The organism is Mycobacterium aquaticum, assembly GCF_002086485.1.
Taxonomy (GTDB): domain Bacteria; phylum Actinomycetota; class Actinomycetes; order Mycobacteriales; family Mycobacteriaceae; genus Mycobacterium; species Mycobacterium aquaticum.
Window position 1 is genome coordinate 57,672 of record NZ_MVHF01000022.1, and the last position, 56,983, is coordinate 114,654.

Annotated in this window: 52 protein-coding genes and 6 pseudogenes (2 of these 58 only partly in view); 29 read left to right on the top strand and 29 right to left on the bottom strand. The window is 66.2% G+C overall.

Features of this window, described 5'->3' with window-relative positions; genetic code table 11:
- On the bottom strand, positions 1-223 hold the 5' end (the start) of the coding sequence (locus tag BST13_RS20790) for an enoyl-CoA hydratase/isomerase family protein (RefSeq protein WP_083165911.1). The gene continues 581 nt to the left of window position 1, outside the view; only the first 223 of its 804 coding nucleotides appear in the window; its start codon is at positions 221-223; the stop codon falls past the left edge of the window.
- Between the two features lie 22 nt (positions 224-245).
- Positions 246-1,028 carry an enoyl-CoA hydratase/isomerase family protein gene (locus BST13_RS20795; protein WP_083165912.1) on the bottom strand — a complete coding sequence of 261 codons (783 nt, stop codon included), beginning with the start codon at positions 1,026-1,028 and terminating at the stop codon, positions 246-248.
- Positions 1,029-1,250: 222 nt separating this feature from the next.
- On the opposite strand from BST13_RS20795, the gene BST13_RS20800 reads away from it, so the two are divergent.
- Positions 1,251-2,117 carry an enoyl-CoA hydratase/isomerase family protein gene (locus BST13_RS20800; protein ID WP_083165913.1) on the top strand — a complete coding sequence of 289 codons (867 nt, stop codon included), beginning with the start codon at positions 1,251-1,253 and terminating at the stop codon, positions 2,115-2,117.
- Between the two features lie 72 nt (positions 2,118-2,189).
- On the top strand, positions 2,190-3,365 hold the full coding sequence (locus BST13_RS20805) for a thiolase family protein (protein WP_083165914.1): 1,176 nt from the start codon (positions 2,190-2,192) through the stop codon (positions 3,363-3,365).
- 9 nt (positions 3,366-3,374) lie between these two features.
- On the opposite strand, the gene BST13_RS20810 is transcribed toward BST13_RS20805, so the two are convergent.
- Positions 3,375-4,118, bottom strand: a complete 744-nt coding sequence (locus BST13_RS20810; protein ID WP_083165915.1) for a TetR/AcrR family transcriptional regulator — start codon at positions 4,116-4,118, stop codon at positions 3,375-3,377.
- 278 nt (positions 4,119-4,396) lie between these two features.
- Here BST13_RS20810 and BST13_RS20815 point away from each other — a divergent pair, with 278 nt between their 5' ends.
- From BST13_RS20815 to BST13_RS20850, 8 genes and pseudogenes are all read left to right on the top strand, one after another.
- Positions 4,397-5,158, top strand: coding sequence for a crotonase/enoyl-CoA hydratase family protein (locus BST13_RS20815; RefSeq protein ID WP_083165916.1), 762 nt, complete (start codon positions 4,397-4,399; stop codon positions 5,156-5,158).
- A gap of 7 nt (positions 5,159-5,165) precedes the next feature.
- A complete protein-coding gene (locus BST13_RS20820; protein ID WP_083165917.1) occupies positions 5,166-5,963 on the top strand; it encodes an SDR family NAD(P)-dependent oxidoreductase in 798 nt (265 codons plus the stop codon).
- Positions 5,964-6,127: 164 nt separating this feature from the next.
- Positions 6,128-6,958, top strand: a complete 831-nt coding sequence (locus BST13_RS20825; RefSeq protein WP_083165918.1) for an enoyl-CoA hydratase — start codon at positions 6,128-6,130, stop codon at positions 6,956-6,958.
- Positions 6,959-6,978: 20 nt separating this feature from the next.
- Positions 6,979-8,226 (top strand): amidohydrolase family protein, encoded by a 1,248-nt coding sequence (locus BST13_RS20830; protein WP_083165919.1) that lies wholly within the window; start codon positions 6,979-6,981, stop codon positions 8,224-8,226.
- Between the two features lie 110 nt (positions 8,227-8,336).
- Positions 8,337-8,645 (top strand): annotated as a pseudogene (locus BST13_RS20835) (AMP-binding enzyme); the annotation flags it as partial.
- Positions 8,642-9,484, top strand: a complete 843-nt coding sequence (locus BST13_RS20840; protein ID WP_095533636.1) for an amidohydrolase family protein — start codon at positions 8,642-8,644, stop codon at positions 9,482-9,484. The pseudogene BST13_RS20835 and the gene BST13_RS20840, both read left to right, overlap by 4 nt.
- Entirely contained in the window at positions 9,484-10,530 is a 1,047-nt protein-coding gene (locus BST13_RS20845) for an acyl-CoA dehydrogenase family protein (RefSeq protein ID WP_083165922.1), read from the top strand. The genes BST13_RS20840 and BST13_RS20845 overlap by 1 nt, the downstream gene beginning before the upstream one ends.
- Before the next feature lie 6 nt (positions 10,531-10,536).
- Complete coding sequence (locus BST13_RS20850; protein ID WP_083165923.1) at positions 10,537-11,724, top strand: acyl-CoA dehydrogenase family protein; 1,188 nt, start codon at positions 10,537-10,539, stop codon at positions 11,722-11,724.
- Here BST13_RS20850 and BST13_RS20855 read toward each other — a convergent pair.
- Complete coding sequence (locus BST13_RS20855; RefSeq protein WP_083165924.1) at positions 11,697-12,815, bottom strand: DUF6670 family protein; 1,119 nt, start codon at positions 12,813-12,815, stop codon at positions 11,697-11,699. The genes BST13_RS20850 and BST13_RS20855 overlap by 28 nt on opposite strands.
- A gap of 232 nt (positions 12,816-13,047) precedes the next feature.
- Between BST13_RS20855 and BST13_RS20860 the strand changes: the two genes are divergently transcribed.
- Complete coding sequence (locus BST13_RS20860) at positions 13,048-13,635, top strand: TetR/AcrR family transcriptional regulator (RefSeq protein WP_083165968.1); 588 nt, start codon at positions 13,048-13,050, stop codon at positions 13,633-13,635.
- A 57-nt stretch (positions 13,636-13,692) separates the two neighbouring features.
- Here the strand turns inward: BST13_RS20860 and BST13_RS20865 are convergent.
- Together BST13_RS20865 and BST13_RS20870 are read right to left on the bottom strand one after the other, a co-directional pair.
- Positions 13,693-14,349, bottom strand: a pseudogene (locus BST13_RS20865) (amidohydrolase family protein); the annotation flags it as partial.
- Between the two features lie 17 nt (positions 14,350-14,366).
- On the bottom strand, positions 14,367-15,512 hold the full coding sequence (locus BST13_RS20870; RefSeq protein ID WP_083165926.1) for a thiolase family protein: 1,146 nt from the start codon (positions 15,510-15,512) through the stop codon (positions 14,367-14,369).
- A gap of 120 nt (positions 15,513-15,632) precedes the next feature.
- On the opposite strand from BST13_RS20870, the gene BST13_RS20875 reads away from it, so the two are divergent.
- A complete protein-coding gene (locus BST13_RS20875; protein WP_425437031.1) occupies positions 15,633-17,198 on the top strand; it encodes an aldehyde dehydrogenase family protein in 1,566 nt (521 codons plus the stop codon).
- A gap of 64 nt (positions 17,199-17,262) precedes the next feature.
- On the opposite strand, the gene BST13_RS20880 is transcribed toward BST13_RS20875, so the two are convergent.
- A complete protein-coding gene (locus tag BST13_RS20880; RefSeq protein WP_095533637.1) occupies positions 17,263-18,465 on the bottom strand; it encodes a cytochrome P450 in 1,203 nt (400 codons plus the stop codon).
- A 115-nt stretch (positions 18,466-18,580) separates the two neighbouring features.
- Between BST13_RS20880 and BST13_RS20885 the strand changes: the two genes are divergently transcribed.
- Positions 18,581-20,038: an aldehyde dehydrogenase family protein gene (locus BST13_RS20885; RefSeq protein ID WP_095533638.1), complete on the top strand. Its 1,458-nt coding sequence runs from the start codon at positions 18,581-18,583 to the stop codon at positions 20,036-20,038.
- Here the strand turns inward: BST13_RS20885 and BST13_RS20890 are convergent.
- Positions 20,022-20,830, bottom strand: a pseudogene (locus tag BST13_RS20890) (AMP-binding enzyme); the annotation flags it as partial. The gene BST13_RS20885 and the pseudogene BST13_RS20890 sit on opposite strands and share 17 nt — an antisense overlap.
- Positions 20,831-20,955: 125 nt before the next feature.
- Between BST13_RS20890 and BST13_RS20895 the strand changes: the two are divergent.
- Positions 20,956-21,396, top strand: coding sequence for a nuclear transport factor 2 family protein (locus tag BST13_RS20895; RefSeq protein WP_083165929.1), 441 nt, complete (start codon positions 20,956-20,958; stop codon positions 21,394-21,396).
- Between the two features lie 45 nt (positions 21,397-21,441).
- On the top strand, positions 21,442-22,479 hold the full coding sequence (locus BST13_RS20900; RefSeq protein WP_083165930.1) for a TIGR03857 family LLM class F420-dependent oxidoreductase: 1,038 nt from the start codon (positions 21,442-21,444) through the stop codon (positions 22,477-22,479).
- A 147-nt stretch (positions 22,480-22,626) separates the two neighbouring features.
- On the opposite strand, the pseudogene arsB reads toward BST13_RS20900, so the two are convergent.
- From arsB to BST13_RS20920, 3 genes and pseudogenes are all read right to left on the bottom strand, one after another.
- Positions 22,627-24,137 (bottom strand): annotated as a pseudogene (gene arsB / locus BST13_RS20910) (ACR3 family arsenite efflux transporter).
- Positions 24,134-24,499, bottom strand: coding sequence for an ArsR/SmtB family transcription factor (locus BST13_RS20915; RefSeq protein WP_083165933.1), 366 nt, complete (start codon positions 24,497-24,499; stop codon positions 24,134-24,136). Before BST13_RS20915 ends, arsB begins: the two are co-directional and overlap by 4 nt.
- 3 nt (positions 24,500-24,502) lie before the next feature.
- The gene (locus tag BST13_RS20920) at positions 24,503-25,006 is read right to left on the bottom strand and encodes an ArsI/CadI family heavy metal resistance metalloenzyme (protein WP_083165934.1); all 504 of its coding nucleotides are present in this window, start codon (positions 25,004-25,006) and stop codon (positions 24,503-24,505) included.
- Between the two features lie 101 nt (positions 25,007-25,107).
- Between BST13_RS20920 and BST13_RS20925 the strand changes: the two genes are divergently transcribed.
- Both BST13_RS20925 and BST13_RS20930 read left to right on the top strand, forming a co-directional pair.
- Complete coding sequence (locus tag BST13_RS20925; RefSeq protein WP_083165935.1) at positions 25,108-25,467, top strand: Rv2640c family ArsR-like transcriptional regulator; 360 nt, start codon at positions 25,108-25,110, stop codon at positions 25,465-25,467.
- A 115-nt stretch (positions 25,468-25,582) separates the two neighbouring features.
- Positions 25,583-26,641 carry a cupin domain-containing protein gene (locus BST13_RS20930; RefSeq protein WP_083165936.1) on the top strand — a complete coding sequence of 353 codons (1,059 nt, stop codon included), beginning with the start codon at positions 25,583-25,585 and terminating at the stop codon, positions 26,639-26,641.
- A gap of 14 nt (positions 26,642-26,655) precedes the next feature.
- On the opposite strand, the gene BST13_RS20935 is transcribed toward BST13_RS20930, so the two are convergent.
- Complete coding sequence (locus BST13_RS20935; RefSeq protein WP_083165937.1) at positions 26,656-28,155, bottom strand: acyl-CoA carboxylase subunit beta; 1,500 nt, start codon at positions 28,153-28,155, stop codon at positions 26,656-26,658.
- Between the two features lie 145 nt (positions 28,156-28,300).
- Between BST13_RS20935 and BST13_RS20940 the strand changes: the two are divergent.
- Positions 28,301-28,510: pseudogene (locus BST13_RS20940) on the top strand (cytochrome P450); the annotation flags it as partial.
- Between the two features lie 17 nt (positions 28,511-28,527).
- Here the strand turns inward: BST13_RS20940 and BST13_RS20945 are convergent.
- The 11 genes and pseudogenes from BST13_RS20945 to BST13_RS20995 form a co-directional block, all read right to left on the bottom strand.
- Complete coding sequence (locus BST13_RS20945; protein WP_245839755.1) at positions 28,528-28,893, bottom strand: VOC family protein; 366 nt, start codon at positions 28,891-28,893, stop codon at positions 28,528-28,530.
- A gap of 10 nt (positions 28,894-28,903) precedes the next feature.
- A pseudogene (locus BST13_RS20950) lies at positions 28,904-29,395 on the bottom strand (amidohydrolase family protein); the annotation flags it as partial.
- A 353-nt stretch (positions 29,396-29,748) separates the two neighbouring features.
- Positions 29,749-30,627, bottom strand: a complete 879-nt coding sequence (locus tag BST13_RS20955; protein WP_083165938.1) for an intradiol ring-cleavage dioxygenase — start codon at positions 30,625-30,627, stop codon at positions 29,749-29,751.
- The gene (locus tag BST13_RS20960) at positions 30,624-31,673 is read right to left on the bottom strand and encodes a maleylacetate reductase (RefSeq protein WP_083165939.1); all 1,050 of its coding nucleotides are present in this window, start codon (positions 31,671-31,673) and stop codon (positions 30,624-30,626) included. The genes BST13_RS20955 and BST13_RS20960 overlap by 4 nt, the downstream gene beginning before the upstream one ends.
- Before the next feature lies 1 nt (position 31,674).
- On the bottom strand, positions 31,675-33,462 hold the full coding sequence (locus BST13_RS20965) for an FAD-dependent oxidoreductase (RefSeq protein WP_083165940.1): 1,788 nt from the start codon (positions 33,460-33,462) through the stop codon (positions 31,675-31,677).
- 133 nt (positions 33,463-33,595) lie between these two features.
- A complete protein-coding gene (locus tag BST13_RS20970) occupies positions 33,596-34,516 on the bottom strand; it encodes a helix-turn-helix domain-containing protein (protein WP_083165941.1) in 921 nt (306 codons plus the stop codon).
- A gap of 97 nt (positions 34,517-34,613) precedes the next feature.
- On the bottom strand, positions 34,614-34,751 hold the full coding sequence (locus tag BST13_RS20975; protein ID WP_425437032.1) for a YbdD/YjiX family protein: 138 nt from the start codon (positions 34,749-34,751) through the stop codon (positions 34,614-34,616).
- Positions 34,751-37,051: a carbon starvation CstA family protein gene (locus BST13_RS20980; protein ID WP_083165943.1), complete on the bottom strand. Its 2,301-nt coding sequence runs from the start codon at positions 37,049-37,051 to the stop codon at positions 34,751-34,753. Before BST13_RS20980 ends, BST13_RS20975 begins: the two co-directional genes overlap by 1 nt.
- A gap of 46 nt (positions 37,052-37,097) precedes the next feature.
- Entirely contained in the window at positions 37,098-38,621 is a 1,524-nt protein-coding gene (locus tag BST13_RS20985) for an ATP-dependent DNA ligase (RefSeq protein WP_083165944.1), read from the bottom strand.
- A gap of 21 nt (positions 38,622-38,642) precedes the next feature.
- Positions 38,643-39,011, bottom strand: a complete 369-nt coding sequence (locus tag BST13_RS20990; protein WP_083165945.1) for a GatB/YqeY domain-containing protein — start codon at positions 39,009-39,011, stop codon at positions 38,643-38,645.
- A 144-nt stretch (positions 39,012-39,155) separates the two neighbouring features.
- Positions 39,156-40,697: a molybdopterin-dependent oxidoreductase gene (locus tag BST13_RS20995; RefSeq protein ID WP_083165946.1), complete on the bottom strand. Its 1,542-nt coding sequence runs from the start codon at positions 40,695-40,697 to the stop codon at positions 39,156-39,158.
- Positions 40,698-40,847: 150 nt separating this feature from the next.
- Here BST13_RS20995 and BST13_RS21000 point away from each other — a divergent pair, with 150 nt between their 5' ends.
- Positions 40,848-41,615, top strand: coding sequence for an SDR family NAD(P)-dependent oxidoreductase (locus BST13_RS21000; RefSeq protein ID WP_083165947.1), 768 nt, complete (start codon positions 40,848-40,850; stop codon positions 41,613-41,615).
- Positions 41,616-41,684: 69 nt separating this feature from the next.
- Positions 41,685-43,421: a ubiquinone-dependent pyruvate dehydrogenase gene (gene poxB / locus BST13_RS21005; RefSeq protein WP_083165948.1), complete on the top strand. Its 1,737-nt coding sequence runs from the start codon at positions 41,685-41,687 to the stop codon at positions 43,419-43,421.
- Between the two features lie 37 nt (positions 43,422-43,458).
- Here the strand turns inward: poxB and BST13_RS21010 are convergent, their stop codons facing one another.
- Positions 43,459-44,133, bottom strand: a complete 675-nt coding sequence (locus BST13_RS21010; protein ID WP_083165949.1) for a winged helix-turn-helix transcriptional regulator — start codon at positions 44,131-44,133, stop codon at positions 43,459-43,461.
- Positions 44,134-44,284: 151 nt separating this feature from the next.
- Between BST13_RS21010 and BST13_RS21015 the strand changes: the two genes are divergently transcribed.
- Entirely contained in the window at positions 44,285-45,094 is an 810-nt protein-coding gene (locus BST13_RS21015; RefSeq protein ID WP_083165950.1) for a class I SAM-dependent methyltransferase, read from the top strand.
- 23 nt (positions 45,095-45,117) lie between these two features.
- A complete protein-coding gene (locus BST13_RS21020; protein ID WP_083165951.1) occupies positions 45,118-46,182 on the top strand; it encodes a phosphotransferase family protein in 1,065 nt (354 codons plus the stop codon).
- Positions 46,183-46,231: 49 nt separating this feature from the next.
- On the opposite strand, the gene BST13_RS21025 is transcribed toward BST13_RS21020, so the two are convergent.
- Positions 46,232-46,993 carry a sulfite exporter TauE/SafE family protein gene (locus tag BST13_RS21025; RefSeq protein ID WP_083165952.1) on the bottom strand — a complete coding sequence of 254 codons (762 nt, stop codon included), beginning with the start codon at positions 46,991-46,993 and terminating at the stop codon, positions 46,232-46,234.
- 191 nt (positions 46,994-47,184) lie between these two features.
- On the opposite strand from BST13_RS21025, the gene BST13_RS21030 reads away from it, so the two are divergent.
- Complete coding sequence (locus tag BST13_RS21030) at positions 47,185-47,679, top strand: 2-isopropylmalate synthase (protein ID WP_083165953.1); 495 nt, start codon at positions 47,185-47,187, stop codon at positions 47,677-47,679.
- Positions 47,680-47,694: 15 nt separating this feature from the next.
- On the opposite strand, the gene BST13_RS21035 is transcribed toward BST13_RS21030, so the two are convergent.
- Positions 47,695-49,176 (bottom strand): cytochrome P450, encoded by a 1,482-nt coding sequence (locus tag BST13_RS21035; protein WP_083165954.1) that lies wholly within the window; start codon positions 49,174-49,176, stop codon positions 47,695-47,697.
- A 128-nt stretch (positions 49,177-49,304) separates the two neighbouring features.
- Between BST13_RS21035 and BST13_RS21040 the strand changes: the two genes are divergently transcribed.
- A complete protein-coding gene (locus tag BST13_RS21040; protein ID WP_083165955.1) occupies positions 49,305-49,946 on the top strand; it encodes a TetR/AcrR family transcriptional regulator in 642 nt (213 codons plus the stop codon).
- A gap of 22 nt (positions 49,947-49,968) precedes the next feature.
- Positions 49,969-50,823 carry an SDR family oxidoreductase gene (locus BST13_RS21045; protein WP_083165956.1) on the top strand — a complete coding sequence of 285 codons (855 nt, stop codon included), beginning with the start codon at positions 49,969-49,971 and terminating at the stop codon, positions 50,821-50,823.
- 152 nt (positions 50,824-50,975) lie between these two features.
- On the opposite strand, the gene BST13_RS21050 is transcribed toward BST13_RS21045, so the two are convergent.
- The 3 genes from BST13_RS21050 to BST13_RS21060 are packed head-to-tail and all read right to left on the bottom strand — an operon-like array spanning position 50,976 to position 53,862.
- Positions 50,976-52,148 (bottom strand): AAA family ATPase, encoded by a 1,173-nt coding sequence (locus BST13_RS21050; protein WP_083165957.1) that lies wholly within the window; start codon positions 52,146-52,148, stop codon positions 50,976-50,978.
- 9 nt (positions 52,149-52,157) lie between these two features.
- Positions 52,158-53,249, bottom strand: coding sequence for a DNA polymerase IV (locus tag BST13_RS21055; RefSeq protein ID WP_083165958.1), 1,092 nt, complete (start codon positions 53,247-53,249; stop codon positions 52,158-52,160).
- A gap of 4 nt (positions 53,250-53,253) precedes the next feature.
- On the bottom strand, positions 53,254-53,862 hold the full coding sequence (locus tag BST13_RS21060) for a TetR/AcrR family transcriptional regulator (RefSeq protein ID WP_083165959.1): 609 nt from the start codon (positions 53,860-53,862) through the stop codon (positions 53,254-53,256).
- Between the two features lie 96 nt (positions 53,863-53,958).
- On the opposite strand from BST13_RS21060, the gene BST13_RS21065 reads away from it, so the two are divergent.
- The 4 genes from BST13_RS21065 to nrdE all read left to right on the top strand — a co-directional run.
- Positions 53,959-54,501, top strand: a complete 543-nt coding sequence (locus BST13_RS21065) for an NADPH-dependent FMN reductase (RefSeq protein ID WP_083165960.1) — start codon at positions 53,959-53,961, stop codon at positions 54,499-54,501.
- A gap of 607 nt (positions 54,502-55,108) precedes the next feature.
- Positions 55,109-55,348, top strand: coding sequence for a redoxin NrdH (locus BST13_RS21070; protein WP_029367354.1), 240 nt, complete (start codon positions 55,109-55,111; stop codon positions 55,346-55,348).
- 38 nt (positions 55,349-55,386) lie between these two features.
- Complete coding sequence (nrdI, locus tag BST13_RS21075) at positions 55,387-55,830, top strand: class Ib ribonucleoside-diphosphate reductase assembly flavoprotein NrdI (protein WP_064949332.1); 444 nt, start codon at positions 55,387-55,389, stop codon at positions 55,828-55,830.
- Positions 55,797-56,983, top strand: partial view of a class 1b ribonucleoside-diphosphate reductase subunit alpha gene (nrdE, locus tag BST13_RS21080; RefSeq protein WP_083165961.1) — the 5' portion only. Its footprint extends 982 nt past the window's final position; the window shows 1,187 of its 2,169 coding nt (coding positions 1-1,187); its start codon is at positions 55,797-55,799; the stop codon falls past the right edge of the window. Before nrdI ends, nrdE begins: the two co-directional genes overlap by 34 nt.

Here is a 56,983-nt window from a genome sequence, read left to right on the forward strand (position 1 = left end):
TGCCGTCGTCGGGGATCTCTTTGACGTCCGCGCCGGTGCAGAACGCCCGCCCACTACCGGTGACGATCATCAGCCAGACGTCGTCGTCGCCCTCGGCTTGGTCGTAGGCGGCGCGCAGTTCGGTGATCATGTGCGGCGACAGTGCGTTGAGGGCGTCGGGACGGTTCAGTGTGATGGTTGCCGTGTGGCTGTCTACCTCGTACTTGATGGTGTCATAGGACAATTGAGTTCCTCACTGCCGGTGTCTAGCGCCCTTGGAAGTCGGGGTCTCGCTGCTCTCGGAAGGCGGCCAGGCCCTCCTTGAAATCACTGGTGCGGCAGGCAAGCTCAAGGTTGAACAGTTCCTGGTTCATGGACTGGCCCAGCGTGGCGTGCTGGCCATAGGCGATGGCCTGCTTGGCCAGGCCCAGGGCCACCGTCGGCCCGGCGACCAGCTGGGTCAGCAATGCGTCTGCGACGGCGTCGACGTCGTCGGCGGGCACTGCGTCGTGGATGAGGCCCCAGTCGGCGGCCTGAGTTCCGGTGATCTTCTCGCCCAGGAGCAGCATGCGTTTGGCGCGGGCCAGGCCGGCCAGTCGCGGCAGCAACCACGTCGCTCCCGAATCGGGGCTGAAACCGCGGCTCAGGAACGGTTCCCAGAAGGTCGCACCGTGCTCGGCGACGGTGAAATCGGCGGCCAGTGCCAGGTTGCAGCCGAGTCCGACCGCCCAGCCTTTCACTGCGGACACGACCGGCAGTTGGATGGTCGCGACCAGTTCGATGATCCGGTGTGCGCCATGCGGGATACGCCGCACCAGATTTCCGGAACGGGGGCGGCCGCCGGTGCTGTTGGTGGCGATCCAATCGGCACCGGCACAGAAGTCTCCGCCTGCGCCTGTGATGGCCACTGCCCGCAGTGAGTCGTCGGAGGCCGCGGCGGTCAGGGTGGCCGTCATGGTGTCGATCATGCTGTGGTCCAACGAATTACGCCGGTCCGGGCGGTCAATAGTGATGCGTAGGACGGCGCCGTCGCGGGCTGTGGTGATCACCTGTGTGCGAGCCTTTCCAGGGCTATACCGTTGACCCTACAGTAGGTGATGCAGTTACATTCTGTACAAGTTAGCAAGGAAGGGTCGCCGATGGAAGGGCATGCGGCCTTGCGTGAGCGCCAACGCCTGCTCGACACCTTTGCCGAGGACGACGTCGCGTGGGCCTGCGGATCACGCCGGCCGCCGGAACGGGCAAAACCATTGAAGCGAGGCTGATTTCGCATGACCGATGACCGGGTGCTCTTCGAGGTCGACGCGGACCACCGCATCGCGACCATCACGTTCAACAACCCCGAACAGCGCAATTCCTACGATGCCGCCATGCGCGACGCGGTCGCACGCCACCTGGACCTCGTCGCCGAAGACGACGACCTCACCGTGGTGGTGCTACGGGGTGCCGAGGGCGTCTTCAGCGCCGGGGCGGACATGAACAACGCCTACGGTTGGTACGGCGAGAAAGGTACGCAGGCTACCACGGGCAGGCCCAGTCAGCGCCGGCGATTGACAGTGGACCGCAAGACATTTGGGTTCTACCACAACTTCATGGGCTTCCCGAAGGTCACGGTGGGGGAGATCGGCGGCTACGCGCTCGGTGGAGGGTTCGAGATGGCGTTGATGACGGACATCTCCGTGATCGCGCGCGACACCAAGATCGGCATGCCTGCCACGCGGTTCCTCGGCCCTGCGTTGGGCAGTCTGCACATGTTCTTCCATCGCCTCGGCCCGGTGTTGGCCCGGCGCATGCTGCTCACCGGCGACATCATCGAGGCCGGGGCGATCGAGCACCTGGGCATCTTCACCGACACGTGTGATGCCGACCAGGTTGCGGCAAGGGCGCGGTACTGGGCGGCCAAGGCGGCCAAGATGCCTGCCGACGGTGTCGTCATCGCCAAGGAAGCGTTCCGGCTGGTGGAGCAGAGTCAGGCCTACCAGGGCGAGGAAGTCGCGAGTTATCTCTTCCACGCGTACGGAACCAACCTGCAGTTCTCGCCCGGTGAGTTCAATTTCGTCAAGACGCGCGCCGAGCACGGAACGAAAGAGGCGTTCCGGATGCGCGACGCGCATTTCCACGTTCCGGAGCCGCAGTAGCCAACCTCGTGTCGCGATGCCCGCGGTACGTGCTACGTTTACACTATCAATCGATATCGTAAAGGTGGAAACATGCCGACACCCGTCATCGTCGGTGCTGCCCGCACCGCCATCGGTCGGTCTTTCAAGGGCACTTTGGTCAACACGCCCCCCGAGACCCTGATCGCCACCGTCCTGCCCGAGGTCGTGCGTCGTGCCGGGATCGCTCCCGAGGCCATCGATGACCTGATCTTCGCGGAATCGAATTACGGCGGGGGCGACATCGCGCGCTATGCGGCAGACGCCTTGGGCTGGGAGTCGGTGCCGGGGCAGTCGGTGAACCGGCACTGCGCGGGCAGCCTCACCGCGATCGGCAACGCGTCGGCGCAGATCGGCTCCGGCATGGAACGCGTCCTGGTGGCAGGAGGTGTGCAGTCGTTGTCGTCGTCCCCGCTGATGAAGTGGCGGGTGCCGGGGCCGGAGCTGACCTTCATCGAGCCCTGGATGACGCCCACCCACGTGGAGACTCCGGACGCGCCGATGCGGGACATGTCGATCACCGTGGGGTGGAACACTGCGCAGGCCGCCGGGATCACCCGTGAGGAGATGGACGCGTGGGCGGCCCGGTCGCATCAACGTGCCGTCGCCGCGATCGACGAAGGCCGGTTTGTCGACGAGATCGTGCCGTTGAAGGTGACCCAGCCGGACGGCTCGGTCATCGAGTTCAGCGTTGACGAACACCCGCGCCGCGGCACGACTGCCGAGAAGTTGGCGGAGCTCAAGGTCCTGCACCCGGAGATCGAAGGGTTCTCCATCACCGCGGGCAACAGCAGCGGCACAAACGATGCTGCCGCTGCTGTCGCGCTCGTCGATGCGGACTACGCCGCAGCCGAGCAGCTCGGTGTGCTGGCCACCGTGAAGGCATGGGCCGCAGTCGGTGTCGCGGCGCGCGACACCGGCCTCGGTGGGGTCAAGGTGATCGGCAAAGTGCTGGACCGGGCCGGGCTCAAGCCTTCTGACGTCGCCTTGTGGGAGATCAACGAGGCCTTCGCATCGGTCCCGATCGCGGCGGTTCGCGAATATGGTCTCGACGAGGAATTGGTCAACTTCTCCGGAAGCGGCTGCAGCCTGGGACATCCCATCGCTGCCTCGGGTGCACGCATGGTCACCACGTTGGTCTACGAGCTGCAGCGCCGTGGTGGTGGCATCGGTGTCGCCGCCATGTGCGCGGGCGGCGGGCAGGGCGGCGCGGTCGTCATCGAGGTGTAGCCGACGGAGTCAGACCGCCTTGCGCCGGGCCTGCGCCTTCTTGGCAGGCTTGGCGCCCTGTTCGATCAACCGCGCGGCGTGGTCGAGGATGCACTCAAGGCCGTACTCGAAGTTCTTCTCGTCGGCAGCACCGATCCGGTGGCCTTCACCGGTCACCTGCGCGATCAGGGGCGCGCTCTCGGGATCGATCACCATGGTCTCTTCGTAGTCGCCCGGGGCGTTGTCGTTGGCCCGGTTCTTCTCGTAGAGCCGGTGCAGCACCACCGATCCGCGGACATGCACGGATACCGCCGAATAGGTGTCGAAGGCATCCTCGACCGAGAGTCCGGCCTCGACCAGACCGCTGATCGCGGTTTCCATCTCCTGGACACCCAGCCGCGCGGCTCGCGGACTCAGTGCCGACCTGATCAGGATCAGATCGCACAGGATCGGGTTGCCCATGAACGCCTTGCGCATGGTCCGCGCGTGGTTGGCGAGTGACTCACGCCAATCCTTGGCCTCCACATACGGCGTCGCAACGACGAATTCGCGCAATGCGCGGTCGGTCATCGCGTTGAGCAGATCGTCCTTCTTGCGGAAGTACCAGTAGATGCTCGTGACACCGACGCCGAGGTGTTTACCGAGCAGCGGCATGCTCAGGTTGTCGATCGAGACCTGCTCGGCGAGTTCGAAAGCGCCGGCGATGATGTCGTCGGGGTTGATGGATCCTCGTTCGCGGCGCTGACGCTTCTCCGCGGTCGGTTGCTTTGCCACTGCGGACACCTCCATCGAAATCGATACTGCTCGGGCAGGTCCTGCGCCGCGGGTCAACGCCGCCGAATTTACCGTCAGCTGCCACCTGAACTGCGCCTACCGGCGCGTGTCTTGCGGGTATTGTCACCGTCAACCTTACCGGTAGACCTCCCGTAGCTTTGCCCTGCGGTGGTGTCCGGGCCGTCGCTGGGCGGTGGCGGGCGGTCAGCCGCCCTTTTACTGTAATCCATATAGTAGGCTTTTCCGGAGTATTGGACCGCGAGCTGTGAGGGGCACTGGTGTCAGAGGTAGTTCTGCGGGAGCGTCACGGGCGGACGCTCGTCATCACGATCAATCGGCCGGAGGCCCGCAACGCGTTCAATCTCGCGGTCGCCCAAGGGCTCGCCGATGCGGTCGACGAACTTGACGGCACTGCGGAACTCTCGGTGGCGATCATCACCGGCGCGGGCGGCAACTTCTGTGCCGGCATGGATCTGAAGGCGTTCGCGTCCGGGGAAGTGCCCCACGTGCCGGGCCGCGGCATCGGGTTCACCGAACAGCCGCCGCACAAGCCGCTCATCGCCGCGGTCGAAGGTTACGCGCTGGCGGGCGGCACCGAGATCGTTCTCGCCACTGATCTCGTGGTGGCTTCCAAGGCGGCCAAGTTCGGCATACCCGAGGTGAAGCGTGGTCTGGTCGCCGCGGGCGGTGGTCTGCTGCGGCTACCCAAGCGCATCCCGTACCAGAAGGCCCTCGAGCTGGCGCTCACCGGCGACAGCTTCACCGCCGAGGAGGCTGCGGCGTGGGGCTTCGTCAACAAGCTCACCGAGCCGGGCGAGGCCTTGGCCGGTGCTCTCGAACTGGCCGAGCGGATCACCGCGAACGGCCCGCTCGCGGTGGCGGTGACCAAGGAGATCATCACCAAGTCGGCAGGCTGGTCCGAGGACGAGATGTGGAAGAAGCAGGGCGAGTTGATCACTCCTGTCTTCACGTCAAAAGACGCAATCGAAGGTGCGACGGCGTTTGCCGAGAAGCGTGCCCCGAACTGGACCGGTTCCTGACGGACCGATGGATCTCGGGTTCGCCGGCGCGGCCGCCGTCGTGGTGGGCGGTGGCCGGGGCATGGGTCTCGCGACCGCGCAATGCCTGGCCGACGACGGTGCCCGGGTGGCGATCGTCGGGCGCTCCAAGGACGTACTCGACGCCGCCGCAGCCGATCTCATCGGCCGTGGCTCACCGGACGCCGTGCCCGTCGTCGCCGACATGTGCGACGCGGCGCAGGTGCAGAAGGTGTTCGCCGAGGTCGGTGACCGCTGGGGCGGCGAACTCAACGTGCTCGTCAACACCGTCGGCCCCGGCGCTGCCGGATCCGTCGAGGAGTTGACCGACGAGCAGTGGCAGGAAGCCTTCGATGCCGGCCTGATGGGCATGGTGCGATGTGTCCGGGCCGCCTTGCCGCTACTCCGCAACGCGGATTGGGCGCGGATCGTGAACTTTTCGGCACACTCGACGCAGCGGCAGAGTGTCCGGCTGCCGGCGTACACCGCCGCCAAGGCCGCGATGAACAGTGTCTCCAAGAATCTCTCGCTGTTGCTGGCCAAGGACGAGATCCTGGTCAATGTCGTTTCGCCGGGCAGCATCTCGTCGGAGGCATTGCTGGGCTGGGCCCGATCGGTCGGTGTCGACGGCGCTGATCCGTACCGCCTGATGGCCGCGATCGACGAGCATTTCGGACATCCCGCTCACCTGCCGAGGGCCGGTCTGCCCGGCGAGATAGGCCCGGTTGCAGCATTTTTGGCCTCGCGGCGCAATTCCTACATGACGGGGGCGAACATCAACGTGGACGGCGGCTCGGACTTCACCTAGCCGGCACACAGCTCTGCCCGCGGCGTCCGTGCCTGGCTCGTGAAAGCCCAGATCGAGACTGCATTTTCCGGGGTGCAATTGCGGCTCTCTGGCGCGGCCTTTGTGCTGGTCGCAGGCCCGTCCGGCGGCTTGCGGAATACTCTACCGATAGGTATACAGTATCTGTGGCTGCAGACAGCTCTGTGGGTGACCCGGCGGTGGCCGAAGCGGTGCTCTACGACGTCACCGACAGCGGCGTCGCAGTCCTCACGCTCAACCGGCCCGAGCGGCTGAACTCCTGGGGCGCTGACATCTCCGCCGGGGTGTACGCGAATTTCGACCGCGCCGAAGCCGATCCGGCGGTGCGCGTCATCGTACTGACGGGAAGCGGTCGGGGGTTCTGTGCCGGTGCGTACATGGGATCCATGGCGGCCCTTGGCGACTCGATCAACGAGGACACCGACGTCAGCAAGATCGTCGGCGAGAGGCATCCGCACTTCCTCACCGCCCTGCGCAAGCCGGTCGTCGCCGCCATCAACGGGGCGTGCGTCGGCATCGGTCTGACCCATGCCCTGATGTGCGATGTGCGGTTCGCGGCCGCGGGCGCGAAGTTCGCCACCGCGTTCCCGCGGCGGGGCTTGGTCGGCGAGTACGGGATCACCTGGATCCTCCCGCGGTTGGCGGGCTGGGGCGCGGCGGCCGACCTGTTGTTGAGCGGCCGCACATTCCTTGCCGAGGAAGCCGCGCAACTCGGCCTCGTCAAAGAGGTTGTGGCGCCCGAGGATCTGCTGCGCCGAGCACTGGAGTACGACGAGGACCTGGCCCGCAACTGCTCGCCGGCGTCGATGGCGGTCATCAAACGGCAGCTGTACGGCGATGCTCACGATGACGTGCTCGCTGTCAGCAGCCGCGCGGAACGCCTCATGCACGAGTCGATGGTCCGGCCCGACCTTGTCGAGGGCATCACCGCGTTCTTCGAGAAGCGACCGCCGAATTTTCCGCCGCTGAAAGGCTGAAAGGTTGAAAGGTTGATGACATGACCGATGCCCCAGACCGGCTGCCGTACTTGGCCGTAGACGTCGACAATCACTACTACGAGCCGATCGACGCCTTCACCCGGCACCTGCCCAAGGAATTCAAGCGCCGCGGCGTGCAGATGGTGGCCGACGGCAAGCGCACCTTGGCGATGATGGGGGAGAAGGTCAACCACTTCATCCCCAACCCGACCTTCGACCCGACCATCGAACCGGGCTGCCTGGACCTGTTGTTCCGCGGCGAGATTCCCGAAGGCGTCGACCCCGCATCGCTGATGAAGGTCGACCGGCTTTCCGAACACCCCGAATATCAGAACCGCGATGCCAGGGTGACAGTGCTGGACCGCCAGCGGCTGGAAACCGTGTTCATGCTGCCGACTTTCGCGTGCGGGGTCGAGGAGGGGCTCAAGCACGATATCGAGGCCACGATGGCCTCGGTACACGCGTTCAATTTGTGGCTCGACGAGGATTGGGGATTCGACCGCCCCGACGGCCGGATCGTCTCGGCGCCCATCATTTCGCTGGCCGATCCCGAGAAAGCCGTCGAAGAGGTCGAATTCGTGCTGGGTCGCGGCGCGAAGTTGGTTCTTGTGCGTCCCGCTCCAGTGCCGGGCGTGGTGAAGCCCCGCTCGCTGGGTGACCCGTTGCACGATCCAGTGTGGGCGCGGCTGGCCGAAGCCGGTGTGCCGGTGGGCTTTCACCTTTCCGACAGCGGGTACCTGGCCATCTCGGCGCTGTGGGGCGGCAAGTCCACGTTCGAGGGGTTCGGCAAGCGTGACCCGCTGGACAACGTGTTGCTCGATGACCGGGCGATCCACGACACCATGGCCTCATTGATCGTGCACCAGGTGTTCACCCGACATCCCGAGCTCAAGGTCGTCAGCATCGAGAACGGCTCGTACTTCGTCTACCGGCTGATCAAACGACTGAAGAAGGCGGCCAACAATGCGCCGTACCACTTCAAGGAGGATCCGGTCGAGCAGCTGCGCACCCACGTGTGGATCGCGCCGTACTACGAAGACGACGTGTCACTGCTCGCCGACACCATCGGCGTCGACAAGATCCTCTTCGGATCGGACTGGCCGCACGGCGAGGGCTTGGCCGACCCGACCACGTTCACCGCAGACATTCCGCAGTTCCCGGAATTCAGCCACGAAGACACCCGAAAGGTCATGCGTGACAACGCACTCGAACTCCTCGGTGATCCGCAACGGACCGCGCCGGGTGCCCGGCATCTGGTGTCGGCCTAGCCGCCGCGATGGGTGAGTGGACCATCGGTGAGGTCCTCGACACGATCGCGGATGCGGCGCCGGACCGGGTGATGACGATCTGTGGCGAGCGCCGCACGACGTTCGCGCAGGGCGAGAAGGTGTTCGTCGAAGAGGTCGAAGAGATCCTGCGCGCTGTTCCTGAGGTCGTCGACGCGCTGGTGGTCGGTCGACCCAGCCAACGGTGGGGCCAGGAGGTCGTGGCGATCGTGGCGCTGCGCTCCGCGCTCGGGGCCGACGTTCTGCAGGAGCACTGCGCGGCGCGGTTGGCGCGGTTCAAGATTCCCAAGGATGTGGTGTTCGTCGAGGTGGTGCGCAGGCTCGGCAACGGCAAGGCGGATTACCGCTGGGCCCAGAACGTGGCGATGGCAGCAGGTCAGACGAAGAGAGAATGCGTATGAGTCACAAGGTCATCGATTGTCTGGTCAACGTGCACTTCGGCGAGACCCAGAATCAGCCTGCCTTCATGACGAAGGTGCGCGACGACTACTTCAACGGCCCGCAATCGATGTACGACCCGATCGACCTCGCAGAACTGCTCGACGAGATGGACACGCACGCGGTGCGCCGGGCCATCCTGATGGACTCGCTGGCCAAACCGTCGGTGACGGCGCGGAAGTTCGTCGACGCCCACCCGGATCGGTTCGCGCTGGCGATGGGCGGAGTGAACCTGCTGCGGCCCATGCCGTCGTTGCGCGAGCTCACCGCTGTGGCCCGCGATCTTCCTGTGGCGTATGCGGTTGTGGGGCCGAGCTTTTGGGGCGACGGGCAGTACCCGCCCAGCGACGCGGTCTATTACCCGCTCTACGCCAAATGCGCCGAGCTCGAATTGCCGTTGTGCGTCAACGCCGGTCTCCCGGGGCCGCCCATTCCCGGGGAGGTGCAGAACCCGATCCATCTGGACTGCGTGTGTGTGCGGTTCCCGGAGCTCAAACTGTGCATGATCCACGGAGCCGATCCGTGGTGGGATATTGCGATCCGGATGCTCATCAAATACCAGAATCTGCGGTTGATGACGTCGGCGTGGTCGCCGAAACGGTTGCCGGAGAGCCTGTTGCACTTCATGTGCACGCGCGGCAAGGGCAAGATCATCTTCGCCTCGGATTTCCCGGTGCTGCGGATGAACCGTGTGGTCCCCGAGGCGCTGGCCCTCGACGTACCGTCCGACGTGCTCGACAACTACCTGTACCACAACGCCGCCGAGTTCTTTTTCGGCGAAAGCCGAGAAGGGGAGCGCTGATGGACCGCTACGAACTGCGCAGGCTGGATTACAGCCTGACCGAGGACCACGTCGCCCTGCAGTCCGCGTACCGGCAGTTCTTCAAGACCCATTGCGATATCGAGGCGGTTCGGGCCGCCGAGCCCTCCGGTTTCGACAAGAGCCTGTGGGAACGGTTGTGCGCCATGGGCGCCACTACGATGGCCGTGCCGGAATCGGTCGGCGGCGACGGCGCGACACTCGTCGACCTGACCCTGGTCGCCGAGGAGCTCGGCAGGTCGCTGGCCCCGGTGCCGTGGATCGACCATGTTGTCGCGGCGCGGCTGCTCGCGCGGTTGGGTGTCCTGGATTCGCCGGAGGTCGTGCAGGGCACGCAGATCGTCGGACTCGACCCGCAGCAGGTCGCACCGACCGGTGCCCGGTTGATCCCGACGGCATCGATCGCCGACCACCTCATCGTCCGCGATGGCCAGAATGTGCTGAAGCTGGGATTCTCCACGCGACCGGCCCGGGTCGACAACATCGGCAAGCTTCCCATGGGTTGGGTGGACCCGGCCGTCGCGGACAGCAGGGTGGTGCTCGCCGGCGGCGCGGCCGCCGAAGCGGAATACCAACGGGCACTGGATGAATGGCGGCTGCTGACTGCTTCTGCGTTGGTCGGCCTCGTCGAGGAGACCATGACCACCGCCGCCGAATTCGCCAAGACCCGGTACACCCTGGGGGTGCCGATCTCGACCCTGCAGGGCATTTCGCATCCCCTGGCCAACATCGCCATAGCGGTGCAGGGTGGACGTGGCCTGGCGCGCCGGGCCGCCTGGTTCCTGGACAACGAACCCGATGAGCGGCCCGAGTTGGCGCCGTCCGCATTCGTGTTCATGGCCGAGGAGGCGGCCAAGGCGGCCACCATGGCTGTGCACGTACAGGGCGGGCTCGGCGTGTCAGCCGAGGCTGCCGCCACCGCCTACCTGGTGCGGGCGCGCGGCTGGCCGCTCGCCGGCGGCGATCCGGGGGCCACCGCCGTGCGCATCGCCCAGATCGTGACGGCCCGTGAGAACGGGGAGGCCTAGGACGCAATGGATTTCTCACAAGTCGAGCTGTCCGCAGAAGACGAAGCGTTCCGCGCCGAGGTTCGGGACTTCCTCGGCCGCATCGTCACCGAGGACGTCATCCGGCGTGACCGCGAAACCGGTGACAACTTCGACGAGGGCGTGCACCTGCAACTCGCTGCGGCGGGGTATCTGGAGAAGGAGTGGAAATCCGATGCGGACGGCGGATTCAGCCGGGTGCGGCGCAGGATCTGGGAGCTGGAGAAACGCCGGGCCGAAGTACCGTGGGTGACGTGGGGCACCACCGCGATGGTGGCGCGCTCGGTGGCGAAATTCGCCTCCCCCGAGATCCGCGACGATGTGCTGCGTGGGGTGTTCGACGGCACGGTGCGGTTGTGCCTGGGTTACACCGAACCCGACGGCGGTTCGGACGTCGCGACCTGCAAGACCCGTGCGGTGCGTGACGGTGACCAGTGGATCATCAACGGCGCCAAGATGTTCACCACCGGCGCCCACAATTGCCAGTACGTCTTCCTGATCACCAATACCGACCCGGATGCGCCGAAACACAAGAGCCTCACCATGTTCCTGGTACCTCTGGATTCGCCGGGCATCGAGATCCAGGGCATCCGCACCGTCGATGGCGACCGCACCAACATCGTCTACTACTCCGATGTGCGGGTGGACGACCGTTACCGGCTCGGTGATGTCAACGGCGGCTGGACCGTGGTGCGCGAGCCCCTCGACGCCGAGCACGGGGCTGTTGCCGCGGCCGACGACGGCCTGGCCGACGTGGCGATCATGATGCACCAGGCGGGGTTCATGGCCGACGCGGCCGACAACGTCGCGGCGCTGGTGGGCACGCCCGACGCCGCTGGCCACCGGGCCGTCGATGACGGGTCGGTGGCATATCGGTTGGGGCGCAGCATGGCTCGGCTGGAGGCGGCCCTGTCCACCCCGAGCATCTTCGGTCGGGTCGCGCTGGCTCAGACCATGCGTGACATCGCTCCCGATCTCATGGACGTCGCCGGGTCGGTGGCGACGCTGCCCGTCGGATCCGAAGGCGGCGCCGACGACCGCACTGAGTACGTGTACCGTTTCGCACCGCTGGTCGGCATCTACGGAGGCACGCTCGAGGTGTTCCGCAATATGATCGCCCAGCATGTGCTGGGGCTCGGTAAGCCGAATTACTCTCCGCCCCGCAAGGCGTCCTGACCGGGCGTCGGTTCGATGCGGGTGCGCTGCGTGTCAACCCATTCCACGTAGCCCGACCCGCCGACGGGATGTCCGTCGTAGTGGCCGTCGAACGTGTAGGCACTCACATAGCCGCGACCGTGCCCATAGCGCCAGGGCGCGTCGACGGTGCAGTCGAGCGTGAGAATCGGCGCCCCGGTGTCGTCGGTCACCGTCCACCGGAATCGCTCGGGCACGTCCATGCTGCGGCCGCGCTCGTCGATCAGCGGAGCGTCGCGGTATTCCAGGATGTCCATGTGAGTGTTGGTGTAGACCTCGGAGGATTTGCCGAGGACACGCAAATGCGCGAGGCGGCAGGCGATTCGGCCGCGGGCGCGCACATCGGTCAGCAGCATCTGGGTTTCTGCGTCGAGGTTGACGATCTGGTAGGTGAAGAAGTCGATCGGCAGTTTCAGCGGCGCCGGGACCGGCCGTCGGGTCAGCGACTGGTGAGTGAGGAAGCGCGCGTACTCGACGGTGCCGAGTCCGTCGATCGCGGTGGTGCCCGACTCATCCTCGATGGTTCCGGAGTAGGTGGCCAGCAGGCTCAGGTGATCGTAGATCGGTGCCTTGACGAAATAGGAGACCTGGTCGGTCACGGCGAGCTGCAGGTCGACCGAAAAGCCTTGGTAGCGGCCGCTGACCGTGACATCGGGGTAGCGCACATCGATGGTCAGATCCTCACCCCAGCGCAGCAACGTGCCGTCCTCGCTGAACTGGCAGCCTGCCGCTGCGTCATACGCGCGGTAGTGGTGTTGCTCGCCCTCGGCCGTCGACGACAGCACGGTGGTGGTGCGCCGGGCGTCCCGCGCAGCCAGGTAGTCGTTGTCGAACAGTTCTGAACCGGTCGCCCCGATGATCGTCATGGTGTTCAGGTACCGGTGCGGCGCGGGCAACTGCGGGAGGAACACCCCGTAGTGGGTGGCCGTCCATGGTCCCGACGAGACGTGTGGGCGCAGCGTCGCTGGTGAGTCGAACGGCAGGCGCGAGGCCGGCAAGCGGCGATCGACCCGGGGCCACAACCCGTCGACGACGAGGCGCGACACCGCCCGCGAGATGGGCTGTCCGTTCACCGTCGTGGTCTCTTCTCAGCGCATTGGCAGCCGATCCCGACCGATGTCATCCGTCCCCCGTATCGACTTGCGGTGGCCACCCGGTTCGGTGAAGTGACCTATCGGTAACATACGGGGAAGTGACCTCCCGGTCAATCCTTGGCTGGGTTCAGATGGTCGATGCGGCGGGCCGGGTGATCGGCGGTTCGATAGCGTCATACGAGTGCGACCCAACCGAACCGGCACCAAGGGCATGCCCCGCCAGCAGCGAGAACAAACGATCCTCTCGGCGGCGTCGGCCGAATTCGGTGCGTCCAGCTATGCGGGTGCACACATGAGCGTCATTGCCGCCAACGCCGACGTCTCGAAGGCGCTCGTGCTGTCGTACTTCGGTTCGAAGGAAGACCTCTACATCGCCTGCGTCGAGCGCGCCGGGGAAACGCTGGCTGCCGCCATCGGTGACGCGATGCCCGTGCCGTCCGGCGGCGCGAGCGACGGCGAGCGAGTCCTCGAGGCGATCTTCACCACGCTGGCCGATCGGCCCAGCGACTGGCCTGTCGTCTATGACCGGACGGTGCCCGCCGGTCGTGCCCGCGACGCTGGGCGCCAGCAGCGCACCATTCTGCGGGAGCAGGCCATGGCCGGCGTCACTCGTGCGCTGGCCGACGTCGGCCTCGACGATCCCGATGACCTCTCGGCGGCCACGGTGGTCTGGGAGCACATCGTCTCGGCATTGGTGCAGTGGTGGCAGCAGCATCCCGAGCAATCGGCTGCGGACATGACCGCGCGCGCACGCCGGATCCTCGCCGCGTTGTCCGACCGCCCAGTGCCGACGACGTAGCGTGCCTCAGGCGTGGGCGGGCGCCCTGAGCGCCGCCGGATCCGGGTTGGCGATCGGCAGCCCCATGAACCGCCGGGCGTTGTCGCCTATGAAGTCGTAGGTGCGCGGCGGTTCCCATTTGTTGACGTAGTCGTCCAGGGGTGGATAGCTGGCGTGCAAGACGATGGGCAGCCCGACGGCTTCGATGTCGCGCCAGAGCGGGTCGAACTCGGGCAGCGCGGGGGACAGCCACCCGTGCAGGCCGTTGACCGGGCCGGGTTTGATGAGGGCGACCTTGGCGCCATGATCGAGGACCCACTCCAGTTCCCGTTGTGCCGCATCGACTTCCGAGAGGTTGATGATCGGGGTGGTGAACACCCGGCCCAGATGATCGAACCCCCAGTGTTCATGGATCCATTCGTTGAGGGCGTGGATGATCGCGAGCGTCAGTTGCGGATCGTCGGCGCTGGAGTGCTCCACGAGACTGCCGAGGGTGGGATAGTTCAGCGCCTCGACCACGCCTTGTCGATCCAGTTCCTTGACGCGGTCCTCGGGCTTGCGGGTGGCCGCCGGCGCCTCGACGGACTTGCCCTGCATCTCGCGCAGTGTCAGGCCCTCGGTGTTCTCGCCGGCGCGGCTGTACTTCTCGGGCAGGAACTTCGTCAGCGCATCGGCTGTCTCGTACATGTGCTGGTCGGCATCGAAAATCGGTGCGTCCCGGAACTGTTCGGTCATGGGGTTCCGCCCGCCGATCAAAGTGTCAGGACTGTGGCGCCCGCGGTCCCGGGTGCGCCGTAGAGCTGAGCGAAACCGACCCTTGGGCCGCCGGGCACCTGGCGATCACCGGCCTCACCGCGTAGTTGGCGCACCAACTCGTGGAGCTGGCGCAGGCCCGACGCGCCGATGGGCTCGCCGTTGGCGATCAGCCCGCCGTCGGTGTTGACCGGCAGCGAGCCGCCGATCTCGGTCGCCCCGTCGGCCAGCAACTTTTCTTGATCCCCGTCGGCGCAGAAGCCGCACTCGGCCATGTGGATGATCTCGGCTCCGGCGTCGGTGTCCTGCAGTTGCACGATGTCGACATCATCGGGTGCCACACCGGCCTTTTCGAACGCCGCGCGCGCCGCGTACACGGTGGGCGCGACGTCTTCGTCCACGGGGGCGCACGTGGTGTTGACCTCGTATGCGCCGTATCGGCGGGTTCGTATCTCGACGGCCTTGAGATAGACGGGCTTGGCGGTGTACCGGTGCGCGATGTCGGCCCGACACATCACCACCGCCGCGGCACCCTCGTCCGGGGCGCAGAACATGTACTGGGTGAGCGGATAGTTGAGCATCGCCGAAACCAAGATGTCGTCCTCGGGGATCGGTTTGCGCCGGAACGCATTCGGGTTCAGGGCGCCGTTGCGGAAGTTCTTGGCCGCGACCCGGGCCAGGGTGCGCTGCGAGATGTTGTGCTCGTGCAGATACCGGTTGGCCTTCATCCCGAAGAACTGGGTGGTGAGGTACTGGCCGTTCTCGGCATACCAGCGTGGCATGCCGACCAGTGCCGGATCCTCGGTGAACGCACCGCGGGGATGCTTGTCGAGGCCTACGGCGATGCCGATGTCGTAGTCGCCCAGCCGGATACCGTCTGCGCACACCTTGGTGGCGCTGGCCGCCGTGGCGCAGGCGTTGAAGACGTTGGTGAACGGGATGCCCGACAGGCCCACCATGCCGACGATCGCGTCGGGGTTGGCCACCGTCCAACTGCCACCGGTCGCGGCGCCGATGTCCTTCCACTCGACGCCGGCGTCGGCGACGGCGGCGAAGATGGCATCTACGCCCATCTGCATCGCGGATTTGCCTTCGAAGCGGCCGAAGGGGTGCAGGCCTACGCCGATGATGGCCACGTCGTTCATGTGACTCCCTTGTGTTCAGCCCTGGTCAACCTGAGAGCATAGAGCAACTGTAATGCTTACAGTAATGTACTCGTGGTGGCTGCGGGCATGGCTGAGCAAGCCTGAGCACAGGCTGGCGGGATGACCGGTGACGGTCGGACGGGGAGGCGCGGGTTGAGCGACATCGTGGCCGGGTCGGCCAGCATCGAGATCGGCCGTCGCGCGGCGGGCCGTGCCGAGACACGCATGCTCATCGACGGCGAGCTGACCGGTGCGCGATCCGGGGCGCAGTTCGCCAACGTCAGTCCCGCGACCGGGCTGGTGCTCGGGACGACGGCCGCGGCCGGTGCGGAGGACATGGACGCCGCGATCGCAGCCGCCCGTCGTGCGTTCGATGACACGGACTGGTCGACCAACCGATCGCTGCGCCGACGCGCGCTGCACCAGCTGCAGGCGGCCATCGAGACCGAAAAAGACCAGCTGCGTGAGGAATTGATCGCCGAGGTGGGATGCCCGGTGATGACGACGCAGAACGCCCAGCTGGACTGGCCACTGGCTGACGCGCTGCGTTACCCCGCGCAGCTCATCGACTCGTTCGAGTGGGAGCGACGACTCGACGGCGGCGGACTGTTCGGCGAACGCAACGCACGCACCGTCGTCAAGGAACCGGTCGGCGTCGTCGCGGCCATCACCCCGGCGAACTTCCCGATCGAGGTGATCCTCAACAAACTCGGACCCGCACTCGCGGCCGGGAACACCGTGGTGCTAAAGCCCGATCCGAACACACCGTGGAACGCCACCCGGCTGGGGCGGCTCATCGCCGAACACACCGACATTCCGGCGGGTGTCGTCAACGTCGTGCCGACTCCCTCCAACGACGTTGCCGAGCAGCTGGGCACCGACCCTCGGGTCGACATGGTCTCGTTCACCGGATCCACCGCCGTCGGTAAACATCTGATGCGCGTGGGCGCCGACACCATGAAGCGCACCTTCCTGGAGCTCGGTGGCAAATCGGCGATGATCGTGCTCGACGACGCCAACCCGGCGCACGTCATCCCCGGTGCGGTCGGCGCCTGCGTGCATGCGGGCCAGGCATGCGCGGCGAACACCCGGATGCTGGTGCACCGCAGCTTGTTCGGCGACGCGGTCGCCACCGTGACGGCCGCGCTCGCCGGGGTACCGGTCGGCGATCCGGCCCTGCCGACGACATTGGTCGGACCCCTCATCAGCGCGGCCCAGAAGCGACGCGTCCTCGACGCGATCGCGCGGGCACGTGACGACGGCGCCCAGATCGTGGTGGGCGGCGGGGAGCCCGCAGAGCTGGCTGATCATCTGCGCGACGGGCATTTCGTCGCGCCCACTGTGGTGATCGGCGCGGACCCGGGCGCGGCGATCGCCCAGGAGGAGGTGTTCGGCCCGGTGCTGGTGATGATCCCGTTCGACGATGACGACGATGCGGTCCGCGTCGCCAACAACAGCGCCTTCGGGTTGGCCGGTGCGGTGGTGTCCCGTTCACCCGAACGCGCCATGCGCATTGCGCGCCGGGTCCGGACCGGGGCCGTCGGCGTCAACGGCGGCATGTACTACGGAGTCGACGCGCCATTCGGCGGTTACAAGAACAGCGGCCTCGGACGTCAGTGCGGCATCGAGGGTTTCGCGCAGTACACCGAGACGAAGACCATCGGGTGGCGGTTGCCGCGGAGCTGATTTCCCCGCGAGTCTTTCCCGCCGAGCAGACACTGCGGTCCGCGACACGCCGCAGTTCGCGTACCTAGCCGTCTGCTCGCGCGTCGAAGGTGACTGGCATGGCAGTCGGGGAGCGGAACGGCTGGCCGAAGATGTGCGGATCCTCGTCGGTGACCAACGTGAGGTTGGTGACCCGCCGCAACAGGCATTCCAATGCCACCCGGGTCTCCATGCGGGCCAGGTGCAGGCCCATACATGTGTGCTCACCCGCGGCGAAGGTGATGTGCGGCACCCGGTCTCGGAAGATGTCGAACTCGTCGGGCCGTTCCCAGCGATTCTCGTCGCGGTTGGCGGAGCCGATGCAGACATCGATCACCGCACCCGCAGGCAGCGCGACCCCGTTCAGTTCGGTGTCCTGGGTGGCCGACCGCTGCACCGTGGTCAACGGAGTCTCGTATCGCAGCCCCTCCTCGATGGCCTGCGGGATGAGCTCGTGATCCCGTTGCAGGGCCGCGAATTGGTCGGGGTGGGTCAGCAGCAGATAGAGCAGGTTGCCCGACGAGCGGTAGGTGGTCTCCAGCCCGGCCGGCAGCAGCAACCGCAGGAACGAATAGATGGCTTCATCGCAGAGCCTTTCGCCGTCGATCTCAGCGGTGACCAGGTCGCCGATGATGTCTTCGGTGGGTTGGGAGCGACGCTGGTCGATCTGGCCGAGGAAATAGTCTTTCAACGCCGCGGAGGACTCGAAAGCACGCTTGTACTTGACCGTGTAGCTGATCAGCTCGACCGCCCGCTGCCGGAACCAGGGCAGGTCTTCCTCGGGAAGGCCCAGCAGCGTGGAGATCACCCGGGTGGGGAACTCGAAGGTGAAATCGCGCACCAGATCCGCGGTTCCGGCGTGGACGAACTCGTCGACCAGCGATTCGCAGACCGGACGCACGATCTCGGGCTCCCAGCGGGCGAGGGAGCGGGATTTGAACGCCGCCGACACGAGATTGCGGTGGTCGCGGTGGGTCTTGCCCTCCATGGCGAGGATCGTCGGGCCGATGAACAGGCCGACGGTGCTGTCGTAGATCTTGGAGTCGAACACCTTGCCGTCGCGGAACACGGTGTTGACGGCGTCGAACGAGACTGCAGCGTATTGGTGTTCGGGCAACAGGGATTCCGGAGCCTTGGACCAGTCCATGACCGAGCCGCGGAACACGCCACCCTGCGCGCGGTGCCGCGCGAAGATCGGGTACGGGTTGCGCAGCAGGTTGACTGACTCATCGATCGTGACGTCCGGCATGGGGGCCTCCACATGTCGTAGTTACCGTAAATATTACAGTAACTATTTTCAGACCGATACGGTCGTTGGTGTTACCGTTGGCCTTACCGGAGAGGCTGACAGTCAATGAGGGGACATGGTGATGACATCCGGGCTCTCGGCCGGGCTGGCGGCCCAACGTCGGGCGTTCCTCGATGACGGCCCACCCGATGCCGCGCTGCGGCGCAACCGCATTGACCGGCTGATGGCGATGATTCTCGACAACGCCGAGGATTTCGTCACGGCCACCGCGACCGACTACGGGTCTCGATCTCGGTCGGCGGCGTTCTTCGCCGAGATACTCGGCATGATATCGGTCATCGAACACACCAGAGCCCATGTGCCGCAATGGATGAAGTCCACCAAGCTGATGCGGGCGGCGCGGGCGGTGCGACTGCGTGCCGAGGTGGTTCCGTCTCCGCTCGGAGTGGTCGGCATCATCGGGCCGTGGAACTTCCCGATCCAGTTGACGGTGTTGCCCGCCGCCGCGGCCTTCGCCGCGGGCAATCGCGTGATGATCAAGATGTCGGAGGTGACCCCGTGTACTGCTGCACTGATGGCCGCAACCGCGCCGCGTTACTTCGACACGCGTGAACTACATGTCGTCACCGGCGGCCCCGATATCGCAGCCGAGTTCGCCGGACTGCCCTTCGACCACCTGTTCTTCACCGGGTCACCGACAATCGGCGCGCGCGTCCACCAGGCCGCCGCGCGGAATCTGGTCCCGGTCACCTTGGAACTCGGCGGCAAGAACCCGGTCGTGGTTTCGTCCGACGCGGACGTGACGCGAGCGGCGACGCGAATCGCGCAGGCGCGCATGGTGAACGGTGGCCAGGTTTGCGTCTGTCCCGACTACGTCTTCGTGCCTGATCCGCGGGTGGACCGGTTCGTGGAGGTGGCGCGGCGGACGCTGCATGGACTGTTTCCCACCATCATCGACAACGTCGACTACTGCTCGTCGGTCAATCAAGCGAATTTCGAGCGGGTGGTCGGCCTGATCGACGATGCCCGCGCGCACGGTGCCCGGATCGATTCGGTCGTTCCCGACGGGGAAGTGCTGCCCGACACGCGATCGCGCAAGATCGCCCCGACCCTCATCCGCGGCGTCGACGACCGCATGCGCATCGCCCACGAAGAGGTGTTCGGCCCGGTGCTGGTGGTGCACGGCTATTCGACGGTGGACGAGACGATCGACTACATCAACGAACGGCCGTCTCCGTTGGTCGCGTACTGGTTCGGTCCGGACAATGCCGACTTCCGGCATTTCATGAGCCGTACCCGCAGCGGCGGCGTAGCTCGCAACGACTTTGCCGCCCACATGATTCCGTCAAGCGCACCGTTCGGAGGAGTGGGCCGCAGCGGGATGGGCGCTTACCACGGGAAGGCCGGCTTCGACACGTTCAGCCACCGGCGCACCGTGGTGGGCACCGACCTCTCGTTCAGCATCACAGGCCGGGCGGCACTTCCGTTCACCCGCTCCATGCGGGTCAGCGCGGACCTCGTACTGCGTCGAGCCCGCAGCCGAACCGCGTTACGAATCAAGAAGTTTCGCTGATCGCCTGCTCGCGGGCCCAGCGATAGTCGGCCTTGCCGGCCGGGCTGCGTTCGATCTTCGTCCGGAACACCACCGCCTTGGGCAGCTTGTAGCGCGCGATGGAGGACTCGGCATGTCGGATGAGCGCTGCGGCGTCGACCTCGTCGGCGTCCTCGGCCAAGGCGACGATGGCGACCACCTCCTGTCCCCAACGTTCGCTGGGCCGAGCCGCCACCACGACGTCGCCGACCGCGGGATGCGATGCGATCGCGGATTCCACCTCTTCGGCGAAGATCTTTTCACCGCCAGAGTTGATGTCACCGATTCCCGCCCGAGCAGTTCGATCGCCCCGCCCCCGAGATGGCGGGCCCGGTCGCCGGGCACGGCGTAGCGCACCCCGCCGATCACAGGGAAGGTCGACGCGGCCTTGGCGGCGTCCCCCTTGTAGCCGAGCGGCACATAGCCGCGCTGCGCCAGCCAGCCCAGGCCGTCATGCCCGGGCCGCAGCACCACGCTGAAAGCCTCGTCCACCACGCAAGTGTCAGGGCCGGCCGTGAACGTTCCGGTCGATACGGCGCCCGGTGCCGACAGGTGACTCATCTGCGGGCCCCCGTTGGCGACGACCGCCAGGGACGTGACATCGGCGACGCGGCTCTCGATGGCGGCCAAGAGGGGACGGGCCATCGCGTCACCGACCACTGTTGCCACCAGAACCTGTTCGCGCGCGATGGTACGGACCACGTCGTCGGCGTCGAATCGGTTGACCACGCTGGGGAATACGAGGGTCTTGGCCGGTTTCACTGCCGAACAGACACGTGGGCACCCGAAAACCGGCGTGTCGCGTGCCGCAGCGTCTGCTCGGCGGATGAAGGGGGAGCGCTCTCGACTCGCTGAGGGCACTACGGTATAGATTTCGGTAGCAACCGAGGAGGGCGCGGATGAGCGACGACATCGAGGCGATCAAGCAACTGAAAGCTCGCTACTGCCGGTACCTCGACACCAAGGACATCGATGCCTGGCGTGCGCTGTTCGCCGAGGACGTGGTCGTCACCCTGGACATGGCGGTGTCGACCGGCGGGGCAGACCCGCAGACCGCGCCTCCGCTCAACGGCTTCGACGAGTTCTTTCCCGTGGTGTGGGGCGGCGTCGAACACGCGGCGACGGTCCATCACTGTCACACCCCGGAGATCACGTTGACCTCGGAGACCACCGCGACGGGCATCTGGGCAATGGAGGACATGCTGTACTTCGCCGACGGAGGTCAGCTGCACGGCGCGGGGCACTACCACGAAACTTACGAAAAGCGCGACGGCGCATGGCAGATCACTAGCCTGCACCTCACCCGGACACTGTTGCGGTTCACCAGCGCCAATGGCTGACGTCGTCGAGGTCTGGTATTGCGGCTACCAGCGAGGGGTTTGGATGTGAGCGACCGTGTGCTCGATGAGCTGGGCTACTACCTGTTGGCCGGAGCCGGCGGGGAAGGACCTGCCACGCTGATGGACGAGGCGCGCCGCGGCGAGCAACTCGGCTTCGGTACCGCGTTCATCTCCGAACGGTGGAATGTCAAGGAAGCGTCGTCGCTCGTCGGCGCGGCGTGCGCCGTCACCGAACGGATGCAGATCGCCACCGCGGCAACGAATCACAACACCCGCCATCCACTGATCACCGGATCATGGGCCACCACGATGCACCGCCTCTCGCGAGGCAGGTTCACGCTGGGCATCGGCCGTGGCATCGCGGCGATGTACAACGCGTTCGGGGTTCCGGCCGTGACAACTGCCCAGATGGAGGATTTCGCCGCAGTGATGCGGCGGCTCTGGCACGGCGAGATGATCTTCAACCACGACGGCCCGATCGGGAAATACCCGGTGTTGTTCCTCGACCAGGACTTCGACGAGGATATCCGGCTGGCGCTCGTCGCGTTCGGCCCACAGACACTGGCCCTTGGCGGGCGGGCATTCGACGACGTCATCCTGCATACCTACTTCACACCGGAGACGGTGCAACGCGCCGTGAAGACCGTCAAGGACGCCGCCGAGCAGGTCGGCCGCGATCCCGCCACCGTGCGGGTGTGGTCCTGCTTCGCCACAGTCGGTGATCACCTGCCCGAGGAACTGCGGCTGAAGAAGACCGTCGCGCGACTGGCCACCTACCTGCAGGGCTACGGCGACCTGCTGGTGAGCACCAACGGATGGGATCCAGCTGTGCTGCAACGGTTCCGGGCCGACGCGGTAGTGACCTCCATCCCAGGAGGGATCGATCACAAGGCCAGTGCCCAGCAGATAGAACACATCGCGACGCTGATCCCCGACGAATGGCTCGAACCTTCTGCGACCGGTACCGCCCAGCAGTGCGTGAACCGGATCCGCAAGGAGTTCGATTACGGTGCCGACGCGGTGATCATGCACGGGGCCACCCCGGACGAACTCGAGCCGATCGTCACCGAGTACCGGTCCTGACGAGGTGGGCGCAGTCGCATCGACACCACTCGCAGCCTCGCCGAATGCGTCGACGATGCCTACGAGTTGTGCCAGGTTGCCTGACGGTCCTTGCCTGACTGAACTCAGCGATCGGCCGCGCGGCCCGAGTCTGCCATGCCTGAACCACTATTCGATCCCGACGGCCACGTCCAGTTCGGCCAGTAACTGGCGCACGCGACGGTCGATCTGGTCGCGGATCGGTCGGACGGCGTCGACGCCCTGGCCGGCAGGATCGGGAAGTTCCCAGTTCTCGTAACGTTTTCCGGGGAACACCGGGCAGGTGTCGCCGCAGCCCATGGTGACGACGACGTCGGCGGCGCGAACCATGTCATCGGTCCACGGTTTCGGGTATTCGCCGGTGATGTCGATGCCGACCTCGGCCATCACAGCGATGGCGGCCGGGTTGATCTCGTCGCCGGGTTCGGAGCCGCCCGACCAGGCGACCGCGTTGTCGCCCGCGTACCGCGTGAAGTACCCGAGAGCCATCTGCGAGCGACCCGCGTTGTGGGTGCAGAGGAACAACACAGTCGGTACGGCGGCGTCAGTCATGGGATTCTTCTTCCGTTCGCGGCGTTGGGTCCTTGCGAGTAGTGCCGCCGCAACGCCAATGAGACGTAGACCAGAGCGACGAGCACCGGGACCTCGATCAGCGGTCCGACGACCCCGGCGAGAGCCTGGCCCGATGTGGCGCCATAGGTGGCGATCGCCACGGCGATGGCAAGTTCGAAGTTGTTGCCTGCTGCGGTGAAGGCCAAGGTGGTGGTGCGTTCGTAACCAAGACCCAACACCATGCCGAGCACATTGCCTCCGCTCCACATGATGGCGAAGTAGGCCAATAGCGGCAGCGCGATGCGCGCGACATCCCAGGGCCGGTTGGTGATCTGATCACCTTGCAGGGCAAAGAGAATCACGATGGTGAACAGCAGGCCATAGAGTGCCCACGGCCCGATGCGGGGTAGGAACTGCGTCTCGTACCACCGTCGACCCTTGCGCTGCTCGCCGATGCGGCGCGACAGGTAGCCCGCCAGGAGAGGTATGCCGAGGAAGATGAGCACCGATTTCGCGATCTGCCAGGGCGAGGTGGTGATGTTCGTCTGCGGTAGGTGCAGCCATCCGGGCAGGACGGACAGATAGAACCAGCTCAGCACCGCGAACATGATGACCTGGAAGATCGAATTGAGCGCGACCAGCACTGCGGCGGCCTCGCGGTCACCGCAAGCAAGGTCGTTCCAGATGATGACCATGGCGATGCAGCGGGCCAGCCCGACGATGATCAGCCCGGTGCGGTAGTCGGGAAGGTCAGGCAACAGGAGCCAGGCGAGGGCGAACATCAACGCGGGGCCGACGAGCCAGTTCAGCAGCAACGAGGACAGCATGAGTGCGCGGTCGCCGGTGACGGTGACAAGGCGGTCGTAGCGGACCTTGGCCAGCACCGGATACATCATGATCAACAAGCCCAGCGCGATGGGCAGCGAGATCCCGTCGACCTGAACCCTTTCCAGTGCGGTGTTGAGGCCGGTAACCCACCGGCCGAGCAGCAACCCGGTGACCATCGCCGCACCGATCCATACCGGTAGCAATCGATCCAGGGCAGAGAGTTTGCCCACCACCGCCGGCGTGGACGCGGTGTGGGTCATGCCGACATCTGAGCCGAAGTAGCACCCAGCAGCACTGCCAGACTTGCCAGTGCATCGGGCACCACGGCGTAATACACCCAGGATGCGCGCCGCTGCGAGGTCAACAAGCCGGCGTCGCGCAACACCCGCAGGTGATGGCTGATGGTCGGTTGGGAGACTTCGACCCCGGCGGAGATATCGCACACACAGGCTTCGCCTCCGGCGTGGCTGGCAACCGCCGAGAACAACTGCAACCGCACCGGATCGGCGAGGGCCTTGAGCTTGGTGGCCATGTCCGTGGCCGCCGCGGCCGAGAGGGGTTCACGTAGCAGTGCCCCCGGCGGGCAGCACGCGTCATCGGCCGAACGAGATGATTTCGACATCCGTCAATATTGATGCCTATCGAAGTCGCCGTCAAGTGATCGCTGCTTGGGCTGCGCCGGGTCGGGGGCCGTGCCGGTACAGCACACGCCGCCCGCGGCGTCGTTGTCGTCACGAGGCTCAGCGTCGGCGGCGCCGAAGGTGTCCGAGTCTGCCAGCACGGTGTAGACCTCCCACTTCTCGCCGGCGGGCCCCGTCACCCAGACCTTGTCCTGAGTGGCGAAACAACACGTGGTGCCGATCTCCTCGTCGGTGAACAAGCCTTCATCGGTCAGCCGGGCGATTTCGGCGTGCACCTGCTCGCTGGAGGACACCTCCACACCGAGGTGGTTGATGGTCCCGCCCTGGCCGGGGTTTTCCAGCAACACCAGCTTCAACGGCGGCTCGGACACCGCGAAGTTGGCATATCCCGGCTTCACTTTCGCTGGGGCAATGCCAAACAGCTTGCTGTAGAACGTGATCGCCTCGTCGAGGTTATCGACGTTGAGTGCCAACTGGAGCCGTGACATGTGATCCTCCAGGGGTTGATGAGACATATATCGAACTAGTGCGTCAGAGCTCAGCCTGCCACCTTTTTGATATATGTCAATATCGGTGCGAGTATGGGTGCATGCCCAAGGCGCTGCCCGTGATCGACATGTCCGCGCCGGTGTGCTGCGCCCCGGTGGCCGCGGGGCCGATCAGCGACGAAGATGCGCTGGCAGTTGCGATGCGGCTCAAGGCAATCGCCGACCCGGCGCGGGTAAAGATCCTCTCGTACCTGTTCAGCTCCGCGGCCGGTGAAGAGATCAGCGGGGTATTGGCCACTGCGCTGGACTTGAGCGAATCCACCGTCAGTCACCACCTCGGTCAACTCCGCAAGGCAGGCCTGGTGGTCTCGGATCGCCGCGGAATGAACGTCTTTCACCGCGTGAAACCTGAGGCTCTGCAGGCACTGTGCGTAGTGCTCGATCCGAACTGCTGTCAGTAGATCCGACCCAATGCCTGCTGGCAGGGGTACAGGTGTCCGGTTAGCCGTGACGACGCCAGGCTCCCGGTCGACCAAAGTACAAGGCGGAACACCGGAGCACCGAAGGAGGCGCGAGATGACCATCTCCCTGACCCGATCAACCACCCGGAGCGCACACGCCACGTCCCTGCTCGACGGGGAGGTCGTGGAAGAAAACGACTATGGCTCGATCCGGCGAGTGACCGCCGACAGCTTCCCGATCCTGCGCGGCATGTCGATCAAGCGATTGGTGATCAACCCCGGAGCGATGCGCACGCCGCACTGGCACGCCAACGCCAACGAATTGACGTACTGCGTTTCGGGTTCTGCGCTCGTGTCGGTGCTGGACACCGGAAACAAGTTCGCCGCCTTCACGGTCAGCGCAGGCGAGATGTTCCATGCCGACTCCGGTTCACTGCACCACATCGAGAACATCGGCACCGAACCGGCTGAGTTCATCGTCACCTTCCGCCACGAACGGCTCGAGGACTTCGCCTTGGGTGCGGCGTTCGGCGCCATGACCGATGCGGTGCTGGGCAACACCTACGACCTGGACGCCTCGGACTTCGCGGCGCTCCGCCGCGACACCGTCGATCGCAAACTGGCCGGACGGGTCGGTGACGCGACGGTGCCCGATACCGCCGGTTACCCCGACCCGCACAAGTTCGCGGTCGAGGCCATGACGCCACCCGTGGTCTCGGCCGTCGGCTCGGCCCGCACGGCGCGGGTCCAGTTCTGGCCGGCGCTGAAAGACCTGTCGATGTACTCGCTGCGGGTGCGGGAAGACGGCATGCGGGAACCGCACTGGCATCCGGTCACCGCGGAAATGGGTTATGTGCAAAGCGGTTCGGCAAGGATGACCGTGATGGATCCGGACGGGACACTGGACACCTGGCTGCTGCAGCGCGGCGACGTGTACTTCGTTCCGCGGGCTTACCCGCATCACATCGAGGTCGTCGATTCACCAGACTTGCACTTTCTGATCTTCTTCGATCAGCCCACCCCGGCCGATATCGGCTACCGCACCTCGGCCAGCCTCTACTCGCGTGAGGTGCTGGCCGCGGTATTCAACACCCACATCGACGACCTGCCCGAATTCCCGTTCACCCCGGCCGATCCGCTGATCGTCGCGCGGCGTAACCCCCTCGACCGCTGACGGCCGCGCCGGTGTCACGGCATGATCAGGGTCCGTGACACCGGCTCGGGTGCGCTCTGCCTGCTGTAGATGCCCTGCTGCAGTGCGGCGAGCAGTGCGTTGCGAGTTTCGTCGGGAGCGATGAGCTCGTCGAACCCGAGATGGCCGGCCGACCGGTAGGACGCCTCCAGCTCCATCTGCTTGAGTACCTCGGCGACGTCTCCACCGGCATGCGACGCCCGGCTCAGCGCCGCCGCACCCATCGCGCCCATCGTCGCCCCGGGGTAAGCGAATGTCGCTCCTTGTCCGTCGAAACCCAACAGCGACATCACCATCGAGCCGAAACCGAATGCCTTGCGCAGCGTCACATGGAGCTTGAGCGTCGTCGCGGTGGTCTGAGCGGCGAACATCCGCGCTCCGCTGCGCAATACGCCTGCGCGTTCCGAGCGGCTACCCGGCAGCATGCCGGGGTTGTCGGCGAGGAACACGATCGGCAGGTGGAACGAATCGGCCACGGTGATGAAATGCGCGGCTTTGTCGGCGGCGTCGGCGTCGACAGAGCCTGCCAGCACCTGTGGTTGGTTGGCGACCACGGCGACCGGGTGCCCGCCCAGATGTGCCAGTGCACAGATGATCGCGCGGCCGAACTCCGGTTGCACCTCAAACCAGTCGGTCCGGTCGAACACCGCGTCGAGCACCGCGCGCATGTTGTAGATCTTGCGGTTGTCGCGCGAGACGATGTCGAGCAATTCAGGTGTCGCGCGGGGTCCTGCGGAATCGTCGGGCCCGGCGGTCGGGGGATAGGACCACGCGCTCGGCGGGAAATAAGAGAGGTACCGGCGGATGTCGTCGAGCACGGCCTCGTCGTTGGCGCCGAAGTTGTGGATCACCCCGCTGGCGAGCGCGACGGCGGGCCCGCCGAGCTCCTCCTTCGTAATGTCTTCTCCGGTGGACTCTTTGACGACCGGCGGTCCCGCGGTGAAGATCGCGCCCTGCGGGCTCATGATGGTGAAGTCACACACCGGGGCGACGAGGGCGCCGTGCCCGGCGGACGCGCCGAGTACTGCCGAGATCGTCGGGACGTGCCCCGAACACCGTGCCTGGGCAATGAGATCCGTCGGCGTCCGGCCATAGTGCTCGCCCGCTGCGGCGCGGAATCCCGCGCCCTCCAACAGCATCACAAGTGGAATCTTGTTGCGCAGAGCCAATTCGGCCAGCCGGTAGCGCTTGGCGTTGCCGCCTGGACCGATGCTGCCGGCGTACGTGGTGAAATCCTCCGCGCCGACCATCACCGGGGTGCCGGTGATCATGCCCGAGCCGGTCACGATGCCGTCGGCGGCGATGTCGCCGCCCACCAAGGTGCCGAACTCCTGGAAGGTCCCGGGATCCAGTAGGTGTGCCAACCGGGCTCGGGCGTCCAGCTTGCCCTGGCCGCGGTGTTTGGCCAGCCGCTCGGGACCACCCATGGCATACGAGTTCTGCCTGCGGCGGTCGAGGTTCTCGAGGGACACCTTCCACTCGTGAGCATGGGTCATGCTGGTCTCCGCTCCTCGAACCGACGGTCGGCTTGTAGCCTAGCCCCGTTGACCATACTGAATAGCTTACTGTAGCGTCGATCGGGTGGGCGGGCTGCGGACGAACGATGTGCTCGCCGGCCCGGTCAAGATCGACCGGGGCATCCCCGGCCGTGACCCCAACAAGCACGTGGCGTTCGGCTACGGTGTGCACTTCTGTCTTGGCGCGGCGTTGGCCCGCATGGAGATCAACAGCTTTTTCAGCGAACTGATCCCGCGGCTGAAATCGATCGAGCTGGCCGGTTCACCCCAGCACACCGCCACCACATTCGTCGGCGGGCTCAAGCACCTACCCGTCCGCTACACGCTGACGTAGTGGCAGCCCGCGGACGCTCAGCCGGCGCGGCGATGGGCGATCTGAAAGACGTTGCCACACGGGTCGGAAACCATCGCGCGTCGGTCGCCGTACGGCGTGTCGAGCGGGGCTTCCATGCTGGTCGCACCTGCGGCGAGCGCCCGGTGGTAGACGCGGTCGGCGTCGTCGACATACACGTAGAGAAACGCCGGGAACGCCTCACGCTCGCCGGCCGCGCTGACCATGATCAAAGAGTCGCCTTTGCGCATCTCGGCGGGTCTGCCGGGATGAACCTCGCCGGTGGCGCCGAAGACCGTCCGCAGAAACTCCACAGCGGCAACGACATCCGTGACCACGATGCGCGGTGTGACCGTGTGATATCCGTGGGGTGGTTCGATGTTCACGCGAGCACCGTTAGCTCGACCCCGAGTTGCCCCGCGCGGCGGCGTGCAGCGCGTCCCCGCGGGTGCCCTGCTGGTGATGGCTGAGCGCTCTGATCGAAACATCGTGCCCCTCAGCGGATTTGCGCAGTGCCCCGACCGTCGCGTGGTCGCGCGTGACGTGGCTGAACGGGTCGAACGAGTACCACCGCATGGCGTTCTCGTGGGTCATCTTGTTGATGTCGGCGTCGGGCACATTGTTCTCGGTGAGCACATCCCACAGCTCCTCGGGCGCTCCAGGCCACATCGAGTCACTGTGCGGGTAGTCGGCTTCCCACGCGATGTTGTCGATGCCGATCTTGTCGCGCAGCGTGACCCCGACCGGGTCGGAGATGAAGCAGGTGAGGAAGTGCTCGCGGAACACCTCGCGGAACACCTCGCTGGGCAGCTTGCCGCCGAAGTTCTGGTGGGTCCACGTCGAGTGCATCTCGTAGGTGCGGTCCACGCGCTCCAGGAAGTATGGGAGGCTCAAGGCCGTATTCCTCCTTCGGCCGGCCTGCGACCGCGTTGAGGGCCACGTTGGGGATGACGATGTCGCGGAACTGCCAGGTGTCGGAGCCGTCAGGGTTGTGCACAAGGCGCGGGGCCTCGTCGACGTACTTCTGGGGCAGGTGGTTTTTGAACATGTCCGGCGGCTCGACGATGTGGTCGTCGACGCTGATCAAGATCATGTCGTCTTTGTTCACGGGCACGCTCCGTCCACGACTGGCTTACCGTAATGGCAACAGTTTAGCGCGTGGCCCGAGGCTACGGTTTGTGGTGCGAAAAAGCGGTTTTCGCACCACAAACCGTAGTGTCGGCGTAACCGGGTCTGGGGGATCAGTCTCCAGGCGCCAGCACGATGTCGAATCGTGCACGCGACCACGATCCGTCGACGGCGCGGCCGTCGGGTGTGGCCGTGCCCGCGGGTTGTGGCATGAAGTCGGTGATGAGCGACTCTTTCACGCCGAACACACTGTCGCGGTCGATGTAGCTGTCCCCGCGCACGAAGATGTGCGTGACCAGAGTGCGATGACCGGGCGCAGTCACCATGAAATGTAGGTGTGCCGCACGCATCGGAGATCGGCCGGTCGCGGCGAGCATCGCGCCCACCGGGCCGTCGTGCGGTATGGGATACGGCGTCGGGGTGATCCCCCAGAACCGGAAGGAGCCGTCCGCCTCGGTGAACAGGTGAGCCCTGCCTGCAGTACGGTCGTCGCCGTATTGCACGTCGTAGAAGCCCTTGTCGTCGGCTTCCCAAACCTCTAGTCGCGCTCCGGGAATCGGGCCTCCGCAGGTATCTCTCACGGTGCCTTCCACGTAGCACGGCTCGCCCGATGCTCCGGCCGCTATGTCGCCGCCCGTGGGAATCTGCGGTGAGTCGTCGACGAAGAATGGACCGAAAACCGTTGCCTCCGTAGCATTCGCATAGGCCTCATTGTTCATCGCAATGGTCTGCATCGAGGCTCCGAGAGTGTCTGACAGGAGGATGAATTCCTGCCGGCGGTCGTCGGTGATGTGCCCGACGGCCGTGAGGAATTCGATCGCGGTGCTCCATTCGGCCTCGGTGAGACGTACCTCGCGCAGGAACGCGTGCAGGTGGCGCACCACCGCCCCCATCAGCTCGCGCAGCCGTGGGTCCGGGGTCGCCGCGAACGACGCCACGACCTGGTCGACGAGGTCCTGCTCACGAAGCTGCTGCTTGGCTGAGAGTGTCATCGGGGTTCGTCTCCTTTCCAGGCCGCGTGCAGGAGTGCGGCGAGGTTCTCTGGGGTTACCGGCGTGGGATTGTTCGAAGGGATCACCGGGAGGATCGCCTCGACGGCTGCTGGTAGGTCGGACTCGGCCAGGCCGTAGTCGCTCAGTGCCCGCGGAGCGTCGACGGCTGCGCGCAGCTGCGCCAGACCAATTGAGGCCGTGTCGCTGCCGAACGCGGTGGCGATGCGGTTGGCGGCGTCGACCGCGTTCGGCGCGTTGAAGGCAAGGACATGCGGCAGCACCACCGAATGTGTCTGTGCATGAGGCAGATTGAACATTCCGCCCAGCACGTGACAGATCTTGTGGTGCATGCCGGAACCCGCTGAGGCGAATGCCGTTGCCGCGAGATAGGCGCCGTAGAGCGTCTCTTCGATCCCGGCGAGTCCGGCGGAGGCAACCCGGGGTAGTCCCGAGGCCAGCGCCCGGATGCCTTCACCGGCCAATGCGCGATCGATCGGATCAGCATGTGGTGCCCACATGGCGTCGATGCAGTGGGCGAGCGCGTTGAGTCCGGACGCGACGGCCAGATCGGTCTGTAAGGACGCGAGTAGCGTGGCGTCGTAGACCACTGCCCGCGGCAGGACCGCCACGTCGATACCCGTGGTTTTATGTCTGTTATCGGTGAGTCCCCAGACCGGCGTCGCCTCGGACCCCGCATATGTCGTGGGGACCGCGACGATCGGCAGTCCGGTGGTCAACGCGACGGCCTTGGCCAGTCCCGTCGCGGAACCCCCGCCGATGCAGACGATCGCATCGGCGTCGTGGTCGGCGGCAGCGGCGCGGGCCCGGTCGGCGGCGTCTACAGGCACATGCATCACGATGTCGCTGTGCCGCACAGCGATCGGGATCAGCTCACTGATGCGATCGGCCGGCTGAGCCGCTGATTCGCCGGCGATGAGCATCACCCGCTCCGCGTCGAGCCGGGCGATCTCGGAAGCCACCGCCGCGGCGGCGCCTGCACGGGCAAAGGTGACGCGCTGCGGGAGGGTGTCGTGGCTGAAGTCCATGTCAGCGTCCCAGCACCGTTGACAGGGCGCTCTTGAGTGCACTCGCCGGATCGTCGGGCAGCGTCTGCGACCGCCACGCGATGTGCTTGTCGGGGCGAATCAACAGAGCGCCGGATTCATCGACTTCGCGCAACTTGGCCCAGTCGTAGTAGAGATCGGTTATCTCGCGACCCGGGCCGATCACGACGGTTTCGACGTCGACGCCAAGGGAAGTGGCGACGTCAGCGGCCGCGGCTTGCCACGCCTCACCCGCGACACCTGTCAGCAGGGTGAAACGGTGGTACGGCGCCAGATCCATGAGCGCGAACTTCTCCCGATGGTTGCCCACCCACGCATGCGGCAGGTGAGCTCCCGGCACGGTCGACGGTACGTAATACAGATCGGGATCGCGATCGCCGATGGGAGCCGGACCATCGGACACCACGGCCGTGGATTCATAGAACTGTCCGAGTTCGACTCCGTGTGCGTTGAATTCGTAGTTCTTGAGATCCATCGCCTCCACCAGCGCGGCGCGTTTGGCCGCTCCCGCAGGCGTATTCGCCTTGCGCTCCTCGATCGCTGCGGCCATCTCGGTGGCGTCCTTGGCGGCGGTCACTCCGAGCGCATCGAAGAAATGCCTGAACTCGCGACTGGACTTGTTGGCGCGCTTGACGATCCGCTCGGCAACCGGCGCGCGCTCGGTGGTGTAGGTCTCCAACAGCGACGCGTCGGCCTGTCCGCGCAGAACCGCGGCCAGCTTCCACGCCAGATTGTAGGCGTCCTGGACCGAGGTGTTTGAGCCCAGCCCGTTGCTCGGCGGGTGCCGGTGGATCGCGTCGCCCGCGCAGAACACGCGGCCCTGCTGCAGCCGTGTCGCGTACATCTCGTTTTTGCCCCACAACGACTTACCGGTGATCTCGACGTCGATATCGGGCATCCCCAGCAGGTCTCGCACGATCTTCACTGCGGCGGCATCATCGAGTTCTGGCGCAGGCTGGTCGATGTCGTAGCCCCAGACGATGAGCCACTCGTTCCACGGGCGAACCATGCGGACCAGTCCCGCGCCGATACCGCCGACGTTCGCGCCGGGCTGGACCACCCAGTACAGCACCGACGGCCGGTGTCCGACGTACTGGGCGATGTCGGCCTTGAAGGTGATGTTCATCGACCCCGCGATGTCCATGCGGCCTTCGAACGGCAGCCCGATGTCGGCGGCGATCTTCGACCGCGCCCCGTCGGCGCCGATGAGATACCGGGCTCGGATCGTGTACTCGCGGCCGGTCAGCCGATCGCGGACGGCGACGTCGACACCTTCGTCGTCCTGGCAGTGCGACAGATACTCGGTGGAGAACCGCGTCTGCGTCCCACGGACCGTCGCGTTGCGCAGCAGGATCGGCTCAAGGTAGGTCTGGGGGATGTCGACGGTCAGGCACGGCGATGCGAGCTGATAGTCGGCCTCACGGGCGGCACCGGTACCCCAGGTGCGGATCCGGCCGATCTCCTCGCCTGCGATCGACGTGCAGAACACGGTGTCACCGACCAGAGAATGATCGGTTGCGTCGGCGAGCACCTGATCGGCGATGCCCAGGTCACGGAAGATCTCCATCGACCGCTGGTTGGTGATGTGCGCCCGCGGGGTGTTGGCCGTCCAGCGGAACTTGGTGATCATGATGTTGTCGATTCCCAGTGTCGACAGCGCCAACGCCGCCGACGACCCCGCGGGTCCGGAGCCGACGATGAGTACGTCGGTGACCACGACGTCGCCCTGAGGCAGTCGGGTCTGCGATTGTCCGTCGGAGAACTCGGGCATGGCTGACGCTCCTTTTGCGCTGCTGCACTGACCCGTCGAGTGTGTTGCGTCACAACGGCGTACCGGAAGGATCCGGCGCCGATGCGGCCGAAACGGGTACCGATGGCCGATCCGCGAAAGCGGGGAACCGGCGTCAGTGGCGGCGCCGGATCTCGCTCGGTGCGGCGCCGAACCGAGCGGCGAAGGCCGTCGAGAAGTGTGCGGCCGAGCCGAACCCGCATTGTGCGGCGATGTCCGCGACCGGCAGGCGGTGGCGAGCGGTGTCGATCAGCAGCGCATGGGCCCGGTCGAGCCGGCGCTCCCGGATGTACTGCGGCACGCTGCCACCGGAATCGGCGAACACGCGGGACAGTTGCCGGGGACTGAGCCCCACGCCGGCCGCGACCATCGCCGCACCCAGGCGGGGATCGGTCAGATGGGCCGCGATGAACGCCTTTGCAGCGGCAAGATGCGTCGACGCACCCGCACGCCGCCCGCCGGTCGCGATGAATGCGATCAGATCCATCAGGGTGTTCTCGTCAGCGGGAGCTGTCGCGTCGGCACTGAGCGCGCGAGCGACCAGGTGGGCCAGGGCGTCGGCCTGCGGATCGCCGGCAAAAGCGGCGACGACCGGACTGTCGAGATCGGTGAGGCCGGTGTGGTCGGTGAAGGCCGCACGCGGGACGCGGACGACGAGTTCGTCCAGCCCGCCGGAGAACCCACGGACGAAGGGTGTATCGGCGTCCGTCGCCAGCACTTGGCCGGGACGCAGCGTGCGCACACCGTCGTCGCGGTAGAAGAACGCCTCCCCGGAAAGAGTGAAGTACAGGGCGATCGAATCGACGGGCGAGGCGGTGATGTGTGCGCTGCTGCGCTCGACGATGTGCGGACCCGCGGTCACTCGCGCGAGCCCGAGTGTCCCCAGTTCGACATTGACCTCGCGCGCGTCGAGAGCACCGGAGCCGATTGTGCGGCACTGCAATCCGATCAGCGACGTCGAATTGTGCCGTTCCCAGCGCTCGATCCGCTCGGCGGCCGGCAGGCCGGCCGTCGAGAACTCCCTGATCGGCGTCATATCACCAGCCTACGGCGGCAACAGTGCGCCGAGACTACGGTTTGTGGTGCGAAAACCACTTTTTCGCACCACAAACCGTAGTGTCGGCGTAACCGGGTCAGCAGCAGCGTGCGCCGGGGTTGGCCTCGGTGTGCTGGTGGCGCATCTTCCAGAAGTCGCGCTCGGTGAGCACCGGCTCGCCGGGATGTGTGCGGGCCTGGTGCTCGACGTAGCGTCGATAGTGGTTGTCACCCATCAATGTGGCGACGTACCAACCGATTTGGTGTGCGGCTCGGCGTGCGCGCCCGGCAAGGCGTCCCATTGTTTCTGCACCTCCTTCTCCACGTGAGTCGGGATCAGGCCCGACGGCGCGAAAATCCGCGACGGCACCGGGTCGTCCTCGGTGAGCGGTCGGCCCGTGCCGCGCAGCGCTCGCAGCGCCATCACCACACCCGCGACGAACACGATGAGCACGAGCACCGCGAAGATCACCGAGAGTGTGCCCTGGATGAACGTGTTGCGGATGACGGCGTCGATCTGGTCGGGGTTCTTCGCCGCGCCGAAGGTCGACTTACCGGCTTCCTTGGCCGCGACGTACTGCGAATGCTGCTTCCAGTAGCCCACTTTCGGATCGCCGGAGAAGATCTTCTGCCACGACGCCGTCATGGTGACGACCAGATCCCACATCAGCGGTACACCCGGAATCCAGGCCCATTTCACCAGCCCGCGTTTGATCACGACGACGGTGGCGACGGTCAGCGCGATGGCGGCCAACAGCTGGTTGGCGATACCGAACAGCGGGAACAGGGTGTTGATGCCGCCCAGCGGATCGGTCACGCCCATCAGCAGGATGGACCCCCATGCCGCGACCACGATGATGCTGCAAGCCCACGCACCGACCCGCCAGCTCGGGTTGCGGAACTTCTTCATCGGGCCACCGAGGTTGCTCAGGCCGTCGGAGAGCATGAAGCGCGCCACCCGCGTACCTGCGTCGACGGTGGTGAGGATGAACAGGGCTTCGAACATGATCGCGAAGTGGTACCAGAACGCTTTCAGCCCGGCCCCGCCGAACACCTGGTGCAACACCTCGGACATGCCGAATGCCAGGGTCGGCGCGCCACCGGTCCTCGAGACCACCGTCTCCTCCCCGACACCCTGGGCGGCCGCGGTGATCTCGCCCGGGGTGATCGGGGAACCGGACAGGCCAAGGCCGTTGACGTAGGTGGCCGCCGTCTGCGCGGTGGTCCCGGTCTGCGCCGACGGCGCATTGATGGCGAAATACAGATGCTGGTTGATGATCGCCGCGGTGATCAACGCCATGATCGCAACGAACGACTCGGTGAGCATGCCGCCGTACCCGATGAGCCGCATCTGGCTTTCCTTCTCCAACAACTTCGGCGTCGTGCCCGAGGAGATGAGGGAGTGGAAGCCCGACAGCGCACCGCAGGCGATGGTGATGAACAGGAACGGGAACAGCGATCCCGCGAACACCGGGCCGGTACCGCTGGTGGCGAACTGCGAGATGGCGGGCGCCTCCATCACCGGCCGGGCGATGAGGATGCCGAGCGCCAGAAGTGCGATGGTGCCGACCTTCATGAATGTCGAGAGGTAGTCCCGGGGCGCCAGCAGCAGCCACACCGGCAGCACCGAGGCGGCCAGACCGTAGATGATGATGCACCACGAAAGCGTCACCTTCGACAGAGTGAACCAGTCAGCGCCCCAGTCGGTTTCGGCGACCCAACCACCCGAGACCACCGCGAGCAACAGCAGCACGACGCCGATCAGCGACACTTCAGATACCCGCCCGGGCCGCAGGAATCGCAGGTAGAGGCCCATGAAGATGGCGATCGGAATGGTCATCGCGATGGAGAACACGCCCCACGGGCTTTCGGCCAACGCGTTGACCACCACCAGCGCCAGGACTGCCAGCAGGATCACCATGATGACCAGCACGCCGACGATGGCGGAGACACCGCCGATGGCACCGAGCTCGTCACGCGCCATCTGGCCCAGCGACCGGCCGCGCCGGCGAACCGAGATGGCCAGCACCAGATAGTCCTGGACACAGCCCGCCACCACGGCGCCCACGATGATCCAGATGGTGCCGGGCAGGTAGCCCATCTGCATGGCCAGCACCGGGCCGACCAGCGGGCCGGCCCCGGCGATGGCGGCGAAGTGGTGACCGAACAGCACTCGGCGGTCGGTGGGTACATAGTCGGTGGCGTTCTCGAAAAGTTCGGCCGGAGTGGCATTGTCGTCGCGGGGCTTGACGATCTTCATCTCGATCAACCGGGCGTAGAACCGGAAGCCGATGACGTAGGTGCAGATCGCGGCGATCACGAACCAGACGGCGTTGACGGTCTCCCCGCGGAAGAACGCGATCACCGCCCAGGCGATGGCGCCGATGAGCGCGATGATTGCGAAGACGATTTTGTGCCGCGTGGTGATCCCGCGGCGATCAATTATTGCGACCGGCGGCAGATCCTTGTCGGTGCGGATATAGGTGACGTCGCCGTCGGTCTCCTCGATCCGGTCGGACGCGGTGGGTGTGGCCATGGGCCGATCTTTTCATCGCCGCCGCACTCGCGTGGCGGAACCCTCCTCAGGGTTCGTACAGGGCTCGAACAGTCTCGACGGTGTCGGCCTCCTCGGGCGATTTGTCGTCGCGGTAACGCAGCACGCGGGCAAACCGCAACGCCATTCCACCGGGATACCGTGACGAGCCCTGAACGCCGTCGAAAGCGATCTCGACGACCTGCTCGGGCCGGAGTTTCACCACGTACCCGTCGATGGGACCGTCGGCGAGTTCGGTGAAGCGTTCGGTCTGCCAGGCAAGCATCGCGTCGGTCATCCCTTTGAACGTCTTGCCCAGCATCACGAACCCGCCTGTTTCCGGATCACGCGCGCCCAGATGAATGTTGGAGAGCTTGCCGGTGCGCCGGCCCGAGCCCCATTCCACGGCGAGCACCACCAGATCCAGCGTGTGTACCGGTTTGACCTTGAGCCAGCCCGAGCCGCGGCGCCCCGCCTCGTACGGCGCTGCGGTGGCTTTCGCCATCACCCCTTCGTGCCCGGCGGCCAGGGTGGCCGCCAGGAACTCGTGAGCCTGCTCGGGGTCGGCGGTCACGATGTGGTCGACGCGCCGGGAGGCCGGGACGATCGCATCGAGTGCGGCGCGGCGTTCGAGGGTCGGTAGGTCGAGGAGATCGCGCCCGTCGACGTGCAGCAGGTCGAAGAAGAACACCGAAAGAGGCACCTCGTCGGTCGGATTCCGGCGGCCGAAGCGAGACGCGGTGACCTGGAACCGATGCGGCCGGCCGTCGGGACGCAGCGCGATGGCCTCGGCATCGGCGATCAGGTCGGTGACCGGGAGCGCGAGCGTCGCCGCGACGACCTCCGGCAGGCGCGAGGTGACGTCATCGAGGCTGCGGGTGTAGATGGACACGTCGGACCCGATGCGGTGGATCTGCACGCGCGCGCCGTCCAGTTTGGTTTCCAGAACGGCTGTGCCGCCGAGTCTTTCGAGGGCCTCGTCGATATCGCTTGCGGTCTGCGCCAGCATCGGCCCCATCGGGCGGCCCACCTGCAGGCCAAAGGCCCGCACCGCGGTGACGCCGCCGGTGGCTGCCGCGGCCGCGACGGCAGGCAGGTCACCGGCGAGCATGGCGGCGCGGCGCACGTCGGCCGCCGGAATGCCCGACGAGCGTGCGACGGCGTCTGCCATGACGCCGGCCAGTGCCCCCTGCCGCAACTCGCCGCCGAGCAGGCGGCGCAGGAAGGTCTGTTCACCGGCGGTGGCGGCGCCGAACAGGTCGGCCACGAGCTGGGCCCGGCGGCCTTGTGAACCCTTACCGGTGACCGCACCGATCGCCGTGAGCCGGCTGTCCACGTCGGTGATGGTCAGCGTCGGGGTGGCCGCCGGGGGAGGCAGGTTCCGCAACCCGGCCCAGCCGACGCCGATCTGACGTTGCGGCAGCTCCCCGGAGAGCCAGGCGACCACGACCGCGACGGGATCGCCTGCGGCGGCGACGGCGCTCAGCAGCGTGGCGATGCGCTCGGTTTTGGCCAGGCGTCCCGAACTCGCCGCCACGTCGGTGGATGCGGCGACGACCTCGGCAAGCAGCATGCGTTCAGCGTGCCACGACGGTCAGACATTCTTGAGCGTCTGCACCAGCACCGCGGCCTGCGAGCGCAGCTCGGCCGCCCGGACGTGATAGCCCGCGGCCACGAATTCATCTGCGGCCGACAGACGTTCGTCGACCTCGGATTCGATGAGGCGACGAATCTCGGCGTCGGAGAGCTCGAGCCGCGCGACCTCGGTGGCACCCAGGCCCGGCACCGACGCGGCGAAGGGGCCTGCGGAATATGCCGCAACCGCGGCGACCTGGGGGGCTTCGGCGTTGTCGATCGCGCTGAGCGCCGACCGCAACGCGACGACGCGCGGGGTGTCGCGGGCCTTGCGTGCCGACATCAGCCCGCGGCGCAGTGTGTCGCGCCAATGTTGTGCTGGTGTCATGTCACGACAATGTATTCGACCGGGGCGGAGACGTCGAAGCATTTTTGGCGCGGTCGACTGTGCTGAGCGTGCGCGAAATGCCTACTGAACACGGCGTGTCGGGCAACGGACGCGCACGCTCGCGGTGCAGGGGGGTGGGGAGGATCACGTCACGTCGAAGGACACGCGGTGCCAGCCGCTGGCCCCGTCGGGAACGGGGTCGGCCAGCTCGGGTGTCTGGACCGTGCCGGTGTTGTCGGTGGCCCGCACCGTGATCGTGTGGGGACCTGGGTCGGTGGCCATCCAGTCGAGGCTCCACAAGCGCCAGGTGTCGTCGGAGTACGCGGCGCCCAGCTGTGCAGGCTGCCAATCACCTTGGCGCCCAGGCCCGTCGATGCGAACCTCGACCGCCTTCACGCCGCGGTGCTGGGCCCACGCCACCCCGCCGAACCGCACCGGGCCGCGGCCGACGCGTTGGCCGCCGCGTGGGACGTCGACGCGTGACTCGGTCTTGATCGGGCCGCGCGCCGACCAGCCGAGCTTGGTCCAGTACGCCTCCGCGCGGTCGAACCGGGTGAGTTCCAGATCGGTCACCCACTTGGTGGCCGACACGTATCCGTAGAGTCCGGGCACCACCAGCCGTGCCGGATAGCCGTGCTCGGTGGGCAGCGGCTCACCGTTCATCCCGATCGCGAGCAGCGCGTCGCGTCCGTCGGTGAGTGCATCGACCGGCGTGCCCGCGGTGAAACCGTCCACCGACGTCGACAACACCATATCGGCGTCGGGGTGAACACCGGCCGCGGCCAACAGATCCCGCACCCGGTAACCCGTCCAGGTGGCGTTGGAGATCAGGTTGCCGCCCACCGGGTTGGACACGCATGTCAAGGTCACGATCTTCTCGACCACCTCGAAGCGCTCCAGATCGGCCCAGCGCAGGGTGATTTCGCGGTCGGTCATGCCGTGGATGCGCATGCGCCAGTCGTCGCGGCTGAGTTGTGGCACGGTCAGCGCGGTGTCGATCCGATAGAACTGTGCCGACGGCGTGATGAACGACGGCACCGCAACGCCTTCGGGCTGTACCGCGGGTGGCACGGCAGGGGCGGGGCGGGCCGGTCGCGGCACGGTGAAGGCGCTACGGTCTTCGGTGACCGAGGAGGCCAGCCGGGACAACACCACCCCGGCCACGCCGCTGACCACACCGGCGGTCAGCAGACCGAGCGTCACCAGGGAACGGCGCCGGCCGGGATCCACACCGTCATCGCCGACGGGTTTGTCGCGCAAGCCTTCCGAGACCAGCAGGCGCAACACCGCGATCCCGCACAGGGTGCCGATGATGGTCGGAACCACTGCCGGCCAACTCGCACCGGGCCGCGACAGCACGGCCGCGCATCCGGCGACCCCGCCGAGCCCGATGGCGATGCTGCCCACCGGAACCCTGCCGGTTTCCCACGTGGCGGCGACCGCGGCGATCGTGACGATGACGACCAGCACCGCAACGGTCAGCATCGGCTTGTCGGCGGTGCCGAAAGTCGCGATGGCCCACTCCCGGACCGGTCCAGGGGTCAGGTCGATGACCGCGGACCCGACCGCCGTGCGAGCGTCGGATGCCGGCCCGAACAGCACCGCCAGCAAGCCGGTGACGCCAAGGGCCACCGCTGCCGCCGCGACACCGGCCAGCGCCGGCACGGGAGCAGTGCGATCGGCCATATTCACAAGCTACCTGCGGCCAGGCCCGGCAGAGCTGACGAAACCATGACGGCCGGGTCCGGGTTGCAAACCGCACCGGAAAGCCTTACCGGAAGGGATCCATCAGATAGGTTGCTTTACGGATTCGGTCATTTTTGGAAAGGGAGCTAGATGGAGATCGAAGGCAAGAAGGCCATCGTCGTCGGTGGCGCGTCGGGCTTCGGAAAGGCGACGGCGGAGGCATTGGCCAAGCGTGGCGCCACCGTCGCGGTGCTGGACCGACCCCAGTCCAAGGGCAAGGACGTAGCCGCCGAGATCGGGGGCTCGTTCTTCGAGGTCGACGTCACCGACTTCGCGGGCACCGAGGAGGCCTTGGAGCGAGCGGTCGCCGGCCTCGGCGGTCTGCACATTGCGGTCACCACTGCCGGCGGCGGTATCGGTGAGCGCACCATCAGCAAGAACGGCCCGCACAGCCTGGACTCGTTCCGCGCCAGCGTGGACCTCAACCTGATCGGGACGTTCAACGTCAGCCGCCTCGCGGCATGGCAGATGAGCAAGAACGAGCCGGTCGACGCCGAAGCCGAGGAACGCGGCGTCATCATCAACACCGCCTCGATCGCGGCCTTCGAGGGGCAGATCGGTCAAGTCGCGTACACCGCGTCGAAGGCCGCTATCGCGGGCATGTCCCTGACCATGGCTCGCGACCTGGGCAGCATGGGTATCCGCGTGCTCGCCATCGCACCCAGCCTCTTCGCGACCGGTTTGACGCAGGGCATTCCCGACGAGTTCGCCACGCAACTGACCAGAGACGCCGCGTTCCCGAGGCGACTCGGCCGCCCGGAGGAGTACGCCAAGCTCGCCGTCGCGATTGTCGAGAACCCGATGCTCAACGGCCAGTGCATCCGTTTGGACGCCGGTCAGCGCTTCGCCCCCAAGTAGAGTGATGCGGCGTGGCCGGTCACGCCCCGTGCACACCGGTCACGCCGACACCGCACCCCGGGAGGCGTCATGGCAACCGTTGCAGACCACGTGATCTCCGCGCTGAGCGCCAGTGGGGTGCGGCGGGTGTACGGCCTGCCCGGTGACAGCCTCAACGGGTTCACCGATGCCATCAGGCGATCCGAGGCCATCACGTGGCAACACGTCCGGCATGAGGAGACGGCGGGATTCGCCGCGGCGGCAGACGCCGCACTGACCGGCCAGTTGGCTGTCTGTGCGGGAAGCTGTGGGCCGGGCAATCTGCACTTGATCAACGGCCTGTTCGACGCGCAGCGCAGCCGGGTTCCCGTGCTGGCCATCGCCGCGCACATCCCGCGCACCGAAATCGGTTCGGGCTACTTCCAGGAAACCCATCCGCAACAGCTGTTCGGCGAGTGCAGCGTGTACTGCGAATTGGTCAGTACCCCGGAGATGGCGCCGCGCATCCTCGAGATGGCGATGCGCGCCGCGGTCGAAGAGAACGGGGTCGCCGTCGTCGTCGTGCCGGGGGAGATCTTCCTGGCCCGCACCGCAGGTTCGGGATGGACGTCGCGTCCGGTGCTGCCGACGCATTCGATCATGCGGCCAGACGACGAATCGGTCCGCCGCGCCGCGAATCTGCTCAACGCCGCCGAGCGGGTCACCATCCTCGGCGGTGCCGGGGTGGCGGGCGCGCACGACGAGCTGATCGAATTGGCCGCGAGGTTGCAGGCGCCGGTGGTGCATGCGTTGCGCGGCAAGGAGTTCATCGAATACGACAACCCGTTCGACGTCGGGATGACCGGGCTGCTCGGGTTCGCATCGGGATACAAGGCGATCAAAGAGGCCGACACGCTGCTGATGCTCGGCACCGATTTCCCCTATCAGCAGTTCTATCCCGAAGGCGCGACGGTCATCCAGGTCGACACCCGCGGCCGAAACCTGGGGCGTCGCACGCCGATCGACCTCGGTCTGCGCGGCACCGTGAAGGACACCCTGGCTGCGCTGCAACCGCTGCTGCGCGCCAAGACCGACCGCGAACATCTCGATCGGGCTCTGCGGCACTACGCGAAAACCCGTGCGTCCCTGGATGCGTTGGCGGTCAACGACCGTGACAAGACCCCGATCAGGCCGGAATATGTTGCCGCGCTTGCCAACCGGCTCGCCAGCGACGACGCGGTGTTCACCTGCGACGTCGGGTCGCCAGTGGTGTGGGCGGCGCGCTACCTCACCATGAACGGCAGGCGCAGGCTGCTCGGATCGTTCAACCACGGCACAATGGCCAACGCGCTGCCCCATGCCATCGGTGCCCAGACCGCCTACCCCGGCAGGCAGGTGGTTGCGCTGGCCGGCGACGGCGGGCTGACCATGCTCTTCGGCGAACTGGTGACGCTGATCCAGAACCGGTTGCCGGTCAAGCTGATCGTGTTCAACAACTCGTCGCTGAACTTCGTCGAGCTGGAGATGAAAGCCGCGGGCATCGTCACGTTCGGTACCGACCTGGTCAACCCCGACTTCGCCGCCGTCGCCCAGTCGATGGGGGTGTTCGGGCGGCGCGTAACCGAACCTGCCGCCCTGGAACGGGCATTGGCCGACGCCTTCGCCCACGACGGGCCCGCCGTGGTGGACGTCGTCACCGCGCGCCAAGAACTGTCGATACCGCCTGCCATCACCGTCGAACAGGCCAAGGGCTTCTCGCTGTATGCGATCCGGACCATCCTGGCCGGCCGCGCGGACGAGCTGCTCGACCTGGTTTCCACCAACGTGGCGCGGCGCATCCTGGACTGACGGCCTACCGCCCGAAGGCGTTACTTCACAACGAGATTCAGGCAGGCCGGGGCACGGCAGCCGACGCGCTCTGCCCGAGCCATTTGGGGATGTTGCGGCGTACGTCGGCAGGGCCGGACAACGCGACGCTGCCGTCGAGCACAGCGTGTGTCCAGCCTTGATCGCCGCGCCAGATCCGGGTCAGCGTGCGCAGGCTGGTTTCGACGGTGCCGGTCACCTCATAGCCCGGGTCGAAATCACACACATCGGCCTGCCCGTCGGACACCACCAGCCACCACCGAGATGCCTTGACCGCGACACCGTCGAGGATGAATGCGACCGTGGTGCGCGACCGTGGCCAGTTCTCGATCGGGATGGTGCGGCGCATGTCCCAGAACAGCAGATGCGGATCCAGGTCGGCCTCGCCGAGCTCACCGATCCAACGGACTCCCCATGCCCCGAGGGCGGTGACGATACCTGCCAGCTCTTGGCCGCACTCGGTGAGGGAATACGTTGTGCGGCCATCGATCTCACTGCGCTCGACGACCCCTGCGCGGGTCAGGGTCTTGAGGCGCTTGGACAGCAGCGCCGGGGACATCTTGGGTACCCCACGGCGCAGATCGTTGAAGTGGGTGCTGCCGAGCAGTAGCTCCCGGATCACCAGCATGGTCCAGCGTTCATCGAGCAATTCCATGGCCTTTGCCATCGGGCAGAACTGGCCGTATCCCGACATATCCGCACCTTTCGTGGATCGCCGCCGAATCTATGGTCTCGCAGCCGGCCTGCCCAGTACAGATTCAGTAGCGGGGCAGGTACAGAACTGGAACTGGATGTGCCCGCGGCCGGGCCGCATCATGGGTTCACCCGCGCGAGAGGAGTCACCGATGAGCGCTGTAGTGGACGATTTGGCAGCCAAGCACCGTGCGTTGTGGGCGTTGGGCGATTACGCCGCCATCGCCGCCGACGTGGTGGCGCCGCTGGGCCCTGAACTCGTGGCCGCCTGCGACATCGGAACCCAGGACCGGGTGCTCGATATCGCTGCCGGAACCGGCAATGCGGCGATTCCGGCCGCCGCGACGGGCGCGCGCGTCGTCGCCAGCGATCTGTGCCCGGAGTTGGTGCAGCGAGGCAGGCAGCACGCCGACGAACGCGGTGTCGAACTGCAATGGCGCGAAGCCAACGCGGAAGCGCTGCCATTCTCCGACGACGAGTTCGATGTGGTGATGTCGTGCATCGGGGTGATGTTCGCGCCGCATCATCAGCAGGCCGCCGACGAGCTGATCCGGGTGTGCCGTCCGGGTGGCCGTATCGGCGTGATCAGTTGGACCCCTGAGGGTTTCATCGGACGATTGTTCGCGACCATGAAGCCGTATGTGCCTGCGCCACCGGCCGGTGTGTCGGCCCCGCCGCTGTGGGGCAGCGAGGACCATGTGAGTGCGTTGTTCGGCGACGCGGTCGTCGACATCACGACGCAACGGCGAGATCTGTCGGTCGATGCCTTCCCCGACGGCGCCGCATTCCGCGACTATTTCAAGGCCAACTACGGGCCGACGATCGCGGCGTACCGCGGTATCGCCGACGATCCGGCGCGGGTGGCCGCACTCGACGCCGACATCGCAGCACTGGGCGATCGCAGCATCAGCGACGGCTCGATGGGCTGGGAGTACCTTCTGGTGACCGCGCGTAAGCGCTGAATGCGGGCTGGCACGATGGCTGCATGCCGGACGACGTGCAGCAGCTGCCGACGCTCAGTGACGCCGACCTGGCGGCGTTGACGCCCTGGCTGCGGAGCCAGGGAATCGGTTCGACCATCACCGATGTGGCGCCGCTGACGGGTGGAACCCAGAACATCGTGGTGGGCCTGCGGGTCGACGGCAGGCAGATGGTGCTGCGCCGCCCGCCGCTGCACCCGCGGCCGACCAGCGACAAGACGATGCTGCGTGAGATCGCCGTGCTGCGCACGCTGGCAGGGTCCGCCGTACCCCATCCCGGATTCATCGCCGGCTGCACTGATCTCGACGTGCTCGGCGTCGTGTTCTATCTGATGGAGCAGGTGGACGGATTCAACCCGGGCACCGAGGTCGCCGAGGCATACCGGACCGATGCGGACATGCGCTACCGCGTCGGGCTGTCCTACGCCGCGAGCCTGGCCGAACTCGGTAACGCCGCCTGGGTCGACAGTCCGCTGGCCGAGATCCGGCCGCCGGGTTCTTTTCTGGCCCGCCAGGTTCCGCAGTTCCTGCGACTGCTGGAAAGCTACCGGCACGAGCACTACGCGCCGGAATCACTGCCCGCGGTGGGGGAGTTGGCGCAGTGGCTGGAATCGAACCGGCCGCCCGACGCCGAGCCGGGCATCATGCACGGCGACGCTCACCTGAACAACGTGCTGCTGGAACGCGAGAGCCCGCAATTGGCCGCGTTCATCGACTGGGAGATGTGCACCATCGGCGACCCGCTGCTGGATCTCGGCTGGATGTTGGTGTGCTGGCCGGACCAACCCAATCCGATCAACGCGGGTTCGGCGCTGGCCGCTCTGGGTGGGCTCGCGAGCCGGCGCGACCTGCTCGACGCCTACCGCGACGCCGGCGGCCGAACGACCTCCGCACTGGACTGGTATGTGGCGCTGGCCTGTTTCAAGCTCGGCATCGTGATCGAGGGCACCTGGTCGCGCTACCTGGCCGGGCGCGCGAGCCGGGAGGCCGGCGAACAACTGCATGCGTCGGCGGCCAACCTGATCGACCTGGGGACACGGGTCATCAAGGGCGACAACCCGTTCCTCTGACCCGCGAGCCGCAGCTCCTACGTCACGCGGCGTCTGGTGGCGGTGAAGATCAGTACGCATCGAACGCGAGCTTGATGGCCAAGGCGAAGCCTGCCAAGCCGATCAGCACCCGCAGTGGGGTGCCCGGAGAGTGCCGTACCACGACGGGCCCCAGCCGGGAACCGATGAGGCAGCCCAACCCGAGCGGCAGCACCGCGGGCCAGTACACGGGCGCCAAGAACACGAAGGCAAGAGCTGCCACAGAATTGGCGACGCCGAGGATGACGTTCTTGCCCGCGTTGGCGTGCGCGAGGCTGGCACCCCCGGCCCGGAGCAGCAGGGCCAGCAACAGCACCCCGGCGGCGGCGCCGAAATAGCCGCCGTAGATCGTGATCAGGAAGATCGCTGCGGCTTCCATCGTCACGCGCACGAGGTGATCGCGGTGATCGCCCAGGCGCGCTTCGCGATGCTCCTTGGGCGGCAACAAGATCGCCACCGACGCGATCCCGATCAGTAGCGGTACCGCCTTCTCGAAACCCTCGGCCGGTGTGCACAGCAGCAGTGCCGCGCCTGCCGCACCACCGACCATGGCCACCGGCAGGATCCGTTTGATCCACGGACCCTGCCCGGCCAACTCGGGTCGTGAACCCCACACCGACCCGATGCCGTTGAACACGAGGGCGACGGTGTTGGTCACGTTGGCCGTCACCGGCGGCAGTCCGATCAGCAGTAGTGCCGGATAGGTGGCTACCGACGCGAGGCCCGCGATGCTGCCGGACAAGCCACCGACGACCCCGGCGGCGATGAGTAGTGTGACGTCCCAGAAACTCATGAGGCGTCCACGCGCGCTGACGTTACCGAGCGAAAGTGATTGCGCGACTCCCGGGGGAGCGTCTAGCATCGCCAACGTGCCAAGGCGACTTGTAGTAGCAACCCGCAGCGGGGTCTGATCCAGACCGACCCCTCGCTGTGGGTCGTTGCTACTTCGTCGGTCAATTCCTCTGAGCAAGAGAAGACCGGCACATGTATCCCTCATCGGCAACACCAATGACGCACCACCGCCCCGCATTCGCGGCCAGCTTCACCGCGCCGCTGCCGCGTGGCGTGCGCGCCGCCGCGGAGTCAGTGTCCTGGGACGACTTCCTGGCCGAGTACGCACCCAGTGGGGGACCGCTGCGCATGGGGCAGTGGAGCTGCACCGACGCCGCTCGCCCGGGACGCAGGCTGGGGCCGCAGAGTCGCGGCTATCAGGCCACCCTCGCCTTCGGCGACACCGTCAGCACGTCACGGGCGGCGGCCAGTGGTCCGATCGCCGCGCTGACCGCGATGCTGCACGACCGCGGCATCGCCCTCGAGACCACGTCGTTTCACCAGCTACCGACCGGCGGACGCACCGCTACCTTCCTGCAGGGCAGCGACGGATCCCGCAGCATGTGGGCGATGGGCCTCGACGCCGATCCGGAGCTGTCGGCGTTGCGTGCCGTCATCGCGTGTGTGAACCGGTTGATGAGCGCCTGAACCCGCAGGCAGCTGTCAGCGGATCGGACGCAGCACGATCGGCATGCCGTCGACCGGCACGGCCATACCGCCGTAGTCGTACCACGGCTGATAGCCCGGATGCGCCAACTCCAGGCGGTACCGACGCATGAGCCGGTGCATGACGGTCTTGATCTCCAGCTGGCCGAACACCATGCCGATGCACTTGTGTGCACCACCGCCGAACGGGGCGAACGCGTAGCGGTGCTTCTTGTGCTCGCTGCGCGGCTCGGCGAAGCGGTCGGGGTCGAAACGTTCTGGATCCGTCCACAACTCGGGCAACCGGTGGTTGATCGCAGGCCAGGTGACCACATCCGTGCCGGCCGGTATGTAGTAGCCGAGGATCTCGGTGTCGCGCACGGCGCGCCGGAAGTTGAACCCCAGGGGCGTCTGCATCCGTAGCGCCTCGTTGATCACCAGGTCGTAGGTCTCGAGCTTCTCCAGCGCCTCGATGTCCAGCGGCGCATCACCGATGCGTTCGGACTCCTCGCGCAGCTTGTCCTGCCACTGCGGGTTGGCCGCAAGGTGGTAGGCCATAGTGGTCAGCGTCGATGTGGTGGTGTCGTGCGCGGCCATCATCAAGAAGATCATGTGCGCGATGATCTGGTCGTCGGTGAAGCTCCGGCCGTCCTCGTCCTCTGCATGACAGAGCACGCTGAACATGTCGGAGCCCTCCGACCGGCGCTTCTCCGCGATCCGACCGGCGAAGTAGTCCTCGAGAGTTTTGCGGGCCTGGATGCCGCGCCACCACGACAGCGGCGGAACGGGGGTGCGCACGATCGCGTTGCCGGCCCGGGTTGTGGTGGTGAAGGCCTGGTTGATGGTGGTGACGAGCTTGTGGTCGGTACCCGCCGGGTGGCCCATGAAGACCTCGGAGGCGATGTCGAGGGTCAGCTCTTTGGCCGCCGGGTGGAACAGGAACCGCGGGTCGTTGGCCACCCAGTCGTTGGCCAACACCTGAGTCGCCACCGAATCGATGTGCGAGACGTAGCCGGTGAGCTTGGTGCGTGTGAAGGCTTCCTGCATGATCCGGCGGTGAAACATGTGCTCGTCAAAATCCAAGAGCATCAATCCGCCCTCGAAGAACGGCCCGATGACGGGGTCCCACGCGCGCTGGGAGAAGTCCTTGTTGCGATTGGAGAACACCGTCTGCGTGGCATCGGGGCCCAGCGCCATCACCTGTGACAAGGCAGGGGTGTGTGCGTAGTAGACCGGGCCGTGCTTGCGGTACAGCTCAAGGATGTACTCCGGACCGCCGCGGAAGATCTCGATCATATGGCCGATGATCGGCAGGCCGGAGTCGCCCAGGATCGGCTTGAGGTCGCTGCCCGCCGGTGGCTCGGCGAAGACGAACTGGTCCCAGTCCTTCTCCTTCAGGCGCTTCTCCACGGCGGCCATGCCCGGCAGCGTGTTGGGTGTCGGTGTGAAGCGTCGCTTTGCCTGATCTAGGAGATAGTGCGGGGTGCTGATCGTTGCCATGAACCGCTCCTGAGGCCGCTGAAACTGACAATGTGTGGTCGATGTCACCACCTGAGGCCATCCTGGCTGTCAGACTTGACGCATGTCAAGTTTTGTTCTGGCCTGTCGCAATGCGAAGGTCTAGTGCCATGACCGCCGAACAGGTCCCGGAGGACAGCAACGAAGGCCCGGTGCGGCGCAGCCGCGGTGACCGGCAGCGCGACGCCATCGTCAAGGCTGTTCGGGAGCTGCTCGAAGAACAGTCGTTCGCCGATCTGTCCGTCAGCGCGATCAGCGAACGCGCCGGGGTGGCCCGCTCGGGTTTCTACTTCTACTTCGACACCAAGTACGCGGTCCTCGCGGTGATCGTGGCCGAAGCCATGGAGCAGCTCGACCAACTCACGCACAATTACGCCCCCCGCGAACCCGACGAGGAGCCTGCGGCCTTCGCCAAGCGGATGGTGGGCAATGCTGCCCTGGTATTCGCCACCAACGACCCGATCATGTCGGCCTGCACCATCGCGCAGAACACCGATGCGCAGATCCGCGAGCTGATGAACGACTTCGAGGACGGGGTGATCGCCAAGATCGTCGGCCTGATCGAGCAGGACAGTGGGGCCCGCCCGATCTCCGACGACCTCTCCGGGCTGGTGCGCATGCTGGTGGCCACCACCGCGATGACGCTGTCTCACGACCCGGCGTTCATCGGCCGCGGTGAAGACCCGCAGCGCGCGATCGACGTGCTGGAACGCCTGTGGCTCAATGCCCTGTGGGGTGGCCAGGTTCGTTAGCCGTCCCGGTATGGTCACCGCTATGGCGCAGGGGAGCGACTTTCGGGGGAAACGCTGCTTCATCACGGGGGCGGCAAGCGGTATCGGGCGGGCCACTGCGCTCGCGCTGGCGGCGCAGGGCGCTGAACTGTATCTGACCGATCGCGACGGCGATGGTCTGGCGCAGACGGTGGCTGACGCGCAGGCGCTCGGCGCGCAGGTGCCTGCGCATCGCGCACTGGACATCTCGGACTACGACCAGGTCGCCGCGTTCGCGGCCGACATCCACGCCGCGCACCCCGCGATGGACGTGGTGATGAACATCGCCGGCATCTCGGCGTGGGGCACCGTCGATCAGCTCACCCATCAGCATTGGCGCTCGATGATCGACGTCAACCTCATGGGTCCGATCCATGTCATCGAGACATTCGTGCCGCCGATGGTCGCCGCCCGAAGGGGTGGTCAGCTGGTGAACGTCTCCTCGGCCGCCGGCATCGTGGCCCTGCCCTGGCATAGTGCCTACAGTGCCAGCAAGTACGGGCTGCGCGGACTCAGCGAGGTGCTTCGGTTCGACCTGGCCCGGCACCGCATCGGGGTGTCGGTGGTGGTGCCGGGTGCGGTGAAAACCGGGCTGGTGCAGACGGTTCAGATCGCCGGCGTCGACCGCGACGACCCGGACGTGCAGAAGTGGGTGGACCGGTTCGCCGGGCACGCCGTGTCCCCGGAGAAGGCGGCCGCCAAGATCCTGGCCGGCGTGCGACGCAACCGGTTCCTGATCTACACCTCAGCCGACATCCGCGCGCTGTACGCCTTCAAACGTGTCGCGTGGTGGCCTTACAGCGTGGCGATGCGCCAGGCGAACGTGCTGTTCACCCGGGCGCTGCGACCCCGCCGCTGATCATTTCGCCGCCCGGGGAAGGCCCAGCGCGTCGGCCACGCCGTCTGCTGCGGTGAGCTTGCGGGTTCTCCTCGACTCGTGGGCGCAGGACGGCATCAGGTAAACCCACTGAGGTGAACCGTCGGTGTGCACCGGGCGAACGGCCCTCGGGCTCAGCGATTTCCCCAGTGCCAGGCCGGTGTGTTCAGCAGGCCCAAACCGGCGACTTTCGTTTCACCCCAATGCTTGTAGAGCTCCACTTCGATGGCGCAGCCGCGGTCCTCATCGGCGACCGGTGTGGTGTCGAGGAATTCCAGCAGGGCCCGGGAGTGCGTGACCACCACCACCTGCGTCTGGGTGGCGGCGGTGGCGATCAGGGTGGCCAAGGGCCGTACCAGATCCGGGTGCAGTGACGTCTCCGGTTCGTTGAGCACCATGAGGGAAGGCGGTCTTGGACTCAACAAGGCTGCCGCCCACAACAGGAAACGCAGTGTGCCGTCGGACAATTCGGCGGCGCGCAGGGGCCGCAACATGCCACGTTGGTGCAGTTGCAGATCGAAGAGTCCGTCGTTGACGGCGACCGAGACGGTGGCGCCGTCGAACGCGTCGGCCACCGCGCGGGCCAGGTCGTCGAGCCCGGCCTCGATGATGGTCTGGGTGGCTGCGGCCAGGTCGGCTCCGTCGTCGGAGAGCACCGGCGTGCGGGTGCCCACCTGCGGTTGGCGCGCCGGGGCGCCGGCGTCGACGCGGAAGCCGTCGTAGAAGCGCCAGTCGCGCAGCCGTTCGGAGACCGCGGACAGCTCCGGCAGGGCGTGGGGGTGAGCGTATTCGGCGAGCACGCTGCGGTAGGACGGCAGCGATCGGCTCAGTTCGTCGAAGCCCCGACCGGATTCGGCGGCCGCCTCGGCATACTCGCGGGTGCGACGAACCAGTGCCGAGCTTGGCCGCAATACCGGACCGGCGAAGACCATCTCGCGCTTGATCTCGGGATCCAGGGCGAACGCCGTCGGCCCGGTGCCCGCCATCTGCGGCAGGCCGAGGTCGACCAGATAGCCGAAATCGTCTGAAGCGAAACCTAGTTCGAGTGAAACCGGACGGGTACGGGTGGTGCCCTGGGCCTCCTCGGCCGGCTGCTCCGGCCCGGCCCACAGCACCGATTGCAATCCGCCCTCTCGCGCCAGCGACCCGATCACCCGGCCGCGTCCGCAATCGGCCAGCAATCGCAGCGCCCGGTAGAGCGACGACTTGCCCGTGCCGTTGGCGCCGGTGACGACGGTGAGATCGGTCAGCGGCAGCGTCACGTCGCGCAGTGACCGGTAGCCCCGGACGGCGATGGTCTGCAGCATGCGACCAGGTTATTGACCAGGTCCGACACCGGCGTCGGCGCCGGGAGGCATGGCCAATTCGAGCCGCACGCCGAGCAGCCGGATCGGCCGGTCGAGTTCGAACAGATCGAGCACGGCAAGGGCGGTATCGGCGATCACCTCGGCGTCGGTGCCCGGTTGCGACAGCTTCCGGATCTTGGTGCGCGTGTAGAAGGTGTTGGTGCGCACGGTCACGGCGACCCGGGTGACCACGCGGTCCTGTTCGACCACCTCGGTCAGGGTGCGCAGGCTCAGGTCCCGCACCGCCGCGTCGATCTCGGTGCGGTCGGTGAGATCGTGGGCGAAGGTGATGACGTGACTACGCGACCGCGGTACCCATGGTTCGGCGCTGACCTCGGTGTCACCACCGCCCTTGGCCAGCAACAGGATCCACAGGCCGGTGGTAGGCCCGAACGTCGAGGTGAGCAGCTCGGCGTCGGTGGCGGCCAGTTGGGCGACCGTCGTGATACCAAGCGTGGCAAGCTTTTTGGTGGTCTTCGGCCCGACACCCCACAGCGCGTCGGGTGGCCGGTCACCCATCACGTCCATCCAGCTGTCCGCCGTGAGCCAGTACACGCCTGGGGCCTGGTCTGCTCCTCGCGTGCGCGTCGGTTTGGCCAGGCCGGTGGCGATCTTGGCCCGCTGCTTGTTGTCGCTGATGCCCACCGAGCACGACAGCCCGGTCTCGGCGGCCACCACTGTGCGGATGCGTTCGGCCAACTCGACGGGATCGACCGACTCGTCGGTACCCAGGTACGCCTCGTCCCAGCCCCAGACCTCCAGCGGGTGGCCGAGATCTCGCAGCAGGCCCATCACCTGCTCGGACGCTTCGTCATACGCGGCGGGGTCGGACGGCAGGAAGGTGGCGTCGGGACACTTGCGGGCCGCGGTTCGCAATGGCATGCCGGCGTGCACACCGAACTCCCGGGCCTGATACGACGCACAGGTGACGACCTTGCGGGGTTCGGTGGGATCGCCGTTGCCGCCGACGATGACCGGAAGGCCGACCAGTTCGGGATGCCGCCGCAATTCCACCGACGCCAGGAACTGGTCGAGGTCGACGTGAAGAATCCAGCCGGTCATCGCGCTAGCAGCCGCACAGTTTGCGAGCGGTCGCCTCCCATGCCGCGCCGAGCTCGTCGAGGGTCCGGCCGCGGTCGTTGAGCTGGTGTGCCACGTAGTCGGCGTCCAGCAGCGCGATCAACGCATCGGCCTGAGCATCGAGATCGCCTGTGGTGTTGGCGGTTTCGAGCAGCATCCGGACATGTGCGCGGTGCAACATGGCCGGACCTGCGAAGCGGGTCTGGGGATCGCGGGCCGCGTCGGACAACAGAGCGTGGTGGCAGTGCACGAACCGCAGCCGGTCGCGGCCGTAGGCGAGCAGGCGTTCCAGCGGAGGTGCGCCGGGGCCGAGTGGGGGAGGCCCGAACATGAACGCTTCCTGTTCGACCTTCTCGTCCTCGTCGAGCAGGACCATCATCAGCCCGGCGCGGCTGCCGAACCGGCGGAACAATGTTCCCTTGCCAACCCCGGCGGCGACCGCGATATCGTCGGTACTCACGGCGTCGGGTCCGCGTTCCGCGATGAGGCGGCGGGCGGCGTCGAGCAGGAGTTCGCGGTTGCGGGCGGCATCGCCCCGTTCGGCCGGCGTCGCATCGGTGACCGCGAGCCTGGCACGCCGGTCAGAAGCAGTCACCTTTGAACTTTAACTCAGGCGGAATTAATCGGACCACAGTCCGGTTACTCTGGGCGAAGATCGGGTCAGACGACATAGGACACAGGGAGAAGGAACATGGCCGATATCAAGGTTCTCGTACTGGTGGGCAGCCTGCGGGCGGCGTCGACCAACCGGCAACTCGCCGAACTCGCCGTCGAGGCCGCGCCGGACGGCGTGGACCTGCGGATCTTCGATCAGCTGGGGGAGCTGCCGTTCTACAACGAAGACATCGACGGTGACGATGTGGCCGAGTCGGTCACGGCGCTGCGCAGCGCGGCCGCCGGGGCCGACGCCGCTCTCGTCGTCACGCCCGAATACAACGGAAGCATCCCGGGTGTCCTGAAGAACGCCATCGACTGGCTGTCGCGGCCCTACGGCAACGGTGCGCTCAAGGACAAGCCGCTGGCTGTGGTCGGTACGGCGCTGGGACAGTACGGCGGGGTGTGGGCGCACGACGAAACCCGCAAGTCGTTCGGCATCGCCGGGCCCCGGGTCGTCGAAGACCTCAAGCTGTCACTGCCGGCCAAGGCTCTGGATGGGCGCCACCCCCGGGAGAACGATGAGGTCGCCGCGACCGTGCGCGACATCGTGGGCAAGCTCGCTGCCGAGGTGAACTGAGCGGGCGCATCTGCGTCGGCTCCGCTGAGCCGGCACGTTCGATACCAGGGCTGGGGCCGACCATGTCGGCCCCAGCTTCGTTGTTGGGGATCTTCGCCAGATCTGCGTGTCGCGGACACCGGACCGGCCCCGCCGATCACGAGCACCTCGCCAGACGGCCGCGTAGGACCGCAGATGGCCGGCAGCGGGTTTGCTACCGGCGATCTTGGTGTGCTAGGCGAGGCGTACTTGTCGGTGGCTGGTGGTACACCCATAGATATAGCGCGACACGCGCCCTGCGATCGTTTGCGACACGCCGGGAGCGGGGCCTGCGGCGAGCTTACGACCTGGGAATTTCAAAAATGTTATTCAGAACATCTTGTATGGCTTCGGATGATCGGCCACTAGGTGTAGTGTCTGTGAGACCGACAGGCCACCACGGTTCGGGAGCCCGCCGGAGCGCAGCAAATCCGGCGGAATCGGTGTCAGCACCGGCCGGAGGGCGGCTTCCGGCGCCAGGAATTTTGGAGGGCTGGAGGTCGCTGAAGTTTAGCGAATGCAGTGATCCGACCAAGTTGCCAGTCCGGGTTCAGATCTTTCACTTACCGCAAGAGGAGCCGTACCGAAGATGACCGTCACCGTGTACACCAAGCCCGCATGCGTGCAGTGCAACGCCACCTACAAGGCGCTGGACAAGCAGGGCATCGCCTACGAGAAGGTGGACATCACGCTCGACAGTGAGGCCCGTGACTTCGTGATGGCGCTGGGTTACCTGCAGGCTCCGGTTGTCGTGGCCGGCAACGAGCACTGGTCGGGCTTCCGTCCGGACCGGATCAAGGCGCTCAGCGGCGCAGCGGTCAGCGCGTAACGGAGGCAGTAACCACGGGGGTAAGGATCGGGGCCAGGATGACCAATCTCGTCTACTTCTCCAGCGTCTCGGAAAACACTCACCGATTCGTCGAGAAGCTGGGCATCCCTGCGACCCGGATCCCTCTGCACGGCCGGATCGAGGTGGACGAGCCATTCGTCCTGATCTTGCCGACCTATGGCGGAGGCCGTGCCACGCCGGACATCAACAACGGCGGTTACGTGCCCAAGCAGGTCATCGCGTTCCTCAACAACGAGCACAACAGGTCGTTGATCCGCGGCGTCATCGCCGCGGGCAACAACAACTTCGGTGCGGAGTTCGCCTACGCGGGCAATGTCGTCTCACGCAAGTGTGGCGTGCCGTACCTGTATCGGTTCGAACTCATGGGTACCCCTGACGACGTGGAAGCCGTCCGTGCAGGGCTGGAAGACTTCTGGAAGGAACAGACGTGCCACCGACCGTCACAGCTGCAGAGCCTGTAAGCGACAGCACGCACGCGCTTCCGGGGGAGACGGATTACCACGCCCTCAACGCGATGCTGAATCTGTACGACAAAGACGGCAAGATTCAGTTCGACAAGGACAAGCAGGCTGCGCGCGAGTACTTCCTGCAGCACGTCAACCAGAACACGGTCTTCTTCCACAGCCAGGACGAGAAGCTCGACTACCTGATCGAGAAGAACTACTACGAGCGCGAAGTACTCGACCAGTACAGCCGCAACTTCGTGAAGTCGCTGCTGGACCGGGCCTACGCCAAGAAGTTCCGGTTCCCGACCTTCCTGGGCGCGTTCAAGTACTACACCAGCTACACGCTGAAGACCTTCGACGGCAAGCGCTACCTGGAACGGTTCGAAGACCGTGTCGTCATGGTCGCGCTGACCCTGGCGGCCGGTGACACGGACCTGGCCGAGAAGCTGGTCGACGAGATCATCGACGGCCGGTTCCAGCCGGCCACCCCGACGTTCCTCAACTCGGGCAAGAAGCAGCGCGGCGAGCCGGTGAGCTGCTTCCTGCTGCGCATCGAGGACAACATGGAGTCCATCGGGCGCTCCATCAACTCCGCACTGCAGCTGTCCAAGCGTGGTGGCGGAGTTGCGTTGCTGCTGTCCAACATTCGCGAGCACGGCGCCCCGATCAAGAACATCGAGAACCAGTCCTCGGGTGTCATCCCGATCATGAAGCTGCTCGAGGACTCGTTCTCCTACGCCAACCAGCTCGGGGCGCGCCAGGGCGCGGGTGCGGTGTATCTGCACGCCCATCACCCCGACATCTACCGCTTCCTCGACACCAAGCGCGAGAACGCCGACGAGAAGATCCGGATCAAGACGCTGAGCCTCGGCGTGGTGATCCCGGACATCACCTTCGAGCTGGCCAAGAAGAACGAGGACATGTACCTGTTCTCGCCGTACGATGTCGAGCGCGTGTACGGTCTGCCGTTCGCTGACATCAACGTCACCGAGAAGTACTACGAGATGGTCGACAACGCGCAGATCCGCAAGACCAAGATCAAGGCGCGCGAGTTCTTCCAGACCCTGGCCGAGTTGCAGTTCGAATCCGGCTACCCGTACATCATGTTCGAAGACACGGTGAACCGGGCCAACCCGATCGACGGCAAGATCACCCACAGCAATCTGTG

Bases quoted from the DNA above. Each gene is read 5' to 3' on its own strand.
- BST13_RS20995 (WP_083165946.1), bottom strand. From the start codon at position 40,697: ATGGCCGATCGCACTGCTCCCGTGCCGGCGCTGGCCGGTGTCGCGGCG.
- BST13_RS21020 (WP_083165951.1), top strand. From the start codon at position 45,118: ATGCCGGACGACGTGCAGCAGCTGCCGACGCTCAGTGACGCCGACCTG.
- BST13_RS20935 (WP_083165937.1), bottom strand. From the start codon at position 28,155: ATGACCCATGCTCACGAGTGGAAGGTGTCCCTCGAGAACCTCGACCGC.
- BST13_RS21065 (WP_083165960.1), top strand. From the start codon at position 53,959: ATGGCCGATATCAAGGTTCTCGTACTGGTGGGCAGCCTGCGGGCGGCG.
- BST13_RS20930 (WP_083165936.1), top strand. From the start codon at position 25,583: ATGACCATCTCCCTGACCCGATCAACCACCCGGAGCGCACACGCCACG.
- BST13_RS20850 (WP_083165923.1), top strand. From the start codon at position 10,537: ATGGATTTCTCACAAGTCGAGCTGTCCGCAGAAGACGAAGCGTTCCGC.
- BST13_RS20845 (WP_083165922.1), top strand. From the start codon at position 9,484: ATGGACCGCTACGAACTGCGCAGGCTGGATTACAGCCTGACCGAGGAC.
- BST13_RS21035 (WP_083165954.1), bottom strand. From the start codon at position 49,176: ATGGCAACGATCAGCACCCCGCACTATCTCCTAGATCAGGCAAAGCGA.
- BST13_RS21070 (WP_029367354.1), top strand. From the start codon at position 55,109: ATGACCGTCACCGTGTACACCAAGCCCGCATGCGTGCAGTGCAACGCC.
- BST13_RS20800 (WP_083165913.1), top strand. From the start codon at position 1,251: ATGACCGATGACCGGGTGCTCTTCGAGGTCGACGCGGACCACCGCATC.
- BST13_RS20830 (WP_083165919.1), top strand. From the start codon at position 6,979: ATGACCGATGCCCCAGACCGGCTGCCGTACTTGGCCGTAGACGTCGAC.
- BST13_RS20920 (WP_083165934.1), bottom strand. From the start codon at position 25,006: ATGTCACGGCTCCAGTTGGCACTCAACGTCGATAACCTCGACGAGGCG.
- BST13_RS21040 (WP_083165955.1), top strand. From the start codon at position 49,305: ATGACCGCCGAACAGGTCCCGGAGGACAGCAACGAAGGCCCGGTGCGG.
- BST13_RS20975 (WP_425437032.1), bottom strand. From the start codon at position 34,751: ATGGGTGACAACCACTATCGACGCTACGTCGAGCACCAGGCCCGCACA.
- BST13_RS20990 (WP_083165945.1), bottom strand. From the start codon at position 39,011: ATGACACCAGCACAACATTGGCGCGACACACTGCGCCGCGGGCTGATG.
- BST13_RS20840 (WP_095533636.1), top strand. From the start codon at position 8,642: ATGAGTCACAAGGTCATCGATTGTCTGGTCAACGTGCACTTCGGCGAG.
- BST13_RS20860 (WP_083165968.1), top strand. From the start codon at position 13,048: ATGCCCCGCCAGCAGCGAGAACAAACGATCCTCTCGGCGGCGTCGGCC.
- BST13_RS20870 (WP_083165926.1), bottom strand. From the start codon at position 15,512: ATGAACGACGTGGCCATCATCGGCGTAGGCCTGCACCCCTTCGGCCGC.
- BST13_RS20820 (WP_083165917.1), top strand. From the start codon at position 5,166: ATGGATCTCGGGTTCGCCGGCGCGGCCGCCGTCGTGGTGGGCGGTGGC.
- BST13_RS21010 (WP_083165949.1), bottom strand. From the start codon at position 44,133: ATGTCGGGATACGGCCAGTTCTGCCCGATGGCAAAGGCCATGGAATTG.
- BST13_RS20960 (WP_083165939.1), bottom strand. From the start codon at position 31,673: ATGGACTTCAGCCACGACACCCTCCCGCAGCGCGTCACCTTTGCCCGT.
- BST13_RS20895 (WP_083165929.1), top strand. From the start codon at position 20,956: ATGAGCGACGACATCGAGGCGATCAAGCAACTGAAAGCTCGCTACTGC.
- BST13_RS21015 (WP_083165950.1), top strand. From the start codon at position 44,285: ATGAGCGCTGTAGTGGACGATTTGGCAGCCAAGCACCGTGCGTTGTGG.
- BST13_RS20985 (WP_083165944.1), bottom strand. From the start codon at position 38,621: ATGCTGCTTGCCGAGGTCGTCGCCGCATCCACCGACGTGGCGGCGAGT.
- BST13_RS20965 (WP_083165940.1), bottom strand. From the start codon at position 33,462: ATGCCCGAGTTCTCCGACGGACAATCGCAGACCCGACTGCCTCAGGGC.
- nrdI (WP_064949332.1), top strand. From the start codon at position 55,387: ATGACCAATCTCGTCTACTTCTCCAGCGTCTCGGAAAACACTCACCGA.
- BST13_RS20955 (WP_083165938.1), bottom strand. From the start codon at position 30,627: ATGACACTCTCAGCCAAGCAGCAGCTTCGTGAGCAGGACCTCGTCGAC.
- BST13_RS21030 (WP_083165953.1), top strand. From the start codon at position 47,185: ATGTATCCCTCATCGGCAACACCAATGACGCACCACCGCCCCGCATTC.
- BST13_RS20875 (WP_425437031.1), top strand. From the start codon at position 15,633: ATGACCGGTGACGGTCGGACGGGGAGGCGCGGGTTGAGCGACATCGTG.
- BST13_RS20915 (WP_083165933.1), bottom strand. From the start codon at position 24,499: ATGTCGAAATCATCTCGTTCGGCCGATGACGCGTGCTGCCCGCCGGGG.
- BST13_RS20925 (WP_083165935.1), top strand. From the start codon at position 25,108: ATGCCCAAGGCGCTGCCCGTGATCGACATGTCCGCGCCGGTGTGCTGC.
- BST13_RS20885 (WP_095533638.1), top strand. From the start codon at position 18,581: ATGGTGATGACATCCGGGCTCTCGGCCGGGCTGGCGGCCCAACGTCGG.
- poxB (WP_083165948.1), top strand. From the start codon at position 41,685: ATGGCAACCGTTGCAGACCACGTGATCTCCGCGCTGAGCGCCAGTGGG.
- BST13_RS21000 (WP_083165947.1), top strand. From the start codon at position 40,848: ATGGAGATCGAAGGCAAGAAGGCCATCGTCGTCGGTGGCGCGTCGGGC.
- BST13_RS20805 (WP_083165914.1), top strand. From the start codon at position 2,190: ATGCCGACACCCGTCATCGTCGGTGCTGCCCGCACCGCCATCGGTCGG.
- BST13_RS20970 (WP_083165941.1), bottom strand. From the start codon at position 34,516: ATGACGCCGATCAGGGAGTTCTCGACGGCCGGCCTGCCGGCCGCCGAG.
- BST13_RS21025 (WP_083165952.1), bottom strand. From the start codon at position 46,993: ATGAGTTTCTGGGACGTCACACTACTCATCGCCGCCGGGGTCGTCGGT.
- BST13_RS21045 (WP_083165956.1), top strand. From the start codon at position 49,969: ATGGCGCAGGGGAGCGACTTTCGGGGGAAACGCTGCTTCATCACGGGG.
- BST13_RS20980 (WP_083165943.1), bottom strand. From the start codon at position 37,051: ATGGCCACACCCACCGCGTCCGACCGGATCGAGGAGACCGACGGCGAC.
- BST13_RS20880 (WP_095533637.1), bottom strand. From the start codon at position 18,465: ATGCCGGACGTCACGATCGATGAGTCAGTCAACCTGCTGCGCAACCCG.
- BST13_RS21055 (WP_083165958.1), bottom strand. From the start codon at position 53,249: ATGACCGGCTGGATTCTTCACGTCGACCTCGACCAGTTCCTGGCGTCG.
- BST13_RS21050 (WP_083165957.1), bottom strand. From the start codon at position 52,148: ATGCTGCAGACCATCGCCGTCCGGGGCTACCGGTCACTGCGCGACGTG.